The sequence below is a fragment of the Photorhabdus hainanensis genome, assembly GCF_018448965.1.
GTDB lineage: Bacteria > Pseudomonadota > Gammaproteobacteria > Enterobacterales > Enterobacteriaceae > Photorhabdus > Photorhabdus akhurstii.
Genome location: NZ_RCWD01000016.1, coordinates 57,672 through 114,973 on the forward strand (window position 1 = coordinate 57,672; position 57,302 = coordinate 114,973).

General features: G+C 42.2%; 55 protein-coding genes, 1 tRNA gene, 4 pseudogenes and 1 riboswitch (1 of these 61 only partly in view). Of the genes and pseudogenes, 17 read left to right on the forward strand and 43 right to left on the reverse strand.

What is annotated here, in order from left to right; all coding sequences use genetic code 11:
* Positions 1–115, forward strand: the final stretch of a protein-coding gene (gene rplY, locus EAE92_RS11760) for a 50S ribosomal protein L25 (protein ID WP_105398219.1). Its footprint begins 170 nt before the window's first position; 115 of the gene's 285 nt are visible here — the last part of the coding sequence; its start codon lies beyond the left edge, outside the window; it ends in the stop codon at positions 113–115.
* Between the two features lie 88 nt (positions 116–203).
* On the opposite strand, the gene yejK is transcribed toward rplY, so the two are convergent.
* Positions 204–1,208, reverse strand: coding sequence for a nucleoid-associated protein YejK (gene yejK, locus EAE92_RS11765; RefSeq protein WP_214068217.1), 1,005 nt, complete (start codon positions 1,206–1,208; stop codon positions 204–206).
* Between the two features lie 272 nt (positions 1,209–1,480).
* On the opposite strand from yejK, the gene EAE92_RS11770 reads away from it, so the two are divergent.
* The 4 genes and pseudogenes from EAE92_RS11770 to EAE92_RS24565 all read left to right on the forward strand — a co-directional run.
* Positions 1,481–1,708 carry a YejL family protein gene (locus EAE92_RS11770; RefSeq protein WP_011147091.1) on the forward strand — a complete coding sequence of 76 codons (228 nt, stop codon included), beginning with the start codon at positions 1,481–1,483 and terminating at the stop codon, positions 1,706–1,708.
* A 31-nt stretch (positions 1,709–1,739) separates the two neighbouring features.
* Complete coding sequence (gene yejM, locus EAE92_RS11775) at positions 1,740–3,479, forward strand: LPS biosynthesis-modulating metalloenzyme YejM (RefSeq protein ID WP_214068218.1); 1,740 nt, start codon at positions 1,740–1,742, stop codon at positions 3,477–3,479.
* A 75-nt stretch (positions 3,480–3,554) separates the two neighbouring features.
* Positions 3,555–3,631: transfer RNA gene (locus EAE92_RS11780), tRNA-Pro, on the forward strand.
* Positions 3,587–3,679: pseudogene (locus tag EAE92_RS24565) on the forward strand (hypothetical protein); the annotation flags it as partial. The gene EAE92_RS11780 and the pseudogene EAE92_RS24565, both read left to right, overlap by 45 nt.
* A gap of 39 nt (positions 3,680–3,718) precedes the next feature.
* Here EAE92_RS24565 and EAE92_RS11785 read toward each other — a convergent pair.
* From EAE92_RS11785 to EAE92_RS11860, 16 genes and pseudogenes are all read right to left on the reverse strand, one after another.
* Positions 3,719–4,342: a tail fiber assembly protein gene (locus EAE92_RS11785; protein WP_422616055.1), complete on the reverse strand. Its 624-nt coding sequence runs from the start codon at positions 4,340–4,342 to the stop codon at positions 3,719–3,721.
* Positions 4,343–4,569: 227 nt separating this feature from the next.
* Positions 4,570–5,227 (reverse strand): annotated as a pseudogene (locus tag EAE92_RS11790) (tail fiber protein); the annotation flags it as partial.
* A 354-nt stretch (positions 5,228–5,581) separates the two neighbouring features.
* Positions 5,582–5,862: pseudogene (locus tag EAE92_RS11795) on the reverse strand (helix-turn-helix domain-containing protein).
* Between the two features lie 225 nt (positions 5,863–6,087).
* The gene (locus EAE92_RS11800; RefSeq protein WP_214068219.1) at positions 6,088–6,747 is read right to left on the reverse strand and encodes a DUF4431 domain-containing protein; all 660 of its coding nucleotides are present in this window, start codon (positions 6,745–6,747) and stop codon (positions 6,088–6,090) included.
* A 401-nt stretch (positions 6,748–7,148) separates the two neighbouring features.
* A complete protein-coding gene (locus EAE92_RS11805; RefSeq protein ID WP_214068220.1) occupies positions 7,149–7,571 on the reverse strand; it encodes a tail fiber assembly protein in 423 nt (140 codons plus the stop codon).
* Between the two features lie 2 nt (positions 7,572–7,573).
* Positions 7,574–8,161: a gp53-like domain-containing protein gene (locus EAE92_RS11810; RefSeq protein WP_214068221.1), complete on the reverse strand. Its 588-nt coding sequence runs from the start codon at positions 8,159–8,161 to the stop codon at positions 7,574–7,576.
* A 495-nt stretch (positions 8,162–8,656) separates the two neighbouring features.
* Positions 8,657–9,643, reverse strand: a complete 987-nt coding sequence (locus tag EAE92_RS11815) for a phage tail protein (protein WP_214068222.1) — start codon at positions 9,641–9,643, stop codon at positions 8,657–8,659.
* Between the two features lie 196 nt (positions 9,644–9,839).
* Positions 9,840–11,255: a tail fiber assembly protein gene (locus tag EAE92_RS11820; RefSeq protein WP_214068223.1), complete on the reverse strand. Its 1,416-nt coding sequence runs from the start codon at positions 11,253–11,255 to the stop codon at positions 9,840–9,842.
* Between the two features lie 596 nt (positions 11,256–11,851).
* A complete protein-coding gene (locus tag EAE92_RS11825; protein ID WP_214068224.1) occupies positions 11,852–13,336 on the reverse strand; it encodes a gp53-like domain-containing protein in 1,485 nt (494 codons plus the stop codon).
* Positions 13,337–13,673: 337 nt separating this feature from the next.
* On the reverse strand, positions 13,674–14,225 hold the full coding sequence (locus EAE92_RS11830; RefSeq protein ID WP_214068225.1) for a tail fiber assembly protein: 552 nt from the start codon (positions 14,223–14,225) through the stop codon (positions 13,674–13,676).
* Positions 14,226–14,228: 3 nt separating this feature from the next.
* Positions 14,229–15,203 carry a tail fiber protein gene (locus EAE92_RS11835; protein ID WP_214068226.1) on the reverse strand — a complete coding sequence of 325 codons (975 nt, stop codon included), beginning with the start codon at positions 15,201–15,203 and terminating at the stop codon, positions 14,229–14,231.
* 512 nt (positions 15,204–15,715) lie between these two features.
* Positions 15,716–16,549, reverse strand: a complete 834-nt coding sequence (locus EAE92_RS24575) for a gp53-like domain-containing protein (protein WP_246545149.1) — start codon at positions 16,547–16,549, stop codon at positions 15,716–15,718.
* 399 nt (positions 16,550–16,948) lie between these two features.
* On the reverse strand, positions 16,949–17,476 hold the full coding sequence (locus EAE92_RS11845) for a GNAT family N-acetyltransferase (protein WP_214068227.1): 528 nt from the start codon (positions 17,474–17,476) through the stop codon (positions 16,949–16,951).
* 838 nt (positions 17,477–18,314) lie between these two features.
* Positions 18,315–19,337, reverse strand: coding sequence for a hypothetical protein (locus EAE92_RS25005; RefSeq protein ID WP_281422777.1), 1,023 nt, complete (start codon positions 19,335–19,337; stop codon positions 18,315–18,317).
* Positions 19,338–20,280: 943 nt separating this feature from the next.
* Positions 20,281–22,080 carry an RCC1 domain-containing protein gene (locus tag EAE92_RS11855; protein WP_214068228.1) on the reverse strand — a complete coding sequence of 600 codons (1,800 nt, stop codon included), beginning with the start codon at positions 22,078–22,080 and terminating at the stop codon, positions 20,281–20,283.
* A gap of 237 nt (positions 22,081–22,317) precedes the next feature.
* On the reverse strand, positions 22,318–22,956 hold the full coding sequence (locus EAE92_RS11860; protein ID WP_214068229.1) for a hypothetical protein: 639 nt from the start codon (positions 22,954–22,956) through the stop codon (positions 22,318–22,320).
* Between the two features lie 514 nt (positions 22,957–23,470).
* Between EAE92_RS11860 and EAE92_RS11865 the strand changes: the two genes are divergently transcribed.
* A complete protein-coding gene (locus tag EAE92_RS11865; RefSeq protein WP_214068230.1) occupies positions 23,471–23,638 on the forward strand; it encodes a hypothetical protein in 168 nt (55 codons plus the stop codon).
* Here the strand turns inward: EAE92_RS11865 and cobO are convergent.
* The 5 genes and pseudogenes from cobO to cobA form a co-directional block, all read right to left on the reverse strand.
* Complete coding sequence (cobO, locus tag EAE92_RS11870; protein ID WP_214068231.1) at positions 23,631–24,188, reverse strand: cob(I)yrinic acid a,c-diamide adenosyltransferase; 558 nt, start codon at positions 24,186–24,188, stop codon at positions 23,631–23,633. The genes EAE92_RS11865 and cobO overlap by 8 nt on opposite strands.
* 55 nt (positions 24,189–24,243) lie before the next feature.
* Positions 24,244–24,873 (reverse strand): annotated as a pseudogene (locus tag EAE92_RS11875) (NAD(P)-dependent oxidoreductase); the annotation flags it as partial.
* Positions 24,874–24,892: 19 nt separating this feature from the next.
* The gene (locus tag EAE92_RS11880) at positions 24,893–25,753 is read right to left on the reverse strand and encodes a GHMP family kinase ATP-binding protein (protein WP_214068233.1); all 861 of its coding nucleotides are present in this window, start codon (positions 25,751–25,753) and stop codon (positions 24,893–24,895) included.
* Complete coding sequence (gene cobD / locus EAE92_RS11885) at positions 25,746–26,819, reverse strand: threonine-phosphate decarboxylase CobD (RefSeq protein WP_214068234.1); 1,074 nt, start codon at positions 26,817–26,819, stop codon at positions 25,746–25,748. Before cobD ends, EAE92_RS11880 begins: the two co-directional genes overlap by 8 nt.
* A 29-nt stretch (positions 26,820–26,848) precedes the next feature.
* Positions 26,849–27,631 carry a uroporphyrinogen-III C-methyltransferase gene (cobA, locus tag EAE92_RS11890; protein WP_214068259.1) on the reverse strand — a complete coding sequence of 261 codons (783 nt, stop codon included), beginning with the start codon at positions 27,629–27,631 and terminating at the stop codon, positions 26,849–26,851.
* A gap of 437 nt (positions 27,632–28,068) precedes the next feature.
* Between cobA and eutA the strand changes: the two genes are divergently transcribed.
* The 3 genes from eutA to eutC are packed head-to-tail and all read left to right on the forward strand — an operon-like array spanning position 28,069 to position 31,732.
* A complete protein-coding gene (gene eutA, locus EAE92_RS11895; protein WP_214068260.1) occupies positions 28,069–29,481 on the forward strand; it encodes an ethanolamine ammonia-lyase reactivating factor EutA in 1,413 nt (470 codons plus the stop codon).
* 12 nt (positions 29,482–29,493) lie between these two features.
* Positions 29,494–30,855, forward strand: coding sequence for an ethanolamine ammonia-lyase subunit EutB (locus EAE92_RS11900; RefSeq protein ID WP_036814474.1), 1,362 nt, complete (start codon positions 29,494–29,496; stop codon positions 30,853–30,855).
* 22 nt (positions 30,856–30,877) lie between these two features.
* Positions 30,878–31,732, forward strand: a complete 855-nt coding sequence (eutC, locus tag EAE92_RS11905; RefSeq protein ID WP_214068235.1) for an ethanolamine ammonia-lyase subunit EutC — start codon at positions 30,878–30,880, stop codon at positions 31,730–31,732.
* A 27-nt stretch (positions 31,733–31,759) separates the two neighbouring features.
* On the opposite strand, the gene EAE92_RS11910 is transcribed toward eutC, so the two are convergent.
* The gene (locus EAE92_RS11910; protein ID WP_214068236.1) at positions 31,760–31,987 is read right to left on the reverse strand and encodes a hypothetical protein; all 228 of its coding nucleotides are present in this window, start codon (positions 31,985–31,987) and stop codon (positions 31,760–31,762) included.
* Positions 31,969–32,613 carry a hypothetical protein gene (locus tag EAE92_RS11915; protein ID WP_036777360.1) on the reverse strand — a complete coding sequence of 215 codons (645 nt, stop codon included), beginning with the start codon at positions 32,611–32,613 and terminating at the stop codon, positions 31,969–31,971. The genes EAE92_RS11910 and EAE92_RS11915 overlap by 19 nt, the downstream gene beginning before the upstream one ends.
* A 320-nt stretch (positions 32,614–32,933) precedes the next feature.
* On the opposite strand from EAE92_RS11915, the gene EAE92_RS11920 reads away from it, so the two are divergent.
* Together EAE92_RS11920 and EAE92_RS11925 are read left to right on the forward strand one after the other, a co-directional pair.
* On the forward strand, positions 32,934–33,353 hold the full coding sequence (locus EAE92_RS11920) for a hypothetical protein (protein ID WP_214068237.1): 420 nt from the start codon (positions 32,934–32,936) through the stop codon (positions 33,351–33,353).
* Positions 33,354–33,409: 56 nt separating this feature from the next.
* The gene (locus EAE92_RS11925; RefSeq protein WP_214068238.1) at positions 33,410–33,811 is read left to right on the forward strand and encodes a hypothetical protein; all 402 of its coding nucleotides are present in this window, start codon (positions 33,410–33,412) and stop codon (positions 33,809–33,811) included.
* A 456-nt stretch (positions 33,812–34,267) separates the two neighbouring features.
* Here the strand turns inward: EAE92_RS11925 and EAE92_RS11930 are convergent, their stop codons facing one another.
* Both EAE92_RS11930 and EAE92_RS11935 read right to left on the reverse strand, forming a co-directional pair.
* A complete protein-coding gene (locus tag EAE92_RS11930; protein WP_214068239.1) occupies positions 34,268–35,098 on the reverse strand; it encodes a DUF4225 domain-containing protein in 831 nt (276 codons plus the stop codon).
* Between the two features lie 7 nt (positions 35,099–35,105).
* Positions 35,106–35,585, reverse strand: coding sequence for an Hcp family type VI secretion system effector (locus EAE92_RS11935; RefSeq protein WP_036777364.1), 480 nt, complete (start codon positions 35,583–35,585; stop codon positions 35,106–35,108).
* Positions 35,586–36,170: 585 nt separating this feature from the next.
* On the opposite strand from EAE92_RS11935, the gene EAE92_RS11940 reads away from it, so the two are divergent.
* Positions 36,171–36,473 carry an addiction module antidote protein gene (locus EAE92_RS11940; protein WP_214068240.1) on the forward strand — a complete coding sequence of 101 codons (303 nt, stop codon included), beginning with the start codon at positions 36,171–36,173 and terminating at the stop codon, positions 36,471–36,473.
* Between the two features lie 111 nt (positions 36,474–36,584).
* Here EAE92_RS11940 and cobT read toward each other — a convergent pair whose 3' ends face one another.
* Positions 36,585–37,634 (reverse strand): nicotinate-nucleotide--dimethylbenzimidazole phosphoribosyltransferase, encoded by a 1,050-nt coding sequence (gene cobT, locus EAE92_RS11945; protein ID WP_214068241.1) that lies wholly within the window; start codon positions 37,632–37,634, stop codon positions 36,585–36,587.
* A gap of 4 nt (positions 37,635–37,638) precedes the next feature.
* Positions 37,639–38,256 carry an adenosylcobalamin/alpha-ribazole phosphatase gene (locus tag EAE92_RS11950; RefSeq protein ID WP_214068242.1) on the reverse strand — a complete coding sequence of 206 codons (618 nt, stop codon included), beginning with the start codon at positions 38,254–38,256 and terminating at the stop codon, positions 37,639–37,641.
* A gap of 377 nt (positions 38,257–38,633) precedes the next feature.
* Between EAE92_RS11950 and EAE92_RS11955 the strand changes: the two genes are divergently transcribed.
* Both EAE92_RS11955 and EAE92_RS11960 read left to right on the forward strand, forming a co-directional pair.
* The gene (locus EAE92_RS11955; protein WP_214068243.1) at positions 38,634–38,930 is read left to right on the forward strand and encodes a type II toxin-antitoxin system RelE/ParE family toxin; all 297 of its coding nucleotides are present in this window, start codon (positions 38,634–38,636) and stop codon (positions 38,928–38,930) included.
* A 9-nt stretch (positions 38,931–38,939) separates the two neighbouring features.
* Positions 38,940–39,245 (forward strand): HigA family addiction module antitoxin, encoded by a 306-nt coding sequence (locus EAE92_RS11960; RefSeq protein ID WP_040149073.1) that lies wholly within the window; start codon positions 38,940–38,942, stop codon positions 39,243–39,245.
* Positions 39,246–39,291: 46 nt separating this feature from the next.
* Here EAE92_RS11960 and cobS read toward each other — a convergent pair whose 3' ends face one another.
* The 15 genes from cobS to EAE92_RS12035 form a co-directional block, all read right to left on the reverse strand.
* On the reverse strand, positions 39,292–40,038 hold the full coding sequence (gene cobS, locus EAE92_RS11965; RefSeq protein ID WP_214068244.1) for an adenosylcobinamide-GDP ribazoletransferase: 747 nt from the start codon (positions 40,036–40,038) through the stop codon (positions 39,292–39,294).
* Positions 40,035–40,580 (reverse strand): bifunctional adenosylcobinamide kinase/adenosylcobinamide-phosphate guanylyltransferase, encoded by a 546-nt coding sequence (gene cobU, locus EAE92_RS11970; RefSeq protein ID WP_105395115.1) that lies wholly within the window; start codon positions 40,578–40,580, stop codon positions 40,035–40,037. The genes cobS and cobU overlap by 4 nt, the downstream gene beginning before the upstream one ends.
* Positions 40,577–42,115 carry a cobyric acid synthase gene (locus EAE92_RS11975; protein ID WP_214068245.1) on the reverse strand — a complete coding sequence of 513 codons (1,539 nt, stop codon included), beginning with the start codon at positions 42,113–42,115 and terminating at the stop codon, positions 40,577–40,579. The genes cobU and EAE92_RS11975 overlap by 4 nt, the downstream gene beginning before the upstream one ends.
* 198 nt (positions 42,116–42,313) lie before the next feature.
* On the reverse strand, positions 42,314–43,027 hold the full coding sequence (locus EAE92_RS11980) for a cobalt-factor II C(20)-methyltransferase (RefSeq protein ID WP_214068246.1): 714 nt from the start codon (positions 43,025–43,027) through the stop codon (positions 42,314–42,316).
* Positions 43,027–43,821 (reverse strand): sirohydrochlorin cobaltochelatase, encoded by a 795-nt coding sequence (cbiK, locus tag EAE92_RS11985; protein WP_214068247.1) that lies wholly within the window; start codon positions 43,819–43,821, stop codon positions 43,027–43,029. Before cbiK ends, EAE92_RS11980 begins: the two co-directional genes overlap by 1 nt.
* Positions 43,822–43,834: 13 nt before the next feature.
* Positions 43,835–44,620, reverse strand: coding sequence for a cobalt-precorrin-6A reductase (locus tag EAE92_RS11990; RefSeq protein ID WP_214068248.1), 786 nt, complete (start codon positions 44,618–44,620; stop codon positions 43,835–43,837).
* Entirely contained in the window at positions 44,617–45,342 is a 726-nt protein-coding gene (locus EAE92_RS11995) for a precorrin-3B C(17)-methyltransferase (RefSeq protein WP_036777387.1), read from the reverse strand. Before EAE92_RS11995 ends, EAE92_RS11990 begins: the two co-directional genes overlap by 4 nt.
* A complete protein-coding gene (gene cbiG / locus EAE92_RS12000; RefSeq protein WP_214068249.1) occupies positions 45,336–46,412 on the reverse strand; it encodes a cobalt-precorrin 5A hydrolase in 1,077 nt (358 codons plus the stop codon). The genes EAE92_RS11995 and cbiG overlap by 7 nt, the downstream gene beginning before the upstream one ends.
* Positions 46,393–47,166, reverse strand: a complete 774-nt coding sequence (locus EAE92_RS12005; RefSeq protein WP_214039875.1) for a cobalt-precorrin-4 methyltransferase — start codon at positions 47,164–47,166, stop codon at positions 46,393–46,395. The genes cbiG and EAE92_RS12005 overlap by 20 nt, the downstream gene beginning before the upstream one ends.
* Entirely contained in the window at positions 47,159–47,728 is a 570-nt protein-coding gene (locus tag EAE92_RS12010) for a decarboxylating cobalt-precorrin-6B (C(15))-methyltransferase (RefSeq protein WP_036777392.1), read from the reverse strand. The genes EAE92_RS12005 and EAE92_RS12010 overlap by 8 nt, the downstream gene beginning before the upstream one ends.
* A complete protein-coding gene (locus EAE92_RS12015) occupies positions 47,718–48,320 on the reverse strand; it encodes a cobalt-precorrin-7 (C(5))-methyltransferase (RefSeq protein WP_214068250.1) in 603 nt (200 codons plus the stop codon). The genes EAE92_RS12010 and EAE92_RS12015 overlap by 11 nt, the downstream gene beginning before the upstream one ends.
* Positions 48,317–49,468: a cobalt-precorrin-5B (C(1))-methyltransferase CbiD gene (gene cbiD / locus EAE92_RS12020; protein WP_046394977.1), complete on the reverse strand. Its 1,152-nt coding sequence runs from the start codon at positions 49,466–49,468 to the stop codon at positions 48,317–48,319. The genes EAE92_RS12015 and cbiD overlap by 4 nt, the downstream gene beginning before the upstream one ends.
* A complete protein-coding gene (locus EAE92_RS12025) occupies positions 49,465–50,097 on the reverse strand; it encodes a cobalt-precorrin-8 methylmutase (protein ID WP_046394978.1) in 633 nt (210 codons plus the stop codon). The genes cbiD and EAE92_RS12025 overlap by 4 nt, the downstream gene beginning before the upstream one ends.
* 15 nt (positions 50,098–50,112) lie before the next feature.
* Positions 50,113–51,072 carry an adenosylcobinamide-phosphate synthase CbiB gene (cbiB, locus tag EAE92_RS12030; protein WP_046394979.1) on the reverse strand — a complete coding sequence of 320 codons (960 nt, stop codon included), beginning with the start codon at positions 51,070–51,072 and terminating at the stop codon, positions 50,113–50,115.
* The gene (locus EAE92_RS12035; protein WP_214068251.1) at positions 51,069–52,451 is read right to left on the reverse strand and encodes a cobyrinic acid a,c-diamide synthase CobB; all 1,383 of its coding nucleotides are present in this window, start codon (positions 52,449–52,451) and stop codon (positions 51,069–51,071) included. The genes cbiB and EAE92_RS12035 overlap by 4 nt, the downstream gene beginning before the upstream one ends.
* Before the next feature lie 101 nt (positions 52,452–52,552).
* Positions 52,553–52,739: riboswitch (cobalamin riboswitch) on the reverse strand.
* A gap of 471 nt (positions 52,740–53,210) precedes the next feature.
* On the opposite strand from EAE92_RS12035, the gene dmsD reads away from it, so the two are divergent.
* From dmsD to EAE92_RS12050, 3 genes are all read left to right on the forward strand, one after another.
* Positions 53,211–53,807: a Tat proofreading chaperone DmsD gene (gene dmsD / locus EAE92_RS12040; RefSeq protein ID WP_040149059.1), complete on the forward strand. Its 597-nt coding sequence runs from the start codon at positions 53,211–53,213 to the stop codon at positions 53,805–53,807.
* A 421-nt stretch (positions 53,808–54,228) separates the two neighbouring features.
* Positions 54,229–55,743: a trypsin-like serine peptidase gene (locus tag EAE92_RS12045; protein WP_214068252.1), complete on the forward strand. Its 1,515-nt coding sequence runs from the start codon at positions 54,229–54,231 to the stop codon at positions 55,741–55,743.
* A gap of 438 nt (positions 55,744–56,181) precedes the next feature.
* The gene (locus EAE92_RS12050; RefSeq protein WP_214068253.1) at positions 56,182–56,754 is read left to right on the forward strand and encodes a hypothetical protein; all 573 of its coding nucleotides are present in this window, start codon (positions 56,182–56,184) and stop codon (positions 56,752–56,754) included.
* The last annotated feature ends 548 nt before the right edge of the window (positions 56,755–57,302 follow it).

Below are 57,302 nucleotides of genomic sequence, written 5' to 3' on the forward strand. Positions count from 1 at the left end.
TAGCGAAGTTCTGACCCTGGTTATCGACGGTAAAGAGACTAAAGTTAAAGTGCAGGCTGTACAGCGCCATCCGTTTAAACCAAAACTGGCACACATTGACTTCCTGCGTGCTTAATTAGCCATAGCCGAGCTTTTCGGGACGCCGAGTAAATAACGCCGCAAATGCGGCGTTATTTATTTTTCGGCCTCAATGGCCACCACTCTTAATGACCGCCACTACGGCGCTGTAACTGGTCACGTAAATTTGGCGGCGTACCTTTAATGGTTAAAGTATCCGTTGCCGGATCCCAGAAAATTCTTTCACCAAATAACATCGCATCAAAATTGATTGTTAATCCGCCACCACTACCGGCAAATTTAGTTAGCTGACGCAACGTACTGCGATCTGCCGGAAAACTCTCTTCCAGTTCATATCCCTGCTGCTGAGAAAACTGCTGGAAATTCTGCTCTCCAAACGCGGGTAATGCCTGAGACAGCTCCTTAATTTCGATTTCCTCTCCCGCCTGCAATTGCTCATTACAATAGCTGTATACTTGCTGGCGATACTCCTGACGCTCATTCTTATCAAGCTGACCTGATTCACAATAATCATCAACTGCTTGTAACAAGCCTTTATTCTGAACTTTCGCATTCATACCTTCACTGGCGGCAAGAAAATCCATAAAGAAATCTGAAACTTTACGCCCTACCCGGCCTTTCAGGAATGTTAAATAACGGCTTGATTCAGGATTAGTTTCCCACTCCGTCAAATCTATACGAGCAACAATATCAGCGTGAGGAATATCCAGATAATGCGTAGTATTTAAATCCAGATTATCGTTAACCGACATACTGTTACAACTATTAAGCACAGCAATCAATAAATACTCTACCGCCAGATAGCGATACTGACAAAACAGGACCGTTCCTCCCTCGGCAAACGGATATTTCGCCAGTTCATCCCTCAGACGTGCTGTTGCCGCACGACTAAACCCAAGAAAATCTTCATCACCTTTACGCTGATGCCTGAGCGCTTCTGCCAATTCACTCTCTTCATTAAATAAACCGTAAGCTTTACTTTTTGCGCTGTATACCCGGTGTAATTCAGCCATCATATCTTCCACCACTTGATCGGTGGCGAGTAAAGAATCACGCAACACGACATCTAATGTCTGTTCATCACGCTTGATTAATTGATGCAAGGCAATCTGATCTATTTGCAGACTCATTCTTTCTACTCCTTTCGCGGCTGACTTCATGCGTTTTTAAACACGCATTCAAACACCGATAACACACGACTGCAATAAAAAACCCCGAAAGAAAACAACGTTTCGTCATCTGCCATCAACTATAATTTACTGGCAGATATCAAAAAATTGCTAAAAATAGGTTATTACTGCAACATAATCTTAACCGTGAATTAATTTGCCACAAAAGAGCGGAAAATCACGCATCTATACGGTAAGATAATGTGCTTTGTTAGTTCAGGAAGTTTAAATCTATGCCACAGTCATCTCGTTACAGTGACGAACACGTTGAACGCTTATTAACAGAACTAGTTAGTGTTCTGGAAAGAAACCGTACGCCGACAGACCTTTCTTTAATGGTACTGGGCAATATGGTAACAAACTTAATCAATACGAGTATATCTCCTGCACAGCGCAGACATATTGCTGACTCGTTTGCACACGCGCTTAAATCTTCGGTAAACGAAGATAAAGCCCATTAATTTTTAACTAAGACGACAATGTAAACAAAATATGGTAACTAGCCGTCAGCGTTATCGTGAAAAAGTTTCCCAAATGATTAGCTGGGGGCATTGGTTTGCCCTATTTAATATTCTGTTCAGTCTTGGATTAGGTAGTCGCTACCTGTTTGTTTCTGACTGGCCGAGCTCACTGTTCGGCCGAGTCTATGCTCTGGCGAGTTGGCTTGGGCACTTTAGTTTTATTGTTTTTGCCGCTTATTTGCTGATCCTGTTTCCACTGACATTTATTGTCATGTCACAGCGCCTGCTAAGGTTTCTTTCAGCCATTTTCGCCACAGCCGGGCTGACGCTGTTAATATTCGACATTGCCATATACAACCGTTTCCATCTTCACCTCACACCTTTAGTGTGGGATTTAGTGATCAATCCTGATCAAGGGGAACTCGCGCGAGAATGGCAACTCATGTTCATCTGTATTCCAGTTATTTTTCTGATACAGATGTTATTTGGCACCTGGAGTTGGCAGAAACTACGCAGCCTGAATCGGCAACGGTTTGGTAAACCACTGGCTGCCGTCCTTATTTCGGCTTTTTTAGCTTCCCATTTGATATATATCTGGGCTGACGCTAACTTTTATCGTCCGATTACCATGCAACGTTCTAACCTGCCGCTCTCCTATCCAATGACAGCGCGTAAATTTCTTGAAAAACATGGTTTGCTCGATCAACAAGAATATCAGCGCCGTCTTATGCAACAGGGTGATCCTGCCGCGCTGACAGTGGAATATCCACTTAATGATCTGACTTATCAGGATCAAGGAAGCGGATACAACCTATTAATACTGGTCGTTGATAGGCTGGATAATAGAGATATCGCAGAGAATATGCCTGCGCTCTCTCATTTCAGAGAAACCAACATTCAGTTCAATCAACATTTCAGTACCGGGATTCAAAATGATACTGCCCTATTCGGGTTGTTTTATGGCATTTCTTCTGGTTATCTGGATGGAATATTGGCTGGACGTAAATCATCAGCCCTGATTAATGCCCTGACTCATCGGGGATATCAATTCGGCCTATTCTCTTCTGTAGGGTTTGATACTCCGCTTTATCGTCATGCATTACTTTCCGACTATTCATTGCCTACCGAGGTTAACCAAAGCAATCAAATCACGGTGGAACAATGGCAACAATGGCTAACTTTACCCAATAATAATGCTCCGTGGTTCTCCTTCTTGAGGATGAACGGGCTAGATAAAGCTGACAACCAAGGTAATAGAGCGGCGCTGGACGCTCAAATTAACACCGTACTAGAGACACTAAAAAACAAAAACGCACTGAACAATACTGTCATTGTTATTACCGCTGAACATAGCGAAATCGCCGCCACACATCCACCTAGATGGATAAACAATGGCAGATTTAATCGTGCTCAGATGCATGTTCCACTGCTGATTCATTGGCCAGGAACACCACCACAGACAATTAATAAACTGACAAGCCATCAGGACATTATGACAACATTAATGCAGCGTTTGTTGCATGTCAGCAATACTCCTGCTGATTATTCTCAAGGCCAAGATCTATTCGCGGCACAGCGTGATAATCCGTGGGTGATTACCGGTGATGATGGTTCCCTAATCATTACAACCAGCGAAAATACCCTGTTCCTGGATAAAAATGGTGACTATCGCCTATATGACCTGGAAGGCAACGAAATCAAAGATGCTAAACCTAATCTGGCGCAACTGTTACAGATACTAACCGAGGTTAAACATTTTATAGCTAATTAAATGCTTAAAAATCAATCGGTCACAAAATTCAGCTCTTGCTTTTAGATAAAAAATCAGTACTATAATAGGAATTATCGGCATGTAGCGCAGCTTGGTAGCGCACCGTCATGGGGTGTCGGGGGTCGGAGGTTCAAATCCTCTCATGCCGACCAAATTTCCCTAGAAAAACCAACCTGTTAGGGTTGGTTTTTTTATGGCTGTGGCTTAGTTGGTGTAAAACTCCTCTTACCCAACTTCATTCATTTGGGCATCTCCGGCCACTCAATATCAGGCGTTTGTAAAATATCTACACGAGCGAGTAATACTCTGTATCTTTTCCACTCCTGCAAAGCGGCTTTTTCTGCTTCGGTAGCAATTTCTAAATCAACCGAGTCTTGTAACAATGAGAGTGTTTCATTTGCCTGTCTTAACAGTTCTGCTTTCTTCCGTTTTGCTTCCTCAATCTGATGGGATTTGAGAAGGTCTTTATCAATCATCCACTCTTTACCATCCCATCTATCGTAATCGGTATCAGGCTTCTTAAATGTCAGAATTTCCGGTAGCTCACCCAATTCAATAATTTCTAGTTGTGCGCGAGTTTGCTTGTTATAAGCTATTTTCCCTCTGTGGTCAGGGACTATTTCCCAATGACTTTCGTCCTCACTGCGACGCACAGCTACATTATTAGTATCGGAAAAATCTGGTGCATCAAGGTAAGAACGCGCTGATAAACCTACACCTTCTGCGACATACTCAAAATTAGTTCCAGCAAATTCTCTCGAATAAGGATTAACATGATAAACTTTGATCCAGCCAGCCTGAGTTGCTAATCCATCTTCACCTAATATGGCTGTTTCCGAATCTAAGATATATTCCTGTGTCACTATTATTCCCGCCTTTACGACGTAGTTAAATGCGATATTGCGAGGTCTTGACACTCCTATATAATCCTTATGCCCTTCCGCGAGATGGGTCTTTTCAATCCATTTAATTCTTGTCGAAATATTGCTACTTTCGGGAACATCCCACTTCAATTTTTCACGATCATTGAGTGAGAAGGTAACAATATTATCACCAGTAACACTAACTTCCTGTACCAAATAAGACCCTTCTTGCCATGATAATAATGCCCGAGACGGATCTACTCCTCTTCCATAATCCCAACCCCGGATAAATTCTCCCCTTAGATCGGGTAATCTACCGTCAGGATAAACTTCCGCCAACCTCGGGTACTGTAATTTATTGAAAAATGCACCATTACAAGAGAGATAGCCGATAGGTGGATAAGGCAACGGCCACGGAATAGGTGAACCAACAGGAATTTCATTGGCTGTTTTAATCCGGTTATTTATCTCTTCGCGAGTATACTCACGTAATGAATTTATTACTTCCTGAACAAGCTTCTGTGTAACCACTAATGTATCGCTATTGCCAATCACATTTGTAAGCTGAACAACACCTTTTTGTGTTAATGAAGCGCTAGGAATGTCTGTTGTAATTTTTTGTTCTAATGCTTTATTTAATTGTGCGGTTAGTTTGGCTATGTTCCCATCATCCAGAACATCATTGTCAGATCGTGCCGCGATAAAATCAGCCACGGCAGATGATACCGTTGACACTTGACGTAATACCTTATTTAACAAGTGAGTTGGAACATTATCTGATGAAAATCCAGTCTGCAAACTCTGATTTACTTCATATTTTTCTTGACTGACTACATTAGCATTATCACTAATAGAAAAAGCTTTAAAATCATTCTTCTGACTCATGTACTTTCTCCTTAAATTAAATAACATTCTTTTATAATCAATATATTAAATTATTGTAAAAATAAACCCCTTGCAACTCACACCAATTAAAGTCTAGTTCAGAAAAATAGTTGCTATACCCGTTATCTTTCAAGTTGCCTCTTTGTTGGCTGCACTCTCTCACCCCGGTCACATCGTTATCTATGCTCCCGGGGATTCGCTCCCTTACCGTCGCTATCCATCTTGAAATCCATTGGGTATATATCAAACATGCTGACCTCAAAAACAAAAAAGCCGGCACTAAGCGGCAGCATAGTGGATTTTAAGTAAAAAAGCCTCGCTGAAACGAGGCTGAGGAATTTCCATGCGCTCTATTTACATAAATAACGCCTTTAAAACATGAACCGGATCTTTCTCTATTGCTTTCAACAAGGCTTTTGCGGTTCACGCCTTCCTTGCTCCCAGTTCCGCAGGGTTCCAACATTAACAGAAATTAACTTAGCAAAACCAGTTTGACTTAAACCGGTTGCCTGACGAATATTCTTTACTTTTACTGCTTCAACGTGAGTTTCACGAGAGGCAACACGTTCGCCATTAATAACTTCGTTCATCTGTGTCATGCTTTCAGTTAGCCTGGAAAATAATTTACTATCCATTGTTCCCCCCTCCCCCTCATTTAGTGCTCTCAAGACTTTCTTTATCTGATTCACTAAGGTCATCCTTGATACCTTAGAATCTAATATCTTTTGACTGGCTACGGTTCCATTTTCGAATATCATTAGGACTCAATAACAAGCCAGACATCATCGAATTGTAATAGCTTCCGGTCTTACGAATTACCAGCAGTACTTCACCAATTATCCACTGCTATTACTTCCAAATTATTTAGCCGCTTCAATTCGTTGGGTTTCGAGCATTATCGGTGTATGGTGATGTCCAGTAACCGCATACATAATGGTTCCGGTTACTTTCACGCGGTGCCCAATAAGGCTTCGATACACGGTATAAAACTCATCCTCAACCACCAGTTGCATCAGACTTCGATCCCCCCATTCTGGTGCCCCTGTAGCGCATTTTATCGCCTTATCCGGTTGCAACACCCAATAAGTCTCAGGGCTATCCCCGTTTTCCACGCTTTCGTAATTTGGTGGGCCGGGATAGGTAATCCTTAACAATGTGCCATCAAGAGTAATTTTTTGCCTTTCTTTATAACAGTTCTCTGTTGCTTTATCTGCGGCAATTTTTCTGTACATTTCCGATGACCGTTTATACCAGTCTTGAATACATTCAACTGCCACGCATTTTTCGCGAAGTTCCCAATTCTGTTTTACCAGAGCCTTAAAGTCCGCATCGTTGTTGGTGGCCAGTTTGGCCTGAAGGTAATTAATATATAGGTTGTCATCAGCTTGGGATAATGCCGGGGTCGAGCAAATTAACTTTTCAGCTTTACTGGTAGCTTTTGCGCAATCAAAGCTCGCACCGAATGATAGGAATGACACACCACACAGTATTAATGCCAAAAAACCTATTAGTGTTCTCATACACTACTCCTATTGGTGATTTTTCAGCATTATTTTAAATACATTAAAGATAAAATCACAACCTGAATTTTTTCTAACTTACAATTCTTTCCTCTGGAGGCTAATTGTATTTTCGACTCTTGATTTCCTCAAAATCATCTGGAAAGAATCTACCCGATGCTACACGACTGTGAATAATATGGGCACATCTATTTATTCCCTCATACGGAATTGGATAAGTTCTTCAAGCATCACTAATTTGATATTGAGATTAAAAAATCTGAGCTCTGTTAAATACAGAACTCAGACTTTAATAGCAGCTTGATTTAAAACATCCAGTGTATGCTGATCTCAGGTTAGATTTGTTAACCAATGTTAACAAAACCATTATAAGAATGGCCTGTTTATTCAAGCTACTTTCGTTATTTTGGCTGTTCCGGCCATTCAATACCAGGAGCCTGTGAAATATCAATCCTGTTCAGCATTACTCTATATTTCTTCCATCCCAATAGAGCCGCCTCCTCTTCTTTAGTCGCAATCCCTAAGTCGACAGCATCTTGTAATGGCGCCATCTGCTGGCTGGCCTCCATAATAAATTGTTGTTTTTTACTTTCAACATACTGCTGCAACTCTTCTTTTGTTGGCGGAGGAATATCAGCCCATTCTGGTAAACCATTCTGACCTGCTATACGATACTTTCCTTCTGGCGCATTATTTGCAGCGTATTCTTGATAAATATCAATACTAACCTCAATAATATCATCGGGCAATGAACCAGAAGCAATATAATTCTGTTCTAATTCTACAGGGTAAAATGCATTTGTCTTTGCACTATAAAAATACATAATTAATATCCTATCGCTACATATCTCACAAAATTACTTGCTAACTGGTATGCAGAATTTCTGCATGTCACAATAAATTGACTTGCAGAAACAGGTAAAGCAGCGACTCCAGCGCCAAAATTTTCAAACTCAGAATATGTTGCAACGATCTGGAAACAAGCATTAGGGAATGGAATCGGGAAGTATCTGTAATCATTTATAGACCCACAGCCGTTTGCCTGACCCCACTGGATAATTATTCCAGTATCACCACATTTCCACCAACCGTTGACAACTTTGTTAGCCGTATTCACATTAAGATTACAACACTTGGCAATTTTTTTGTCTAATACGCTTTTGAACTGTGCGGTGATTTTAGTTACATTGCCATCATCCAAAACATCAGTGCCAGATTCTGTCGCAATAAAGTCAGCTACAGCAGATGATATGGTTGATGCTTGACGTAATATCTTATTTAAGATGTGATTAGGAATATACTGATTGTCTGGAAAACCAACCAGCAAATTCGGGTATGTTTCATAGTCTTGTTGACTAGGTACATTAGCATTACTACTGATAGCAAAAGATTTAAATTCATTTTTGGCACTCATATACATCTCCTTAAATTAAATGACATTATTTCATAATAAACATATTGAACTATCACTAAAGATGATTTCTCACAATTCATATCGATAATAGTCTAGTTTAGAAAAACAATAATGAAATATTTTTATAACTAAAAGGAGTAACTATTTTTATATAATTGCCAACAATAAATAATCCGATATACTGCAATCAAAAACATCCCTAAAATCATTATATTCAACATTCTTAATTATTATTTTTCATATCTTTATTTTTCCTGAAATTATTTTATCTTTAAATCAAGAATATAATTTTACAATATTTTAATTATAGCAACAAAAAATGTCCTGAATAAAAATCCTATTTATTCAGGCCCGTTAACAGAGATTTTTCTTTATAACTTTCCATATTATTAATATATAGCCAAAATCCATATTTAAATTCTGGCTATATTCTTAGGATATTCATCAAAGGATTACGGCATCAGACAATCTAATAAATAATTACCAAACTATACCTTATACACCTAAATAAATTACCGGTATCATACTAATATTTATCGGGCGGTTTTCTTCTGCCGTTGGTACTACCCTTGATGCATCAAAAGTGGCATGTGAGAATTTTGCATATTCATCAGGAGCGTTCTTCCTCGCAAGGCTATTTTTAGAACTCGCATTAACACCATAAAATACTCCGCTGGCACGAGCAATAAGCCCATCATTCCACAATCCCACATCACCTGTAATATTTCTAATTGCATCTCCTTGTATCACACCAGGCGTCAACCCAGCACGCACAAATACCCCTCGTCCATCAACAAACAGATTAGGGAGATTGATTTTATCACCATCCAATTTAATTCCCCATGCCGCCTTATATGCATCAGATAAATTATTTAATGCTCTACCAATAGCAGAATCAATTGGGTAAACAGCACCATTCGCAATATATTCTCCTTTAGCTAAATCTGATGCTGGATGTGCAGATAAATAGATATCACCCGGTCGTTTAGCGCCAACATCAATCGCGGAAAGTGTAATATCCTCAGTCAACTCCTTCCCGTTGACTCTCCGATTATTAGGTACTCTGCCATTAATATTTTCAAGTAATGAATTAACTATTACCTTAACCAGCTTTTGCGTCACCGCCAATGTATCACTATCACCAATCACATCGGTAAGTTGCACAATACCTTTTTGTGTTAATGAAGCATTAGGAATTCCTGTTATCGCTTTCTGTTCTAAAGCTTTATTTAACTGTGCGGTGAGTTTAGTTACATTACCATCATCTAAAACATCCTCACCAGATTGTGTCGCAATAAAATCAGCTACAACCGATGTTATTGCTGATGTTTGGCGAAATATCTTATTTAACATGTGATTATCAATATACTGCCGGTCTGGAAACCCACGCGGCAAATTCGGATCTGTTTCATAGAGTTGTTGACTAACCACATTAGCGCCATTACCAATAGCAAAAGCTTTAAAATCATTTTTCATACTCATATCTCCCCATTATATTATTTTACAATTAGTATATTAATTCATTACGTAGACGATTTACCTAAATTCACGCCTATTAGACTCCAATTTCCTATTGCAAATTTTCCATTTCAAGTTCCAAATTGAATCTTTCAGTATCTTATCCCCGACATCAAAAAAATCATTATATGAATGATCTATTTATTCAGACTATTTTTTATTATTTCGGCTGTTCCGGCCACTCAACATCAGGGGCCAATGAAATATCAACTTTGCTCAACATTACCCTATATTTCTTCCATTCCAGTAGAACTGCTTTTTCTGCTTCAGTGGCAATGCCTAAATCAACAGCGTCTTGTAGTGGAGCGACAAAATTATTAATTTTAACCAATAACTGAGACTTCTCATGTTCTGCTTGCTGTATTAATTCTTCTTTAGTAGCAACATAAGTATTATCAGATTCTACTGCCGTATTCTCCCCAACAGCCTTGTCAGAAGGTTTATTCAACGAGTTATATTCTTGCGCCCAAGGCGTCCACGGACTATCGTGGAATTGGCTACGCGTATATACCCGACTACTGTTATAAACAAAATAACGTTGAATAACCCCAGCCGCTTTCAATACAATAAGCGACCCCGCGAACGGCTCAGGGTAGTTCGCGCCATTTTTGGCATGAGCATTATACTCTTGATAATAAATTCCTGGTGTTTTATAGCTATTTAAATCCGCGTTATCACCTAAATTAATCGACTGCCCAGCGAAGATATCTTGAGAAGTAATATTGATATCCGCAGCTAAAGCTTTTCCATTAATTTTTCGTAGTCCTGTGATATATCTAGAGTCAGACTCTGCTTTTGCATATGCTCCAACCTCTCCGGCAGTAGGTCTATTCAATGTATTATATTCTCTCGTCCAAGGCGTCCACGGGCTTTCATGAAACTGACTACGTGTATATACCCGACTACTGTTATAGACAAAATAACGTTGAATAACCCCGGCCGCTTTCAATACAACCAGCGAACCCGCGAACTGCTCAGGGTAATTATTACCATTTTTGGCATGAGCATTATACTCTTGATAATAAATCCCCGGTGTTTTGTAATTATCTAAATTCGCATTGTCGCCTAAACTATGTGCCTGCCCAGCAAGGATATCCTGAGAAGTAATATTAATATCCTCAGTTAATATTTTCCCGTTAATTTTTCGGGTGTTTGGTATTCTGGTATTAATATTTTCACGCAATGAATTTATTATTTCCTGAACCAACTTTTGCGTAACCGCCAATGTATCACTATTACCCACTACATCGGTAAGCTGAACAACACCTTTTCGTGTTAATGAGGCATTTGGAACTTCTGTTGCAATTTTTTGTTCTAAGGCCCTATTTAGCTGATCGGTAAGTTTAGCTATATTACCATCATCCAAAATATCATTTCCGGATTGTGTCGCGATAAAATTAGCTATCACAGATGATATTGTTGACGATTGGCGTAATACCTTATTTAACAGATTAACAGGAATATTATCTGCTGAAAATCCAGTCTGCAAGCTCTGGTTTTCTTCATACTTTACTTGACTCACTACATTAGCATTATCACTAACAGAAAAAGCCTTAAAATCATTTTTGGCACTCATATACAATCCTCAAATTGAATAATATTATTTACAATAAACACTTTTAATTATTGCAAAAACAACCTCTCTTAATTTACGCCAGCAATAGTCTAGTTCATAAAAACAATAACAAAACATTCTTATAAATCAGGATATTAACTATTTTTATATAATTTAAAAAACGAAAATTAAATTTCACAAATTTATTCTAATCTTTATTCTACATTTTTCTATCTAACTTTCTTGTTTTAAGTTATAAACTGAATTTTTCAGCACATTATATAAAAAGATCTGATTTTAACTCTAAATTTTACATATTAAATTATTTCAAAAACAAACTAATTTTATGATTAAAATCTAAAATTCTGATTAAAATATCTGATCACTTAAAGTCAGCATTATTTTACCTAGAGAGATTTTAATATATTGGGAATCTAACAGCAGAACGGAAAGAATATATTGGCGATGATAATAACTATCGGATTAAAGAAAAATTAAAAAGCCTGACTTCGTTAAATACAGAATTCAGACTTTAATATCCAATTAATTTAAACCGCTAAAGTTTTTAGAAATAATGCAAAAATAAAAACACTTATTTTTATATTGTAAATTATATATCAATATCCTACTGCAAACCAAAACGCAGAGTTTTCAGTCTCATATGCCCAATAACTAAATCCTGTCACAGACAATTGTCTTGCTACAACATTATATGATGATTTCAGATCAGATTTATCACCCAATGTCAACGAAACATTTACACAAGCATTAGGAAACTGGATAGGAAAATTAACCGGTGTATCATATGCTGCCCAGTTCACGATCCCCCACTGATAAATCACCCCGGTTTCCCCACATTTCCACCAACCATTCACTGATTTCAACGCTGTATTTTTATTTCCTTTAGCATTAACCAGATTATCTACTTCTGCTTTTGTATACCCGCTAATCACCCTGTCCGCAGGTTTATTCAATGTATTATATTCCTGCGCCCAAGGAGTCCACGGATTATCATGGAATTGGCTACGTGTATATACCCGGCTGCTGTTATAAACAAAATAACGTTGAATGATTCCAGCCGCTTTCAACACAATAAGCGAACCAGAAAGCGGTTCAGGATAATTGACGCCATTTTTAGCATGAGCATTATAATCCTGATAATAAATCCCCGGTGTTTTACAGTAATCCAAATTTACATTATCACCTAAACTAATCGCCTGCCCACTCAAAATATCCTGAGAAGTAATAGTGACATCCGTAGCTAAAGATTTTCCATTCACCTTGCGAATTCCCGCAATATATCGAGAATCAGATTCTATTTTTGTATATGCGCCAATATCCTCAGCAGTAGGTTTATTCAGCGTATTATATTCTCTCGTCCAAGGCGTCCACGGATTATCATGAAACTGACTACGTGTATATACTCGACTACTATTATAGACAAAATAACGTTGAACGGTCCCTGCCGATTTCAATACAACAAGAGCACCGGCGAGAAACTCAGGATAATTAAGGCCATTTTTAGCATGAGCATCATACTCTTGATGATAAATTCCCGGTGTTTTGTAGCTATTCAAATCTGCCTTATCACCTAAACTAATCGCCTGACCACCCAAAATATCCTGAGAAGTAATAGTGATATCCTCAGACAATGCTTTCCCGTTAATCTTTCGAGTGTTGTGCACCTTGGCATTAATACTCTCACGCAATGAATTTACTATTTCCTGAGCAAGCTTTTGTGTAGCAGCTAATGTGTCACTATCGCCCAATACATTAGTAAGCTGAACAATACCTTTTTGTGTTAATGAAGCATTGGGAACTTCTGTTGTGATTTTTTGTTTTAATGCCTTATTTAATTGCTCAGCAAGTTTAGCTACATCGCCATCATCCAGAATATCACTGCCAGATTGTGTCGCAATAAAATTAGCCACGACAGACGCTATTGTTGACGATTGACGTAATACTTTGTTTAGCAGATTACTAGTAATATTATCTGGCGTAAATCCAGTCTGCAAACTCTGATCTTGCTCATATTTATCTTGACTCACTATATTAGCATCATTACTAATAGAAAAAGCCTTAAAATCATTCTTGGTACTCATATACACCCCTTAGATTAAATATTATTATCTATATATTTAATTATTATTAAAGCAAGCCATCATAATTTACGGCAGCCATAGTTTAATTCATAAAAATAATAATAAAATGTTCTTCTAACTTAGAAGAATAATTATTTTTATATCATTGGCAACAAGAAGAAAACCAACAAGTTTCAACTAGAAATATATTCAAGCCATTCATATTCAACATCTAAAACATTTCACCTTGTCATTACTTATTTTTATATCTCATATCCCAGACTGAATTTTTCAATATTATAACTACAATACAAATAAAACTACTGTACAAATGGCCTGTTCATTCAGGCCATTTTAGTTACTTTGGCTGTTCCGGCCATTCTATATTGGAAGCCAATGAAGTATCTATCCTGCTCAGCATTACTCTGTATTTCTTCCATGCTAATAAAGCATCTTTTTCAGTTTCTGTAGCAATATCTAAATCAACAGCATCTTGCAGTGGTGTTATTTTCTTACTTACAGTGAGTAAAAGTTGTTGTTTCTTATTTTCAGCATCGTTAATTACGACTTGCTGAATATCATTTTTCCATTCTTCTTCATCATCTTTCGAAATTGACCATTCTCCATTCCACTTATGATATTGCGACGGCCTTGGTTGTTCTGTAAAACCATCAGGAATAATGATTTCTCTATTTTCCTGTGATTGCCCTGATTCAATATCATAAATCGTGATTCCTTTTTTATTTTCAACGAGCACCCATTGTCCTGACTTTTCACACGGCCAAAATCCATCTTTAAATAATGGTTGTATTCGCAAAGCATTCACTGGAGGTTCACTACCCGGATTAGCATCAATTGATCCAATAAATGGCCGATGCAGTTTAGTATTATCAAAATAATAATTTATCATTCCTTATACTCCCAAATAAATTATAGGTATCATACTGACGTTTAGTGGACGGTTTTCATCTGCCGTTGGTACCACTTGTGATGCATCAAAAGTTGCATATGAATAATTTAAATATCCATCAAATCTTCCTACCTGGGCGCTTGTTCTAAGGTCATTACCAACACCTCCAAATGCTCCGCCGACATTAGAAAAGAGTCCTTGATTCCACCATCCCAATCTACCTGTAATATTTCTAATCGCATCTTCCTGTATCACACCAGGTCTCATGCCGGCGCGCATAAATACCCCCCGCCCATAAAAAAACAGATCCGGCAGATTGATTTTATCTTTATTCGGCCCGATTCCCCAATGAGCCTTATATGAGGCTGATAATTTATTCAATGCCCTTCCAACAGCTGAGTCAACCGTATAAACATCTCCATTCGCAATATATTCTCCTTTAGCCAAATCAGGATGTGCAGACAAATAGATATCACCCGGCCTTTTAGCGCCAACATCAATTACTGAAATATCAATATCTCCGGATAACGTCTTTCCATTGATTTTCAGGCTATTAGGTACTCTATTATTAATCTTTTCAAGTAATGAGTTGACTATTTCCTGAACCAGCTTTTGTGTCACTACTAATGTATCACTATCGCCAACTACATTGGTAAGTTGAACAATACCTTTTTGCGTTAATGAAGCACGAGGAATTACTATTGTGATTTTTTGTTCTAAAGCTCTATTTAATTGTGCGGTAAGTTTAGCTATATCACCGTCATCCAGAATATCCACGTTAGATTGTATTGAGACAAAATTCGCTATAACAGATGCTATGGTTGACGATTGACGTAATACCTTATTTAGTAAATGAGTTGAGATGTTATCTGGTAAAAATCCAGTCTGTAAATTCTGACTTTCTTCATATCTTTCCTGACTCACTAGATTAGCACTATTACCAATAGAAAAAGCTTTAAAATCATTCTTGGGATTCATATACCCTCCTTAAATTAGACAATATTATTTTATAATTAATATATAGAATCATTGTAAAAATTATTTGTCGCAATTCACATCAATCAAAGTCTAGTTCAAAAAAACAATAATAGGGTTTCATTCTCAATTATAATATTAACTATTTTTGTATGACTGGCAGGAATAAACGATTCAACATCAAAGAAAATACGCTTATCAGCTTTTTATTTCCCCTATAATTTTTTATGATAATGCCATTTTGATTAATTAACCAAACAACAATAAAAATAATAATCTAAAATATTTTTTTATTTTAATTAATCTATCAAAGGTAATAAAAATAAACTTATTATATCGTAGAGATTTTTTTAATATGGTAATAAACTAATTTTTTCCTACCGGATTTTTTATTGAATAAAAGCGCAGGCTAAATAGACTGCGCTTTTATTCAATAATATGCCAAAACCATATGATTTTATTTCTACTTTGGTGGCTTAAGCCAATTAACATCAAAAATGAGTGAAGTATCTTTGTTAATACCCAATAGCCATCCAATGGACCGCTCGCGCCCGGAAATCAGTGTTTAATGCACCAATAGTTGTTGCTGTAAAAGATATTGCTGTAATATCACCAACTTCAACAAAACAACGATAGAAGATCGGAGGCGAAGGTTTTCTTCCACCATCAGTTGTTGCAACCACAGTTGTACATGCACTAGGAAAGCTAATAGGAAAGTTAACCAAATAATTATCACTACCTAGTAAAATACCCCACTGATAGATTATTCCTGTATCACCACACTTCCACCAGCCATTCGCAGATTTTAAGGCTGTATTTTTATTACCATATCGAACATCAGATTCAGATTTGGTATAACTCCCTACATCCCCCGCACTTAGGCTAATATCATTCGACAGCATTTTCCCATTCACCTTTCGGCTATTAGGTACTCTGGTATTAATGTCTCCACGTAATGAATTTACTATTTCCTGAGCGAGCTTTTGTGTCACTGCCAATATATCACTATTGCCAATGACATCGGTAAGCTGAACAACTCCTGATTGGGTTAATGAAGCACTGGGAATTTCTGTTGTGATCTTTTGTTTTAAAGCCTTATTTAATTGATCAGCAAGTTTGGCTACATCACCATTATCCATAACATCATCGCCAGATTGTGTCGCAATAAAATTAGCCACAACAGATGATATGGTTGATGATTGACGTAACACTTTATTTAGTAAATGAGTGGAAATGTTATCTGGTGGAAACCCAGTCTTTAAATGCTGACTTTCTTCATATCTTTCTTGACTCACTACATTAGCATTATTATCAATAGAAAAAGCCTTAAAATTATTCTTTGGATTCATATATTCTCCTTGAGTTAAATAACGTTATTTTATAATTAACATATTAAATTATTGAAGGGTAATTTATCGCAATTCACATCAATAATAGTCTAGAAAAAGTATAATGAAATATTCTTATAACTAAAGGGGCTAACTATTTTTATATAATTGATATTAGTGAACAATTTAATATATAAAAATCCCCTTTATCCCTTTTCAATTTAATTATATATTTATTGAGATTTATCTGACAAATACATATTCTTTAATTCCATTAAATAAAAAGCCAGAATTTTTCTGGCAATGAAATATCTACTCATTTTTATAAATCACTAAAGCGTCACTTTTGTCATTGGTTGATATATAAATACGGCCAGTTTTATCCCTATATTTACCGCATCAAATTACGCCTAAAGTAAACTAGTTCTCGAATGTAGATTTGAATTCCCCACTAATATCTGAAATCCTACTCATGTAATAGGCGTCAGCATATCGACCATGACGAAAAGCATAACGTTTAGCCGTTCCTTCAATCTCAAATTCAAATTTTTTATATAATGCGATAGCAGCATCATTATCTGTATATACTTCCAACTCTATGCGTTCAATGTTCAACCAATTATCACACATGTCGAGCATAGCCTCCATTAATTCACTACCAATACCCTGTCCCTGATAATCAGCATGTACTCCCATGCCAAAAGTAGCAACATGGCGACGCCGCAAGTTTTGGCATATTTCAATACCAACCTGACCCACAATTTCTCCATCAATACAAGCCACTAAAGAGAAACATCCTGCCGAAAGATTTGTAATACGCTTTATCCATGTCTCCAGAGAAGGATAAGGTAATTGTAAAGTACCACAGTAAACTTGTGGGTTAGCGTATAACTGACGAACTTGTTCACAATCGCCTTCTTCAACATGGCGAATCACTATATTCTTCACTTAAGAACTCCTAACTTTTAGCTTGAATATTGAGACTAACATAGATGTTTTGCTAAAAATATGGAGAAAATATCGATATTTAGTTTGAGGTTAATCTTCGGAGGAAATCCAAGATGGTTTATAGCGAACAGCGTAGGTGAATGAAAATAAATGGAAAACCAATAAATCCTTTCAGTACGGTTTTGTCTCGTTAGATTTACGCCAAACCGATAACAACTGTCATCCATCATGTTCCATTGCCGTCTCATGTAGCAATTAACCGGTTATACCAATTGATATACAATTTTAAGACAACTGTCAGTCATACCGCTTGGTATCCTTTCCCCACAAGATTCGTTCACTTTATCGCCTAAAACATCGATACAAAATTATTTTAATCTTTAAAATAATTTTTAAAACTGCTTGACTCTGAAGTTTTTCTGATTAAAATCACAGCCACAATTTAGATTTTCGTGAAACAAATCACACTTTACCAATAAAGAGAGTTCATCATGAAATCTGTTACATCTTTCATATCAAGTGTTCATAGCGTTGTTGTCTACCTGTCAACACCTCGCTTTCTTTAAGTCTACTTTTTAACCGATACGTGAACAGCCAGTTTCCGAGCTGGCTTTTATAGTCAGGACTTAACCCCTGTCAAATTAACCGGCTAGTCCATTCTTTTATTTCCTGATTTCATTTCAACTTTCTGCTAATGGTTGATGAACTTTAGTGCATTTTCCTTTGGAAAAGGAAAGATACCAAGGTTAAGGTAATAGCAACTAACCTCCCCTCCTGAAAATGCACTTATTAATTTAGTCGAATCCATTTGTTATTAATAATCCAATGTGTTAAGAATTCATTTCTTCAACAAAGCAACTTCATCGGCATTTTTCTGGCACAGCAGAGTAAGATTAGTAATAGAACGGGTAAGCTTATTTATAGTACTCTCCAGCTTTTTAATATCCATTTCCAGTTGCTTATTTTTCATATCCAACGCACTCATTTTTGTCAATTCAGCATATAATTGCTGACCATTCACCGCCTCCGTACTGTTTCTGGAAATATCCCCGGCTGCAACATTCACAATCTTACGTTGATTACCCGGCCTTCCTACAGAAACAACATTCGATTTGCTGGCAACAGAATTTGCGCCCAATGCAATGCCCCCACTTGCTGTTACAGAGGCGTTTTGACCAATTGCAATTCCCTGAGACGCGCTAATACTAACCTTTTGTCCCACGGCAATAGAAGACGAAGAGTTGGATTGAGTGTCTGATCCTAATACAATACTCCTACTCCCTGTTACAGAGGAGTTTTGACCAATCACAATTGCTTGAGACCCACTGACAGAAACTTTTTGTCCCAGAGCAATGGAAGACGAACCGCTGGATACAGAGCCTTCTCCTAATGCAACGCTCGAACTTCCTGTTGCAGAGGAATTTTGACTAATTGCTACTGCCTGATTCCCCCTGGCAATCGCTTTTTTCCCCAGAGCAACAGCAGACGAACCGCTGGATATAGAGTCTGATCCCACTGCAACACTCGAACTTCCTGTTGAAGTGGAATTTTGGCTAATAGCTACTGCCTGAACCCCACTAGCGACAACCTTTTGCCCTAGAGCAATAGAAGCTGTCCCACTGGATACAGAATCAGCGCCAATCGCAATTGGCCATATGACTTTATAATCCTGATTTTGATTCTCTTCTCTACCCGCCTGTTGATTTTGCCCAATAGCAATAGCGCCCTCACTAATTGATTTAGAAATTAGTGGTGAAGCACCAATTGCTATAGCATATATTGCTGGTGCTTCTGCATTCCCAACAACAACGGAATCTTTACCAACTTTTTGATCAGCTATATTCATATCTTCTGTAGACATATATACCCCCTAATTCAGAAATTAAATTATTACTAGATTAATAAACCAAGCAATATAACTTAGTATTTTTCATCAGAAACAACCAAATAATACATAATAATTTCTTTTCAAACTTGTCACCGTTAAATATTAAACAAACTTAACGTAATTTAAAAACATTATTATACCCCTCCCCACCTTTCACTCGGACCTAAATTAACACCACCATTGTTAAAACAAAATATTATACGAAAAATTCAATTTGTAAATAAATTAAAACCATTCGGTTATGAAATATATTTCATGGGTTTATTTAATGTATCATAAAGCTTCACTAAATATAATGATTTATTGAATCAATTAAATACAGGCTGATACTATGTTATTTGTATATACTTTCATTTCACTCAACAAACCCATTTATATAATTTACCCAAGAAAATGCAGTTAATATGTGAAATCGAGCAAGGGAATTATTCTGTTATTCACTGCAATACACCCCATAAATAATTATCAAATAATAGTCCCACCACTAAATCATTTATTATATATTCTCAGCCTAATAGCCAGGAATATATGAAACAACAACCAACGCATATTAATAATTCAATACATTGAGAAATCATTTCCCATCGGGTATCAGACAGGAGTTATGGGGAACAGGGACATTGCCATCCAAATTGAAAAAAATGAGAGAGAATATAAAGATACGTATCCTACCAAAAGAGAAAAAGCACCGAAGTTACGAGTGTTCAGTGCTTTATACACCAGAAAAATATCCGGCCCGTTGTAAGAAATCTTAACCGAACAGTATTATCTCCCCAAGAAGCGGTTTAAGGGTGACAATTAAATAGCGTTTCATAATTCTGCTACACATGGCCTTCTTCAACCCATTGTTATATATGGAATTATTAGTAGTATAAGGTGTAGCACTATTTTAGAATCTTATTTAAATAACTCTAATTTATTGTGTTGCGATTTCATAGGATACCTGCCCTTTGAGCAATGCCTGAACTGAGCTACTATTTCCTCCTCCCCCAGCTAAACCCCACGTCACTACGCGACCATCCGCAGTTAACGCGGTAAACGCTGTACTACTCCCGTAGATAGCACGAACATTTTTCAACTGCTCTGCCACCGCACGACTATCTCCCCCCCATTCGCTATCGCCCCAAGTGACTACCGTTCCATCACGGCGCAACGCAGCAAATGCAGCTTTCGAGCTTGTGACTTGAATAATATCTTGCAGATTTGAGATAGATTCTGGAACTTTTCCTCCCCTATCAACATCCCCCCACGCTACCACAGAGCCATTCGCTCGACGGGCTGTAAATGCATGCACTGTTGCGGTCACTTCAACAATGTCATTTAATCCCGCTATATTTTTTGGCACCACTCCGCCAAAACTGTCTCTTCCCCAAGCCACCACTGAACCATTCGCCCGTAGCGCCGCAAAGGCATTGTTTGAACTACTTAACTTAATAATATCCCTCAATGCACTGATTTCACCTGGAACGACACTACCAAAATCACTACCATATCCCCATGCAACAACAGAGTTATTAGCCCGCCTCACAGCAAAAGCCCAAGCAGCCTTTACGACTTCCACAATATCTGTCATTGCGGCAACTTCCGGCGGCAATGCTCCTCCCTTATCACTGCTTCCCCAAGCAACTAAGTGGCCCGTAGCTCTCTGGGCCACAAAAGCGCTAGCTGCTCCCCACACATCCACAATATCTGTCATTGCCGCAATTGCCGGTGACACTAATCCACCATGACCGCGATTTCCCCAAGCAACAACTTGCCCCGTAGCCCGACGAGCCGCAAATGCTCCTAGTGATCCCACAATATCAACAATATCACTTAACCCAGCAATTTCCGTTGGAACAACCCCGCCATATTCGGCACTTCCCCAGGCAACGACATGACCACTACTTAGCCGTGCCGCAAAGGCATTTACTGTACTCACTATCTGGACAATATTATTTAAAGTTGTTAAAGGAACCGGGATGTTGCCGCCAAAACCAGCATCTCCCCAGGCAACCATATAACCGCTATCTCGCCGGGCAACAAACGCAGCGGTATAATCTCTACCCAACCCATTTCCAATCGCATGCCAGCCATTACCTGCAATATTACACGGGTTCAAAGTCACTAATTGGTTAGCCAAACGCACACGCAAAGGACGATACGGCAAAACATCTTGAAAATTGCTGCCAGCAACCCACTTCTGTTCCCCTGCATATTGCCATTCAGCCAGTACAGGTCGCAAAGTGTTGGCATTCAGCGCACTAATATAGCAAGGAGGAGTAGCCCCAAAGTTATAAAACCCCTGTCGCGAATAACGGGCTCCTATTACCAGCAATTTAACCCTTTCCCCAATTATGTAATAATCCACTGGCTGGGATCGTGCCAATTCTCCCGTTGCCCGAGTAATATTGTAGTTCAACCGGACATAACTCCCTGGATATTGTTCTAATACAGGAAAAGGCACGATGAAAGTTAGAATCTTCCCTCTTTTTTCGCGTGTCACCGTATTCTGTAATATATAGGGGCTACCAAACTCTCCTTGCCAAGATAAAGTAATCTTATCCCCTGTCATCATATTTGAGTACGGATTAACATAGATCGTCGCTCCATTGATATCAATCACCTGGCTTATATCTAATTGCCACTTATTATTAGCCTCAGCTATCCACGGAGCAGGCAAAAGCTCATATACTTGTTTGAGTTCATTCTGAGAAACACTATATGATGTTGACATATCTTATATTCCTTTCATAATTAAAGGTGACAAAAATTTAACGCTGGAATGGAACAAACTACTAATCAACCATCTAAATAAATATTTAGAAAAATTGATTAGCAGAGATTCAATCATTTAGTTTTCGTTATTTACTTAAATATTAACTTGAATTTAATATTCTACTCATATTATCTGGAATATATTCTTATCCTGGTATTCAAGGATAAGAATATATGAAATAACAACCAGCAGATATTAATAATTCAATGCATCGAGAAGTCGTTTCTTCAATGATGCAACATCATCCACACTATTTTGAAGCAGCAAAGTAAGATTAGCTATATCACTTTCCAGAGATTGAAGCTTCTCTTCCAATTCCTTATTCTTTGCATCCAATAATATATCAATCCTTGCCGATTCAGCATGTAACTGCTGACCATTAACCGCCTCAGTACTGTGATTTGAAATCTCCCCAGCCGCAACATGTATAATCTTACGTTCATGGCCGGTTTTCCCTACAGAAACAACATTCGGTTTATTAGCAATAGAATCTGAACCTAACGCAATGCTCCCCTTTTCTGTCGCGGAGGAGTGTTGACCAATCGCCACCGCCTGAGACGCGCTAGCCGTCACTTTTTGTCCCAAAGCGATAGAAGCCAAACCGTTGGATACAGAATCAGCACCAATCGCAATGGGCCAAACTACTTTCGCATCACCTTGTTTACCCGCAATTTGATTTTGTCCAATAGCAATAGCCGCTTCACTGATCGTTTTAGAGCTTCTGGGGGAAGCGCCAATCGCGATAGAATGCACTGCCGGCGCTTCCGCACGTCCAAGTACAACTGTATCCTTACCAGTTGTGTGTTCAGCTGCGTTGGTATTTTCAATAGACATATTAAACCTCTTAATTTATAAATTAAATAACCATGTGTTGTTTGAAACTTAATAAAATATTCAACAGAATATGATATCGATTACGTGAACTCGCTCCACATATCAAAACTTAAACTTACGTTATATTTATTCCGCCGACAATATTAGATATAAATCCCAGCTTGTAAATAAATTAAAATTATTGGATTGTGGAATATATTACATGGAATTTGATTTAATGTATTATCAAGCTTTATTGAATATATATTCAATAAGGTTCATCACAACCAGTGAATTAATCACCTCAATATTAATTGGCTTTTATATACTTAATCTAAGTAAACATAGGGGGGAAATAAATACTCTTAATGAAAATTTTTACCACCGATGATTTCGCGGCTTTCATGGACGACAACTCACTAACTAAAAACATTCTCAATAAGCTATTGAAAGTTGCCAAAAACTTTCTTAACATCAATGATAAGAATCTTGAAGGCAACTTATTCATCTGGTCTACTAATCGAGGCAACATGTAATGAATAATAATCGACTCATCAAAATGCAGAAAATGGCAGAGCGTTTTCATAAATCTGGCACAGTATCAAATATCACCATGAGAGAGATTAATACACTGGTTAAACAAGATAAAAACGTAAATCACTCTTTATCTGATGTGATAACTGGAAAACGCATAATTAAGTGAAAACATATTTTACAGGACGCATTTCACTAACCGTATCTGCCAGTTCAATTAATTCAACAGGGTAATCTTGTCCGGTAATTATCACCGTCTGATTAATTGGCCGTCCGTTTAATGCCTCGATAATTTCATTGAGTAATAGATAACTGTTGTTTATCACGCAAGCCAATTCGTTAAGCATTACTAATGATAATTCAGGATCACGCAACATGCGCAACGCATGCTGCCAAACCTCGGTACAAGCGGCAATATTCTTAATACGATTGTGAATTTCTCCGGTCAAGTTCATTGATATTAATTGAAATTCTACTCCATGCCGCTGCAACAAAACACGCTCACCGGCTGACCATTCATCCCTAATAAATTGGATAACGCCAGCCTTTAATCCATGACCCAACGCTCGTGTAACCGTTCCCATTGCTGCGGCGGTTCTCCCTCTGCCGTCACCGGTATAGATAATGACAATTCCTCGGCTTTCCTGAGCGGCTGCAACTTGTGCCATAAATCTCTCTTTTTGCCGCTGTTTTCTCTGTTTATATCGCTCCTCACTCATTTGTCTGGCTCCAATATCTTAATCAGTTCGTTTTGTCTGTATTTACTTGAGTTGACTCAGAGAATAATGTTTCTACTACCCGATCGACTTGTTGACGATCTCGACTCACCAACGATTGCATTAATCGCTCATTAGTGAAAAATCGCTCCCAAAAGCGGCGACGTGCCGCCAAATGATGAAAATGTCGTTTTACCCGCTGACGAAGTGTTCCACCGTAAGCGGCCAGACGACCAAGATGCATCGGTAATAACCGTTCGAGTTTTTCACGCCATAACCTGACCAATACCGGCGCATTGCCACCGGAGGAGATAGCAATCACCAGTGGTGAACGATCAATCACTGACGGCGTGATAAAACTGGCTTGCTGTGGCTCATCCACCACATTGCAAAAAATGCGGTGCGCCGTCGCACAATCACTCACATAGCCATTCACCACCGCATCATTAGTAGCGGCAATAACCAGCCAACAATGCTCAAGCCAGTAAGGCTCAAATTCTCCATGAATAAGTGTCACTTGGTCAGCCTCCCCCCATAGCTTAAATTGAGGGGTGAATTCCCGTGCGTTAACTAATAGATGCGCACCGGCATCTAATAACAGACGTGCTTTACGCTCCGCTACCCGACCTCCTCCAACCAACAGACAGGTTTTATCCCGGATCTGACAAAACATCGGCAAATAATCCAACATAAGTCTCCTCCTACAGTTAACGCACACCACCCGGTATCATGGTCAGCAAGTGCTGACGAGGATAAAAACGCGTTATGCCTCGGTGTTTCAACCACCAGCATAGATACTCAACATCATGATGGCGGCGGTCGCACAATAACCCGACAATACTGCCACTATGAGCAACATTCAGCCCGTAGATTCCACTCCGTTCTACCAGTTCTAACAAACTGTCAAACGCCGGTTTTACCAACAATTTTTGACTGGCCTGTGCACTGAGTGTTGTGGCTTCTCCCAATCGCCAACAATTCTGGGTAGTCACAGCCTGACAAAATAGTCTCCAGGCATGTTCTAGCACTGCGGCATTCTCTAGTAATACCGGATGGCGATCTAAACGGTGATAATCAGCCGTGATCAAAGTTTCCCGGCTTTCCAATAACAAAATATCGATAGATGGCTGCCAGTCACAAGCAATCTGAGTCTCCGCCGTTTGATGATCAAACAAGGTAAGTTGGCTGAATAACGTGCTATCAGTAGGCTCAAGCTGTACGCAAAAGCCAGCCAAGGTCGTTTCATCAAGTGTTTCCCCAAAATAACGCGCCGTCGCCAGCGCCGTGGCGGCAATATCAGCGGTACTACTTGCCAGCCCTTTCGCTACCGGGATCGTAGAAGTAAAGGAGAGCCGTAAACCTCGCGCCATCTCCACCGATAAACCAAAGTACGCCAGTACAGTTTTCATCATTTGACGCATGCGAGGACGTTCATCTTTTCCCGGCACGCCATCGGTGACAGACACCTCGCTGAACCAATTCACCGGACAAGAGATCAATTTCTCACCACCAAGTATCCATCCTTGGATAAGTTCACCGCACGATGCGGGACAACGCGCTTTAGCCATAATTGAATACCTGATGTAACGCCGATACCAGACGGCGATTATCATGCTCACCCTTGATGGCGACCCGATAATAATCCGCGTCCAAGCCGGGATAGTTAGCACAATGGCGAATCAGTATTCTCTGTTTCAGCAACGCTTGTTGAAGATTAATTTCCGGGCGCAGACAACGCAGGAAGATATAATTTGCCGCGGGAGGCCAAACACGCAATGCCGGTAATGCGGTCAACGCCTGATAAAGCCAACGTTGTTGTTCAGCTAACCAGCGGTGTGTTGCTTGAATGTAAGCCTTATCATTAAGAACAATTTCACCAGCCAATGCCGCGAAAGCATTAATCGTCCACGGTTCCCGCCAGCGCTTCATTGCCCGAATCCCCGTTGCATCACCACTGACCAGATAACCAAGGCGCAACCCCGGAATAGCAAAAAATTTCGTGAGTGAACGCAGAATATAAAGACGAGGAAAATGCGCTATCTGAGGAATAAATCCGGTAGTATCCGGGAGAAAATCGATAAACGCTTCATCGACAATCAGTGCAATATTATGCTGACGGCAACGTTCAAATACCGCCTGCAATAACGCAGCATCTGGCATTAAACCCGTCGGATTATTGGGTGTAGCAAGAAACAGGCAATCAGGGCGGCATCGATCCAATGCCGCCAATAAACGTTGATCAGGCTGATAATCATCAGCTTCACGCATCACATACTCATCAATCTGGCAATCAACCCGTTGTAAGGCTTTCCGATATTCAGCAAATCCCGGTATCAAGAGCATGGCACGACGCGGCTTAAGATAATTCACCACAGCATAAATCAATTCAGTGGCGCCATTACCCGCCATCAGGTTTTCCGCAGTACAATGATGAATCTGCGCTAACGCTGCATGCAATCGACGATATTCTGTATCAGGGTAATACTCTGCACATTGTAATTGGTCGATAATGGCCGCTTTTAGGGATTCCGGCATCCCTAATGGGTTAATATTAGCGCTGAAATCAATTATCTCTTCGACTGTAACACCCATTTTCAGCGCCATTTCCAGCACATTACCGCCATGTTCGCTCATCAAATTGATCCCGAATGTTAAACAAAAAATCAGAGTGCCATCAGTGATGGAACGGAAGAGAGCAACAAACGATCCCGGCTAAAAGCCAGTGTTTCCCGCAGACGCACCACATCACCAATCACAATCAACGCTGGCGCAGTCAATCCCTGAGCCGCCACCCGTTGAGCCAGAGTTAACAGGGTTGCACTGGCGACTTGTTGTTGCTGATGGCTGGCATACATCACAACCGCCGCCGGCGTTGTCGGCGCTTTACCGCCAGCGATCAATTGCTCACAGATACTCGCCAGTTGGGTCATGCCCATTAAGATCACCAGCGTGCCTTCCAGTTTTGCCAGCATCGCCCAATCCTGTGATTCATTTCCCTGACGCAAATGGCCGGTAATAACATGAAAACCTGATGCATAATCACGATGAGTGACCGGTATCCCGGCACAAGCCAGACCACCAATTGATGAGCTGATGCCCGGTACCACTTCAAAAGGGATTTTCGCCAGCGCCAAAGCTTCCGCTTCTTCGCCACCACGGCCAAACACATAGGGATCTCCCCCTTTCAGCCGGACGACATTTAACCCTTGTTGCGCACACTCTACCAAGATCTGATTAATTTGCCGTTGCGGCACTGGGTGATAGTTCGGCGTTTTGCCGACATTAATCATTTTGCAGTTATCAGGCGCTTCGGATAACAGGTCTGGACTGACTAATCGATCATACACCAGCGCCTCAGCCTGACGGATACAATGTAATCCTCTGACAGTAATCAGCGCCGCATCGCCTGGACCGGCGCCTACCAACCAAACTTTTCCGCTATTCATCATTTTTCTCACCCTTAACGAAAGTCTGTTTGAAGATATATAACCGATAGGCAGCAACACGATCTGGTGTAAGATCAATAATTCTTCATTTTTATTAATGTATTGATGATAACTATATGTCCTGACACATTGCAGCTTTATCTGCTTGTTTCCCTTAGCAACTTCGCCCTGCATCTTATCTATACCCTATGGATTTCAAGATGCATCGCGGCGGCAAGGGAGCGAATCCCCGGGAGCATAGATAACTATGTGACCGGGGTGAGTGAGTGCAGCCAACAAAGAGGCAACTTGAAAGATGACGGGTATACGCCATTTTTATTATAACCCCTAATATTTTTGTGACTACCGTTGACTTTTCAACCAAATTGATGACATTTAATACTGATTGATAAAAAAAAATGCCAACATACGCCTTATTACAGACAAGAGGCGTAGCGATGGAATCCAAGGAATTATTCAGTGTCGGAATTGACATCGGCACTACCACCACACAAGTGATCTTTTCGCGTCTGTCACTGGTGAACCGTGCCGCGGTATCACAAGTGCCACGCTACGAGTTTGTTAGCCGCGAGATTATCTGGCAAAGCCCGGTGTTATTCACCCCCGTAGACTTCGCCGGGCAATTGCGTGAAGACGAGCTGTTCAACTTGATCCTGGAACAATATCAGGCAGCCAACATCGATCCGGACAGCATCGATTCCGGCGCGGTGATCATTACGGGTGAAACCGCGAAAACATGCAATGCACGCCCTGCGATTATGACACTGGCGCAAAAATTAGGGGATTTTGTTGTCGCAACAGCGGGACCACATCTGGAATCAATGATTGCCGGTTTAGGTTCCGGCGCTCAAGCGCTGTCACAGCAGAAAATGGCCAGAGTGCTCAACATTGACATCGGCGGCGGCACCGCCAACTATGCGCTATTTGATGCCGGGCGACTTATCGCCTCCGCTTGCTTAAATGTCGGCGGCCGCTTATTAGAAACCGATTCTCAAGGGAAAGTCTTACGGGCACATCCGCCCGGAGCGCTCATCGTTGATTCACTGTTTGGCGAAAACACAGATATTCAACATCTGACAGCCACGCAATTACAGCAAATTGCTACGCGAATGTCGCAATTGCTATGGGAAGTCGTCACCGGGCAACTCACACCACTGACGCAACAATTACTGATGACCGAACCGCTGCCAAACTGTGATGAACTCTATGCCGTCACCCTCTCCGGCGGGGTAGGAGAGTGCTATCGTGAAGCATCGGATCATGATCTATTCCGTTTTCACGATTTAGGACCATTACTGGCACAAGCTATCCATCGTGATAATGATTTCACCAAACTACCACTGCAAGTGCCAAAACAAACCGTGCGTGCTACCGTCATTGGCGCCGGCGCTCATACATTATCATTATCCGGTAGCACCATTTGGCTCGATACACTATCACTACCACTACGCAACATTCCCGTCGTCCACCCTGACACAGAAGCCACTGAATCGCTGGCAGAAGCCTGGCAACATGCACTCACACAAATGGATCTGAATGCCGAACAGGATCTATATGCATTGGCCCTACCCGACGCCCTGCCGGTGAATTATGCCGCCGTACAGACATGCATTACCGCTTTACAGAATTTCGCCGCCCGCTATCCCTCTTCTCACCCGCTGCTCATCGTCGCCGGTCAAGATTTTGGTAAGGCATTGGGCATGCTGTTACATCCTCTGATGGGAGAACGGCCGCTGGCGGTTATCGATGAAGTGATCACCCGCACCGGGGATTATATCGACATTGGCACGCCGCTATTTAATGGCACTGTGGTTCCCGTCACTATCAAATCACTGGCTTTTCCTTCCTGAGAGAGCGTAAACATGAAATTGAAAACTCAGCTTTTTGGTAAGACCTATCAGTTTAAAGATGTCAAACAGGTGCTGGCAATGGCTAACGAATTGCGTTCCGGGGATATGCTAGCCGGGGTGGCTGCCGAAAGTTCTCAGCAACGCGTCGCGGCTAAACATGTCCTCTCGGGAATGACGATTGCGGATATTCGCATGAATCCGATCATTCCTTATGAAGAGGATTGCGTGACTCGCATTATTCAGGATGACATTAATGAAATTGCCTACACCCGCATAAAAAACTGGAGTATCGGCGAACTGCGTGAATACATACTAAGCGATGATACCAGCGTGGATGATATCGCCTTTCTGCGTAAAGGGATCAGTTCCGAAGTCGTTGCCGCCGTGGCAAAAATCAGTTCCAATGCGGACCTGATCTATGGCGCGAAAAAAATGCCGGTGGTCAAAAAAGCCAATACCACCATCGGGACACCGGGAACGTTCAGCGCTCGGCTGCAACCTAACGATACCCGCGATGATGTACAAAGCATTCTGGCTCAGATTTACGAAGGACTATCGTTTGGCGTTGGCGATGCAGTCATCGGCGTTAATCCGGTAACTGACGATGTGGAAAACCTGACTCGCGTGCTGGATACCATCTATGAGGTGATCGACAAATTCGCTATCCCAACCCAAGGCTGCGTTTTAGCCCACGTCACGACCCAGATAGAAGCTATTAAGCGTGGTGCGCCGGGTGGTTTAATTTTCCAAAGTATCTGCGGCAGTGAAAAAGGGCTAAAAGAGTTTGGCGTAGAATTGTCTATGTTAGATGAAGCGCGTGCCGTTGGCGCGGAATATTGCCGTCTTGCCGGCGATAACTGCCTCTATCTTGAAACTGGACAAGGCTCCGCTCTCTCCGCCGGCGCTCACTTTGGCGCTGATCAAGTGACAATGGAAGCACGAAACTACGGTTTGGCACGCCACTATGACCCATTTCTGGTGAATACCGTTGTCGGCTTCATCGGGCCGGAATACCTCTACAATGATCGCCAAATTATCCGCGCCGGATTAGAAGATCACTTTATGGGAAAACTCAGTGGCGTCTCAATGGGATGCGACTGTTGCTATACCAACCACGCAGATTCCGATCAAAACCAGAATGAAAACCTGATGATCTTGCTGGCAACCGCAGGGTGTAATTTCATCATGGGAATGCCGCTCGGTGATGACATTATGCTCAATTACCAGACATCCGCTTTCCACGACACCGCCACTATTCGTCATTTGCTTAACCTGCGTCCGTCGCCCGAGTTCGAACGCTGGCTGGAACATATGGGACTGATGGCAAATGGCCGCTTAACACCACGTGCGGGCGATGCATCGTTCTTTTTCTGATTCTTTGCTGAGATAAATCACCATGATCCAAAAAACAATTGAAGAGAATGTAAGCGAGCTGGTATCTGACCTGAACCCCCATGCATCCCCTGAAATCATTGACGAAACTGAAAGCTGTACGCCGGATTTAGGCTCCTTAGAAGCCAAGCAGTGGATCGGTGTCCAAAGCCCGAACCGCATAGAAGTCTTACAGGAATTACGCCGTAGCACGGTGGCGAGAGTCGGTACCGGCCGCAGCGGGCCACGCCCCCGTACTCAGGCATTACTGCGTTTTCAGGCTGATCACTCCCGTTCTAAAGATACGGTGTTAAAAGAAGTCCCGGTTGAATGGATAGAAAAATGCGGATTGCTGGAAGTGCAATCTCAAGTTAGCGACAAAAATCTCTATCTGACTCGCCCGGACCTGGGAAGAAAACTCAGTGCGAATGCGGTAGAAACCTTGCTAACACAGTGCAAAACTGGCCCCGATGTACAAGTTGTGATCTCCGATGGTCTTTCTACTGATGCCATTACCACCAACTACGAAGATCTTGTGCCGCCACTGTTAAAAGGGTTGGAACAAGCAGGAATGTGCATCGGCACACCGTTTTTTGTGCGCTATGGCCGTGTCAAAATCGAAGATCAAATTGGCGAGTTACTAAAAGCTAAGGTAGTTGTCTTACTGATTGGCGAACGTCCCGGATTGGGGCAATCGGAAAGTCTCTCCTGCTATGCAGTTTATAAACCGACAGTAGAAAAAACTGTTGAAGCTGACCGCACTTGTATCTCTAATATTCATCGTGGCGGTACGCCACCAATCGAAGCCGCAGCGATTATTGTCGATTTAGCTAAAAATATGCTGGAACAACAAGCTTCCGGCATTGCTCTTAGTCGTTGATAGCATGGTGGCTATACTCTATGGATTTCAAGATGCTTCGCGACGGCAAGGGAGCAAATCCCCGGAAGCATAGATAACTATATGACCGGGGTGAGCGAGTGCAGCCAATAAAGAGGCAACTTGAAAGATGACGGGTATAAACAATAATCTTTCATTTAAGTGGAAACTCCCTTTTACTTCATTAAGAAAATCATCAATATAAAAATAGGATGGCAGGCCAAAACCTGCCTCCTGCTTTATTGATTGCCTAACCATAAATGCGATATAACTTCCAGTTCTGCATTTAGAATACTGCTAATGTTGTAGAATTCAATTTTATAGTAATTAACAACATTAGGAGGTGATGCAAGTATTTCCGTCTTACCGGAGTAAATATCAATATAGCTATACTGATTATAATGTCCAAACGGACCAGCCCAATAATTTACAGCCCTAATATTTGCCATGCTATTGTTTTTTATAATTGCGTCACTGAAATCAGTGGGTAATACTGCATTACCAGAATTATAAATTACATATGCATCGTTAGAATTCATATGTACCATTCTTGATGGAATTCCAGCTTTTTTCCACGCAGGGTCCATTACAAATTCAATTTCTGCAATTTCAGTATTGCTAAGATTGGTGACTACAATTTTATAGCGGTAAATAAGGTCACCAGGTCCGCCGAATATTTTAACTTCGCTAGGATAAACATCAACATGACTATATTGATGATAATCTCCAATCAGACGAGCCCAGTAATTTATAGCCCTAATTGGCGCCATACTCTTGTTTTTTATAATTGCCGCTGGGACTGTATTGGGCACTGCAATATTTTTATTACTATAAATCTCAACGGTTTGAAGAGGACCTATAGATACAGTTTTTTTCAATGACATTATTCTTCTCCTCATTGTTTCTGTTATTTAGTAACATATATGACAGGTAGTTTTATCTGTAAAATTCAACTTAACACTTTCCCAAAACAGTTAAATATTGAAATTTGTCAGCACAGTGAAAAAATCAGATACTGTTTTTTCGCGTTATCTATTCTAATAACACTTTTTTCTCTCATTTCTATTACGGCAGCAGCACCATACTACTAAATACAACAAACTTTAGAAAAACAGATCTAAATAATGCATTTATTAGGTATAATAAAACCGTAATTATGTTATGATAAGTCATTAGATCAACAAAATATTATGAGATTGAATAGATGGATTTGGAAAAATTAAGGAAATTAACCCTCAGTAGTGGATTCACATTTAAAGAGCTTCTTATGATGCAAAGGACCTTTAAAAATCTTGATGATGATGAAAGAAAATATGTGATAAAGTATTATACAAAAAGCGATAACATTTACAACGTTATAATAGTGCTTGCTGAAGATGCAGGCGATCCCGTTTTATTTTTTGCTCTCATTTATGTAGGTTACATAATAATGGAAGTTTTCCTCTATGACGAAAATTCAATGTCCCATTTATCATTAATATCGATCATTTATATCATTTCAACAATTATATGCATATGCTATAAATCTTTTTATCACCGCTATCGTTATAATTTTTTAACATGCGTAAAATTAGTCATTTTCTATATTCGTCTCAAAATAAAAGAAAAATTTAAACAGTTATAAAGAATAAGTATTTTACGGCAAGCAACTTATATAGTTAAAAAAATGAGTTTAAACAAATGAACTTAATTGACTTAAGAAAATTAATATTAAATAGTAGATTCACCTTAAAAGAATTGCTTAAGATAAAGAGAAACTTTATTACCTTATATAAAGATGAGCCTGATATTTATGATAGATACCAAAGCAAAACAGATTGCTTTTGTCATTATCTGTTACTTATAGCTGAAGAAGTCGCTATACCATTGATATATTTGACTCCAATTTGCTTATTTATGATAACAGGTATGTTTTTCAGTGATATGGCATATGGAATTCCATTAATGACATCTATTTACTTATTCTTTACAATTTTTTTCTTAATTTATTATAGCTTCTCTGTTAGATGCAATCCTATCACAGGATTAAAATTAGCAACATTCTATATTCGTTTTAAAATAAAAAATAAATTTAATCCTTGAGTTAACCAATAAAACATGATAAAAATAATAAATTATAGAACCAAATAAATTCGAGTCTAAATAAATGAACCTAACTGAATTAAGAAAATTAATATTAAATAGTGGATTCACCTTAAAAGAATTACTTAAAATGAAGAGGAACTTTATTACCTTATATAAAGATGACCCCGATGTTTATGATAAATACCAAAGCAAAACAGATTGTTTTTGTCATTATCTGTTACTTATAGCTGAAGAGATCGCTATGCCATTATTATTTTTCACTCCAACTTCCTTATTTATAATAGCAGGTATGTTTTTCAGTGATATGGCATATGGAATTCCATTAATGTTTTCAATTTACTTGTTTATTTCAATCTCATCTTCTGTTTATTACAGTTTTTCCGTTAGATGTCATTTAATCACAGGTTCAAAATTGCTAGTTTTCTATATTCGTTTTAAAATAAAAAATAAATTTCAATCATTATTAAGTTTATCTATGTCATCCATCAAAAGTTTGACCTTATAGAAACTACCAGATATCTGGATGGTTAAAATAGGATTTGGTGTTAACCGCCATTTTCTGGCAAGATCCGAATTAATATATCTGAACAATTTCCCTGCCCCCGGTTTAACCGGATAACCTCCAGATATATTATTCTTAGATTTAACTGGTTTAAGCTTGAGCATCCCATACGTTCCATATAGACTTGCCACTAAATCAACTGAACTATAAGAAACATCAGCTACATCATTATCATAATTTAAAGCATTAGAGACATATCGATAACCTTTCCTAAGCCAACCTATATCTTGATTCTCATAAAGAATCGGAGTAATAGACTCATAAGCACTATTAACTCCATGAGCCACTAAAACAGCCCCTATTGATTGAACCCTTTTAGATCTTACAACTCTCCCTGAATGAATTACCGCAACCCCAGCAACTGACTGAACAATACCAGCAACAACCCCACCGCCTATTTTTGCATATTTAACCACGCCGTGATCTTCAAATATATCGGTTACAATATATTTGGTATAATCCTTACGCCTTAAAACCTGATATTCTTTTTCCGTTACTTCATATTCATCTTTTACTTCATAAACCAATCTCTTTTTTTCATTTACATCAAATGTATTTTTAAACTCACGTGTTTTTATATTAACAAAATCATCAATTTCTTTTAAATATGACATTCTCAATTGGCTATCTTCTATAAAAAAGCTGGCAGCCAAGTGTGCTTTACGCTTCAATAATGAAGCGTAATTATTTAAATCATAAGAAAGATGAGATATCCCTTTCATAAAAGCCTCAGTAAACGTTATCTTCCCATATGCTATATGCACTGGTGCCGGACATAATATGTTCCCACGTTATTGATTTATACATCAAAGATAAACTCTCCTGTGGCTGGCATTCATTATGTGTAGATGAATTTGGATAAAACCCATTCAATGCACAGATATATGCACCGGTAAGTTTTATCTTATAATATAGTTCTAAACCACCTTTAGTTGATGTTCTGTAAAAATAAAAAATACATTGCAGCGATTCTTTATTCGTTATAGCCAATCCCAAAAGAGGAGAAGATTTATCTATTGGCTTTCTTATCTCAACCGGCTGATGGTTAACATGTTGACCTCTGGTTATATTAGAAGTCAATTCATAAACAAATATATGGTCTTCATGACCAAGCTGACATGTGTTACCAATAGAATCAACCGTTGAACATCCTTGTGATATCAAACCTTGCTTATCACCCCTAATTTCTAAATAGATTATATTCGCCATAGAAAACCATCAGTTAGTCAATATTTCAAAAACATGAATATATATTATCTTGATAAGAAATATAATATAGATATTGGGTTCACTGCCAAAGAATGTGATAAACCGCATAACAAGGAAAATTCAGATAATCATTTTGTGTTAAAAATAGAATATAACTCTGGTGAATATTCCATTTAAATCAAACCTGAACTCATTTTTAACCCAAAACAACTACGTATAATGAGAGTCATTGGCAATCAAATATTACGAAATCTATTTACTGAAATCTTTAAAATTATCATCCAAGAACAATGAACTCATATAAAAATGGCTATTTAACAATAAAGTATTATTGGGATAAATAATTCTTCTTTGATATTTAGATGTTGCAACATCAATATAAATGAGACTATCAACGCCTTCTTACTATAAGCTAGATTTATTACTGATAATTTTTTCAACTTGTTAACGAGTAGCTTTTAAGCTTTATTATGCTCTAGCAGGAAAGAAAGTCGTTCTGCTGTTACTGGGTGGAGACAAACGAAAACAGCAAGCCGACATAAGCAAAGCAATTGAGTATTGGAGAGATTACCAACAGAGGAAACCATGAGTAGATCACGTAGTCACGATGAAGCAGTCATTGAAATGCTCCGTAAAGACCCTGAGTTCGCTGAAATATACCTTCACACTGCTTTTGAAGAACTTGATGAAGAGGGCGGAGAAGCTGGCTTTTTACTAGCACTTCGCCATGTTGTTGAAGCACGTAGCGGTATGTCACTGGTCTCCGAACGAACTGGACTTTCACGCGAAACTTTATACCGAGCATTATCACCTAAAGGCAATCCCACACTGAAAACCATGAAGAAGGTTATTCATGCGACCGGTCTGACTTTCGCAGCTATTGCATAATAGGCAATAGCCCAAATCCCATCTCGTTTTCTCGGCGTTATCCTTTCCTAAGATGATAACGCTTTTTCTCTCACCCCCTTACGGATGCGGGTTATCAAATTACCCTGATAATTAACACGGCAATACAATATTACTTTCAGCGAGTAGTCCCATATTGTTATACATAGCGCAAGCCGCATCCACCAAATGCATCGCCAACGCAGCACCGCTCCCCTCCCCCAAGCGCATGTCCAAATGTAGATAAGGTTCCAGTTGCAAATGCTGCAACGCGATAATTGAGCCTTTCTCTGCCGATAAATGCGAAGGGATCAGGTAATGACGTACATCAGGAGCAATTCGACAAGCGGCCAGCGCCGCCGCGTAAGAAGGGAATCCATCCAGAATCACCGGCAAGCCGGCAGAGGCGGCGCCAAGCATTACGCCCGTCATACCCACCAAGTCATAACCTCCAACCTTGGCCAATACATCAATGCTATCTCTGACATCAGGCCGATTGATTTCAATCGCCTGCTGCACAACCGCCACTTTGTGATGCAAGCGTTCTCTGGGGAAGTTAGCCCCAACTCCTACAATCTGTTGTGGATCGTTGTCGGTAAAGACGCTGACCACAGCCGCCGCCGGTGTGGTATTCGCCATACCCAATTCACCCACACCAAATAGTTTCACACCGTTTGCAACCTGTTCCAGCGTTAAGTGTGCGCTTGCCAATAGCAAATCTTCGGCTTGCCGGCGGCTCATTGCCGGTCCTTGAGCAATGTTGCCACTGCCACGCCCCATCTTCATGTTCACTAATCCCGGCACAGGATCACTGTCAATGCCCACATCCACAACTTTCACATCCGCGCCCGCATTCGCCGCCAATACGCAAACACCGGTGATCCCTTTCATCATATTCTGCGCATGAATAGCCGTCGCCGACTTAGGCGATATAGTCACGCCTTCGTCATAAACCCCATTATCCGCAACCATCACAATAATCTGCTTACGATCAATATGATGGCCCGATAATCCCCGCATGCCGGCAAGTTGAATCGCCAGATGTTCCAGACGTCCGAAGCTGCCTGTTGGTTTAACCAGCCCATTCAATCGAGTCTCAGTACGCGCCATCGCAACATTATCCAACGGCACAATAGCATTAATGATCGATGAAAATGTTTGCATGGTGTTATTTCCGTGTCTCAAGCTGCCAGTCACTCCGGTTATTAAATGTGCGCAAGGTAGTCAATCCATGTTGAATTTCCACTACACTGTATGTTCCCTGTTCAAAATGAAAGTGCCACATAGCAGCAGGCGGCATAGCCAGCAGACGCGCCAGCAACAAGCCCAATACCCCCTGATGAGCGACTAATAACAGATTATGCTGACTTTCTTGTATCAGCAGATGCTGAACCACATTTTCTATCCGGGCCGCAAATGCCGGAAAGGTTTCCCCTCCGGTCGGTGCTGCCTGTTGCCAATCCGCTAACCAAGCAGCCCAAGCCTCAGCATCTTCATGCTGCAAATCGCGGTGATGGCGCATTTCCCATACGCCAAAATGCATCTCATTGAGTTGCATATCAATGGTAGCTGACAGCGCATGACCGGCCAGAATAATCTCCGCAGTATGACGCGCCCGCCGTAATGTGCTGCTTATCGCTTGCGAAAATGTCACTGACGATAGATAGCGGGCAACTTGCCAAGCCTGATTGATTCCCGTTTCGGTCAACGCCACATCCGTCATCCCACAGAAAACACCACTCAGATTCGCTTCCGTCTGACCGTGCCGAACCAAAAATAGTCGCATTGTTGTTACTCTACCTCAGATGTTTTTTAGAGCTGTTAATTCAAACTCGTTTTTTTAGATTGATAGGTGACAACCACTCCGACTCCCCTCCAAGGGAAAAAACTTATTTGAGAATGTTTTTTAACCGGCCAAACATTGCTTCTATAGGATAACGTTTTCTCAGAATGCCCTATCCTAATAGCGATAGCACCTTTTTCATCAGGTGAGCATAAAACGCTGCGAGCTATGTCACTGCTCATTCGCACAGATAAAGTATTTCTGTTTTACAATTCCAGCGTATCATATGTTTTTTAGGGGCATTTTGTTCCTTTTTGGTTTCACTATGCTTCCATTTTGGGTACAATTCTTTTATCAAGAGTGAACTAGAGGAAAGGCCAATGATTGGTAGTTTTAGGGATGGAGAAACAGGCTCATTGGCAAAGTTCTACTTTGACAACATTCGAGGAGGAGACATACCCGCTACTATCATAAATCCTTTACGTAGAAAGCTTTCTCTTCTGGAGGCCTCCACTACAGAGAAATCACTGTTTTCTCCTCGTAGTAATAACTATGAGCGCCTTTCAGGAAACTTAGATGGATGGTCTAGCATTCGTGTATCTATTCAATGGAGGCTCATTTTTCGCTGGCGTGATGGCCATGCTTATGATCTTTATCTTGATCCGCACAAATACTAAGGAGGCTTTATGGATACCAAAACAGCAGAACCTACCACTGTAGGTGAAATGTTGACTGAAGAGTTTTTGAAACCGTTGAAAATAACTCAACAACAGTTGGCGAATGCGATGGGTGTTTCTCGCAAGGTTATTGGCCAAATTGTGAATAATTCCCGTCGCCTATCCGTTGCAGAAGCCACACAATTGGCCGGTTTATTTGAAACGGATGAGGATTTTTGGATTAACCTTCAAGCAGCTCATGATCGCTGGGAAAGTCGCCAGATTTCCGCCCGTAAGCATTATGCACCTATTACTGTTATTCTCTCAGCCAGCTAATGATTAGCGTAAGATTAGGGAGTTGGACATTCTGTTAGGAGGTTACTCACAGTAGCGCCAGTAAAAACACCAACTCCCCGACTTCCACTGACGCACCAAGGGTATCACCGGTCTGACCGCCTAAACGGCGGTGCAAATACACCGCCAGCAACCCAATAATCAACAGCGTGATCGCCAATGCCAACACACCAGACCAGCGCATCAGTAGAACAATCAATATTGCCCCGCCTAACAATGTCAACAGTGTCTGACAACCATTAACCCGCCCGATATAAAGGTTCCCTAACCCAACGCCTTCACGGGCACAACGCTGGCGGTACATTAACAAGATAATCGCGCTCCTGCCCGCCACTGACGCAGCGGTTAAAGCCATTAACATGGGAGTACCACGCAAAGATAATTCACTCACCACCAGCACTTTCGCCAAAATAAGCAAGATCAACGCCAGTCCGCCATTGGTTCCCAAACGGCTATCACGCATAATCTCTAGCATTCTTTCCCGTTTACGGGCAGAAAACACGCCATCACAGGTATCAGCTAAACCATCAAGATGAAGCGCCCCAGTTAACAACGCCAGCGCTAATACGTAACCCAGTGCCGCCAAGGGAGCGCCACACCAAGGAGTCAGCAAGGTAAAAACCGCCGCCGCAAGCATACCGACGATTAATCCAACCAATGGAAAACTCGCTATACCACGCACGTATTGATCGATTTCTAATCCCTGTGTCCAGCGCGATGGTACCGGAATGCGGGTCATAAATTGTAAGGTGGCAAGAAACAAGCGCAGATTCATTTAATTTTTACCTCAATTCCCGATACCATCAAAAATACTTCACTGGCAGCCGCCGCCAGCCGCTGGTTAACCCTCCCGGCAATATCGCGGAAATGGCGAGCCAGACGGTTCTCCGGCACAATGCCCATTCCCAGTTCGTTAGTGACCAGATATATCGGGGAAGTCATGCAAGTACAAGCCGCTAGCAGATCGCTAATTTGCTGCTGAATTCCCACCTCCAATACCGCAAAATCCATTTGTTCAGGTGGAGTCTCTCCGGCTTGCTCAAATAATAGGTTGGTAATTAAGGTGGTGATACATTCTAAGATAACTGCTTCTCCCGGTCGGGTTTGCGTCGAGATAACCGCACCGAGATCGCGATAGCCCTCCCATATACGCCAATGAGCCGGACGACTTTCGCGGTGCAGTCGTATACGTTCAGCCATTTCACTGTCTGTCACTACGGCAGTGGCAATATACAATACCTGTTCACTCGCTTGTGCCGCCAGTCTCTCCGCCAGCACACTTTTACCACTACGCGCCCCTCCAGTGATCAAAATCACGGAGCTGAACCTTGTCGATGGGTTTTCATACACTGATAAATCCGTTCTATATCCAGATGTTCGCGCATGGCTTTCGCCAGAAGGTCAAACTGAGTCTGTTTGTAGTGGGTATAATCCAGTGTTTTACCTTGATAAGCCGCCAATCCTCTGCGCTGACGCAAAGTATTAAGCAGAGCGCGGGTAAAATTAGCGCTATCAAACAAACCATGAATATAGCTGCCCATCACACTGCCCTGTCGATTAACCGCCCCATCACACCAATCACCGGACTGGCCGTTACGCTCGGTAATACAGGCAAACGGGGTTGCATCCGCTCCCAGTATCGATTTGCCCATATGAATTTCATAACCGCGAATAGGCTGATCGATACAGTCTGACAACAAGCCCGGCAATGCTGACAAGCTCTTACCGTTTACCCTAGTCGTTACTTTCTCGTGGGCAAAGCGAGTTTCCATATCCAGCAATCCAAGGCCCTCCATCTGTTCAATACCCGATTCCACGCCGTCAATGATCCGTTTCCCCAATATTTGATAACCACCGCAGATACCGATAACCGGAACACCCGCCTGATGTGCCGTTAACAAGGCATCCGCTAACCCGTTCTGCCTCAGCCATTGCAAATCTCCCAATGTGTTTTTGCTGCCGGGCAAGATAATCAGATCCGACGGCTGCAACGCTGATGGTTGAGTTACATAACGCAAACGAACATCCGGTTGCACCGCCAGCGCGTTAAAGTCAGTAAAATTAGCAATATGGGGCAGACGAATCACCGCAATATCCAACGCCTTTTCTGTCGCGCCATCATATTTGCCGGTTTGTAGCGCCACGCCGTCTTCATCTTCCAGATCAATATTCAACCAAGGCATGACTCCCAATACCGGCACTCCGGTCAAGGCTTCGATCTGCTCAATACCCGGCTGGAGCAAACTAACATCACCTCGGAATTTATTGATGATCACCCCTTTTACCCGCGCTTTCTCCTCCGGGCGTAGTAGCGCCAATGTGCCATAAATAGCCGCAAATACACCGCCGCGATCGATATCCGCTACCAACAGCACAGGGGCATCTACCATCTCCGCCATCCCCATATTGACTATATCTCGATCTCGCAGATTGATTTCCGCCGGGCTGCCAGCCCCCTCCAACACAATGACGTCATATTCACGGGCCAGACTGTGAAAAACCTCACAAATTTGCTGCTGTAAACTGGGTTTATATTGGTGATATTCCACCGCATTCATGCTACAGGCCACTTTTCCCATCAACACAACTTGAGCTTTACGCTCGCTGGTGGGTTTAAGCAATACCGGGTTCATCCGTACATCAGGTTCGATACCTGCCGCTTCTGCCTGAAAAATCTGCGCCCTGCCCATCTCTTCACCGTTAATAGTGATACCAGAATTCAGCGCCATATTCTGTGATTTAAACGGTGCGCAGCGATAACCATCTTGAACAAAGATACGGCACAATCCCGCAACCAATACACTTTTCCCAACATCGGATGCCGTACCCTGCAACATTAAAGACAAGCCCATTATGCTATCTCCTTTATATTGGTGTAGTAGAGCAAAAAGCGGCTCCTCAGTTTTATACCCGTCATCTTTCAAGTTGCCTCTTGTTCGCAATCACCCTTTATTGATGGAAAGGGTTGACCCGGCGATCAAAGTATCCCATTCGTCAATATTCGCCGCCATTGCCAACCCAATGAATATTTTTTGCTGCCATACCAGCGCTTATTTCTCAGTATGCCACTGTTTATTCACTAAAATGGTGGAGAAATAAGGTAATTTTTGATCGACGTCCACCTGATCTAAACGGCGCCAGCACTGTTCACTTGGCAATGTCGCATCCGCCATTAATAGGGCGTGTTCAAACAAATTCAGGCGTGCCAACAACGCACTCACAGTGGTAAAACGGTTATAAACTTTCATCAGCACCACGCAATCATGTGTTTGCAGCGCCTGTTCCAGCTCGGCTTCCGGCGCTGTACAAGACATTATCGCCATTGATTGCTGTTCCATCGCCAGTGGCAGTGCGGTACGCGCAGCAATCGCAGCAAAAGAGGTGATACCTGGGACAATTTCCAGCCACTCCTGCCGACCAATTCGCGCCAGTAAAAAGACCCAGGTACTGAATAACATGGCATCGCCAAGGGTAATAAAACCGACTTGCTGCCCTTTTGCCACTTCATCTTGCAGTTGTTGCGCCACTTCATCCCATACCGCCTGTTTCTCTTCGCCATTACTGTTCATCGGAAAATGGCAGGTACGAATTTCCGTGTGGGGCAACAGATATTCACGCACGATGGAGAGCGCCAGACTATCCCCTCCTTTACGTCCAGCGGGTGCGTAAAGCACATCAAGACGAGCGAGTATTCGAGCCGCGCGTACAGTAACCAAGTCACTGGCGCCGGGACCGACGCCTATAGCATAAAGTCTTCCATTCATCACACCACCTCCTGTTGTTCTGCCTGTAATGCGTCTGCCAGGTGTTGAACGAACATCTGACGAATCAACGGATTTTCACCTAATCCCTGTAACCAGGATTGGGTTTTGATCCCAACAGCTTCCAGTTGAGAACGCCACGAATCCGGCTCGTCTGATGCCATGTCGTTAATCGCATGATCGCCGGCCACTATCATTAATGGCATCAAATGTACTTTACGCACCGCCTGATGCCGCAAGCGGATGATGATATGGTCGATTTCCGGGTAGCTCTCCACCGCGCCAACCAACGCCGGGAAATTATGTGCGCTCATAAGATGATCAAGGCACGCATAGGCAGAAAAGGCATGATGGGTGGCGCCATGCCCCATAAACACCACGCGTTCATCCTCAGCTAATGGCGGCATCTGGCTTTTCAGGGCAACAAGCAGTTGTTGATAATCGGCAAAGCTGTTAAGCAGCGGTGTACCTACTACTAATCGTTGGAAATGATCGCTAAAGGAACGCATTTCATTGACGATCTTTTCATACTCGTCACCATTGATGACATGCAGGGATTGAATAGCGACATCCTGATAACCCTCTTTGACTAAACGCTCCAATGCCTGACGTGGGTTATCCACCTGTAGACCATCACGTCTTTTTAATTTACGGATGATCATCTCTGAGGTGAATGCACGATACAGATCGCGATCACGGTAAGCCGCTGCCAGTTGTTGTTCACAGACATCAATATTCTTTTGTCGGGTTTGATGATAGCTAGTACCAAAGCTGATGATTAATAGTGCTTTTTTCATTTTATTGCCCTCATTATTCCTGCCAATTGGCTAGGTGTTGGACAAACTCATCCAGCGAACTAATCTGCTCTCCGTCATCTCCGGGTAAAGTCGGTGTAGGTCGGCACACCACAACACAGGGAATATTAAGCGCCAGGCAGGGAGCGACTTTCTGTTGATATCCCCCCTCGGCCCCAGACTCTTTTGTGATCACCACATCAGGGTGACAAAATTCATACACTGCATGATTGAATTCAGCCGTAAATGGCCCACGCAACGCGATAATATGATCAACCCCCAATCCTAACGCTTCACACTGAATCAACACCTCGGCGGTCGGCAATACCCGTACCAACAACGTTTTTCCCGGTAGTAAACGCTGATATAGCTCCAGTTGCTTACTGCCGGTGGTGAGCAAGATCCGTTGCCCTAGTGTCCGGGCAACGTCGCAAGCCGCCTCAATACTATTCACTTTGTGCAACAGTGGATGGCTCAGTAAGTCAATCTCACTGGGCCGCTGATAACGAGTAAGCCGCAGTGACAAACGACGACAAGCTGTCATCACGTTTCGGCTTAGTGCATCTGCGTAAGGATGGGAAGCATCAATCACCCAACGTACCTTATGCCGATCAAAGTAATCCACCATCGCCTCGGCATCCATTCGCCCCACCACTACATCTCCCCGAATATCACCCGCCAGTTGTCTCCCTGCGTCAGTCGCAACAGAGAGCCGATAACGTGCTCCTGCTGCATCTAGTGCCTGACAGAGCAACCGGGCATCACTGGTTCCGCCAAAAACATGGATAGCCGGATGGCTCATAATTCATACCCCCGTGGCGTGATCATTAATCCATCACGGCAATAGGTCGTTTGATTGCCAACGATCACCAGACTGGTCATATCCACTGGAGAGAAATCCATCTCGCCAAACGTGGTAATCCATTTATCCTGTTTTTTACGTCCCGCCGCTTTTACTACGCCAACCGGCGTCTGTGCCGCTTTCCACGGCCGCATCAGTTCAAACGCTTTGGCAAGATGCCCTTCACGGCCACGGCTACGTGGGTTATAGAAACAAATAACAAAATCCGCTTGCGCGGCGGCAATAACACGTTTCTCAATCATCGGCCACGGCGTTAGCAGATCACTTAAACTGATATGACAAAAATCGTGCATCAATGGCGCTCCCAACAATGACGCCGCGGCAATACTGGCGGTGATCCCAGCGACCAATCTAACTTCAAGATCACATTGTTGCTGGCAAACCAATTCCAGCACTAAACCCGCCATGCCATAAATTCCCGCATCACCACTGCTGATCAAAGCAACCTTACGGCCGGACAACGCCAGATCGATCGCTCTCTGGCAGCGTTCAATCTCCTTGCACATCCCGGTCTTAATCACTTCTTTATCCATCGTCAGATGTTTAACTAAATGGGTGTAGGTTTTATAGCCGACAATAATTTCAGCTTCGCGGATCGCCTCAATGGCCTCCTGCGTCATCATGGATTCATTGCCTGGCCCAATGCCGATTACTGTTAACATGATTGTGATACCCCCAAAGTGATAGTGACGCCCTGCTGACGCAAGGTCCGACCAACCAATTTTCCTTCGCTCATCAACCAAGCGACAGGTTGTGAAACACTGCCAACTCCTATCGTCTGACGCACAAAATCGGAAGCAGGAAAGCGTTGCTCATGAAGACTTAATTCATTAACACTGAACAACTCAAACGGTACACGCCAACGCTGTGCAAGTTGATTCAGCGCCAGTTCATCCTTTTTAATGACAACACTGCCGATAGCCCGCAACGCCATCAGATCGAAATGGTTTTCCGCCATCTGTTGCTGCAATAGCTCAATCACTGTTTGCAATGGCGTATCCCGGCGACAACCAATCCCGGCCACCACTCGTTTCGGCACCAGTTTGTAAACCGGCAGAGGCAATCCCGGTAGAGACAATTCCGGCAACGAATCTCGCAATGTGATACATACCAGCGCATCCAGTTCTGGCAATTCCTCCAGACTCGCTACCGGGACAAAACCCCGGGTATCACACTGCTCACGTTCGTTAAGTAGTGGCTCATCCCACCACAACCCCACTTTTTGACCACTGACCAACATTTGATTTATCACCTTCACCACGTGGCGAAAATCCTGCATATCGGCATCTAATTGAGTGGCAAGGGTGTCTAACGCCGCCATCCCATTAACATCCGTGGCAGTTGTAATCACCGGATCAGCCCCTAATAACGCCGCCAAATGGTGAGTCAACGCGTTAGCCCCACCCACATGACCAGATAACAGGCTAATAACATGCTGCCCTCCTTCATCAATCACCACCACGGCGGGATCATGCATTTTGTCGTTTATGATTGGCGCAAGCATACGTACCGTGATGCCAAGCGCCGCCACCACTACCAACGCCGAATAGTGTTTAAATGCCTCGCGCAACGTGTCGCCAAAGCTGCCATTAAACGGCGTAAACCCCGGCTCCAACAACTTTTCGCTGGTAAAACAGGTCAGAGGAAGATGAGCTTGCAACCGACGTACCAGTCTGACCCCTCCCGGCGTCAGACAGAACACCGCAATCGACTCATGCCCGGCGATATTCATGGCTAAACCCCGCATCGTAAAGCTTGGAATAGTGGTACTCTTCTCCCAAAAAAGCACCGACCAGAATCAAAGCGGTTTTACGAATACCCGCTGCCTGTACTTTTTCAGCAATATCAGCCAACGTACCACGTACAGTAAGCGTGTCAGCCCAAGTCGCTTTGTATATCACCGCGACCGGCGTAGTCGCCGGATAGCCGCCGGCTTGAAGACGCGCAGCCACATGCCTCATTTTCTGTACAGAAAGATAAATCGCCATTGACGTTTGATGAGCGGCGAAGGATTCCAACTGTTCGAGCGGCGGCACCGGTGTACGCCCTTCAATCCGGGTAATGATCAAGCTTTGCGCCACTTCCGGCACGGTGTACTCCACTCCCAATTGCGCGGCTGCCCCAAGGAAAGCACTGACGCCCGGTATCGAGACAAAACTAATGCCCGCATCGGTCAAAGCTTCCCCTTGTTCGCGTATAGAACCGTACAACGAGAGATCGCCGGTTTGCAGTCGCACCACCAGCTTACCCGCACGTACACCCTCAACCATCAGCGCAACAATCTGTTCCAATGTCAGACCGGCGCTGTCATGGCACTCAGCCTCTGGCGGGCAATAATCCAACAGTTCGGTATTAATCAATGAACCAGCATAAATCACCACCTGTGCCTGTTGCAGCAAACGGTAGCCTTTTAAGGTGATCAACTCCTTATCACCCGGCCCGGCCCCGACAAACCACACTTTTCTGGGATCAAAATATTCAGACATCGATCTTCTCCTTGTAACAGGAAATTAGATAAGTCGGATTATTCGGTTTGAAATAGTGACCCGTACCCAAGGTCGCTAGAGTAGATGCTTGTAGCTGTATGCACTCCAATTGACTGATCTGACAGGTCCGCAAATGTTCCAGCGCATCATTCAGGTTATTCAGCAAAATGAAAGTCAGTACCAAACGGCCACCGGGGTGCATGTGATCCAGCGCCCAGTCGATCAAAGCGGTCAATTGCCCGCCACTTCCGCCAATAAACACCGCATCGGCCATAACATCCAATGCTAATGGGGCTTCTCCAGCAATGATCTCCACATTATGACAACCTAGCCGCTGACGATTCTCCCCAATCAAGGCTAGTGCCGCCGGGTTGCGTTCAATAGCAGTAACAGTCAGCTCCGGGAAGCGTAACGCCGCCTCCAACGCCACACTGCCCGTACCCGCTCCCACATCAATCAATTGGCTGGCATCGCTGAGTTCCAGCCGCTCCAGCGCCAATGCACGTACAGGTTCTTTGGTCATTGGCACTTTCTGTCCGCGTAAAAATTCATCATCTCTCATTTAGGATCACCACCACATTCATGTCATAGTCAGTCGCCACCGCTTCCGGCCGCAGACGGTGAATACGCTCATTAGGCAAAGAGAGGTTTTCACCAATAATCAATGTACGGCTCAGGCCACGCTCAATAATGGCCTCCGCAATCGCCCGCGGGCCGACGCGCCCATCAGTTACCATGCCTACTTTGTCGTGTTGCAGAAGCCAGCCAAAATCCGGGACCCGCCCGTGACTGCTGGTCAGATAGATATCGTTCATATCCAGCGCAGCTTTGGCACACAGATACTGAATTGAACTGATACCCGGAATGATGCGCAGATCATCTGCGGTAAAATATTCAGACAATAATTTGCCAATGCCATATAACAGCGGATCACCAGACGCTAACACCACAATCCGGCGTGTACTGTTGTTCTGTAGCCAAACAAGCAAACTCACCAGATCAGCATCCAGCACGCGGGTTTCATGGGTGACGCCGCTAAATATCTCCAGGTGGCGTCTACCGCCGACCAACACCTCCGCCTCAGTGATATAGTGCTGCGCCTGCGGTATCAGATACGCAGTATCGCCGGGACCAATTCCCACTACGGTGATCATCGCATTGCCTCCAAAATGTCGTTCAATGGGCGACTGGCGCCAAGTATCTGATTATCAAAAGAGAACATGATGGCATCACAGCACGGTGGGTTAACCGCAAAACGCAACATCTCACGCATGCGTTCACAAATGCGTTCAGCAATACGATCATAAACCGCTTGCAAGCCGTGTTCTGCTATCAGTTCCATTGCGGCTTCCGTGGTATCGCAGCGACTCACTTCCAATAACAGTTCCTGCGACGCTCCCATCAGTGCCAGATAAGCAATCAACGTTTCCATGCGGCCATCAGCGATATGGCTGTGGGTATGGAAAATTCCTGCGGCCACTTTCACCAGTTTGCCGGGATGCCCCACCAACATGATATGGCGGAACCCAAGCCGTACCGCTTCCTGCAACATGTAACCAACGAAGTTACTCATGGTCACTACTAGCTGACCATCAAGCCCCAATTGTTCACGCACAAAACGCTCACCGTGATTGCCCGGCACCAGAATGACCTTTTCAGCTCCAGCTGAACGTTTCATTTCCAGTTCTATCGCCAACGAACGTTTCCAACTCTCTTCCGACATTGGCGTAACGATACCGGTGGTGCCAATGATGGAAATACCGCCCAGTATTCCTAATCGCCCGTTATAAGTTTTCTTTGCTCGCTCTTCACCTTCCGGCGCGAAAATTTCCACCTCCGCGCCCCGTAAAGGGCCGATAGCCTCCCGTACCGCGGCCTCAATGGTTTGACGCGGTGTACGATTAATCGCAGAGCTGCCTACCGGTAATCCGACGCCTTTGCGGGTAACTGTACCCACACCTTCCCCGCCACGCAGATGGATCTCACCGTGATCGCATAGAGTGACACGGGCAAAAATCAGCATGCCATGCGTCGCATCTACGTCGTCGCCACCATCTTTCCGGATAGCAGCCGTCGCCTGCTGGCCTTCAATCAGCGGCTGTTCAACATTAAGACGTAATGTCACACCGGAAGGGGTAACAATAGAAACATGATCAATAACTTGCTGACGCAGTACCATTAATGCGGCAACCTTAGCGGCAGCGGTAGCACAGGAACCGGTGGTATAACCTTTGCGATACTGTTTACCGTTATGCCAGACGGTGTCGAGTTGCATGGTGTTTAATTGAACAGTGTCACTCATGGCGCCTCCCGCAATCGGTACAGAATGGCGTTGATAATCGCCGCCGCGATATTACTTCCCCCTTTACGGCCTGCGGCGGCGATACAAGGCAGTTCACTTTGCATCAACGCGGCTTTCGATTCCGCCGCGCCGACAAAACCGACAGGCACTCCAACCACCGCCAATGGTGAAGCCTGCCTTTCCAGCAAACGGAACAGCGCGGTTGGAGCGTTACCGAACACGAAGATTTTGTCGCCTTTTTCAGCCAGTGCGACATCTACCGCGGCCATAGAACGCGTAATACCCTGCGCTTTCGCCATCGCGACTACGCGCGGATCACTGATATAACAACGGCATTCACAGCCCATCTGATGTAACAGTGCCTTATTGATACCGGACTGAGCCATTGTCGTATCGGTATACAAGGTACATCCCCGACGCAATGCCTCTGTCATGCGGGCCAGCACACCCGGCGAGAACCATAAAATATCCAACCAGTCAAAATCTGCGGTGGTATGGATCACCCGTTTAATTACCGCTTCTTGCATCTCATCAACAAAACGGTAATCGGGGCGTTCGCTGGCAATAATATCGCCAATGATTGCAAAGCTATTCTGTTCAATTTGCTGAGGTTGCTGGAGGTAGTTCATATTGTTTGCCTTTTTCTAAGCCATTCCGACCAACAGTAAACGCAACAGCGCAAACAACAGTAAGGCCAGTTGCGAAGCTATCATCATCAAATAGATACTGCGCGGGATATCCATCAGCGCGATTTCACGGCGTTCATCACCAATCCAGGGTTTATCTACTCGTTCACCAAAATAACAATTCGGACCACCAAGGCGGATACCCAACGCTCCCGCAACCGTCGCTTCCGGCCAGCCGCAGTTAGGACTGGCGTGCTGATAACGATCACGCCAGCCGATACGCAGCGCCTGGCGAAAATCAAGCCGGATGAACCAGGCTGCCGCGCTCAATAACAGCCAGCTCAATCGCGCTGGCAACCAATTCGCCAGATCATCCATACGCGCAGAAACATACCCAATGGCGCGGTATTCCTGGGTTTTGTACCCCACCATTGAATCAAGGGTGTTAACCGCTTTATAAGCCATTGCCAACGGCGCACCACCAATCATCAAAAAAAACAGCGGAGCAATAACCCCATCAACGCTGTTTTCCGCCACTGTTTCCACCACTGCGCGTGTGATTTGCGGTGCATCCAGTTGAGAAGTATCTCGCCCGACAATCCATGACAATTGCTGGCGACTCTCATCCAAAGAGCCATGCCTCAATACGCTATGCACCTCTAGCGCGGTGTCACTCAGACAACGGCCAGCCAACAGGGTATAAATCATCCACACTTCGACCAGCCAGCCAATCCAAGGATGAATGGAGTACATCAGCCATAGGCATCCCCAACTTATCAGCCAGGTCAGCCCAACAACCACTATCCATAGCCCTGCTCCACCAACCTTCAATGCACGTTCACTGTGACAACAGCGCCGAACCGCCCGTTGTACCAGAGAGATAAGCTTACCAATCCAACGCACCGGATGAGGCCAATGTGGCGGATCACCTAACCAGCTATCGAGCAAGAAAGCAGCAAACCAGGCGGCAAGTGTCACAATAGCCTCCTTGCAGATCTCAACCAGCGATCAAGCAGGCTAGGACGCTGAGCAAAATGGATATGAAGATAACTGGCCAGTGTTTGTTGTACCTGATAGCCTCCGGCCCATTGCTGTATTGCCATCCCGTCACGCCATTTAGTACAGTCAAAGACAGAAGGTACTGAGCTAATAAAATCAGAATAATGAAACTCGTGGCCCCGTAAAATCTCACCTTTCGCGGCCAGTAAAGTGTCAAAACGGGCCTGCGCCTGACAGTAACCAAAGCGCATCAGCCGCGTACCCATATGGCTTTCCCCCGGCAGAATACCGGCCATCTGGTGGCTCGCCCCCTCACCGTCGGTCAACGATTTGCCAAGGTACATCAGGCCGCCGCATTCAGCATAAATGGGAACTTGACGATAATGAGCATCCTGTAAAGCTTCCCGCATGGCACTATTGGCAGCCAACTTAGCGGCATAGATTTCAGGATAACCACCACCGAGATAAATCATCTGACAATTGGGTAAACTGCGATCATGCAGTGGACTAAAACGGTGAATACGTACTCCCACCCGTTCCAACATCTCCAGATTATCTGGGTAATAAAAATTAAAGGCTTCATCATCTGCCAACGCTAACGTCAAGCCATCAGCCAATGCCGGATTAGGCAATAATGGCGCCTCGCCTTCTGGTAAAGCAGGACAGTCACAAAGCGCCAACAGACGATCAAGATTGATATACATCTCCACCTGTTGAGCCAACCGCTGCCAGCGAGCATCATTGTCAATCTGCTCTTGGGCAGGAATCAGGCCAAGATGACGAGACGGTAATGACACATCCTTCATCACGGGTAAACGCCCTAACACCGGAACACCGCAATAATGTTCAATCGCGTGACGAATAAGTTCGAAATGATTTTCAGAATTGACGCGGTTAACAATGACGCCCGCAATCGTTAGAGAGGGATCAAAACGACAAAAACCCAGAACAGTCGCGGCAACAGAAGTAGATACAGCCTTACCGTCCACCAGCAAAATCACCGGACATCCCAACTGTTTAGCCATTGCAGCGCTACTGCAATAGTTTGGGTTAGTACCATAACCATCATACAACCCCATCACACCTTCAATGACTGCCACATCAGCATGACGCATATGCTCATTATAAAGACCATTAAGGGTCGCGGGCGACAGCATAAATGCATCAAGATTACGAGATGCTACGCCACACACAGAGCTGTGCCAGCCGCTGTCCAGATAATCCGGCCCCACTTTAAACGGCTGGACAGCCAACCCTCTCAACATCAATGCCCGCAAAATGCCAAGGGTAACCGTAGTCTTACCACAGCCACTACCGGTACCGGCGATAACAAATGCCTTCCTGCCTGACCATTGCATAGAAAATTCCCGATATATCGATCGGAGAATGAGCGCCAATAAGACGTGCCAACACTGCGCACACCACTCGGATGACAACCCGCTTCCCACCGAAGGAGTTAATGTCTCATGCCTGTCAGGTCGGTCTTCTGGCTTAGCGTCACCCTTCCCCGCAACCTTCCCAGTCTTTCCGACCAGTGGCATCAGCGGAGTTGTCAGCATCACAGCAGCGGGGGCTGCGGAGGATTTTCACCTCCTTCCCAACCACACCATTAAGGTGTGGTATTAACCCAACGGCGGTCTATACCCGTCATCTTTCAAGTTGCCTCTTTGTTGGCTGCACTCACTTACCCCGGTCACATAGTTATCTATGCTCCCGGGGATTCGCTCCCTTGCCGCCGCGACGCATCTTGAAATCCATAGGGTTTGTTTATTTTTAACGTGGTCTACTTTTCAAGTTATTAAATCATTAGATAACTAATGATATATATTCACTTTTACCATAATAACCTTATTAAATTCGTTGAATTAAAATGTAGATTAAATATATTTTTCCATACCAATAAAGCCGGTAATTTTATTATTTTCGGCGATAAACTTATGCGCTTTATAATAAAAACCACCATCAATCTGGTGATAAAGATGGTAACAACACTGCAATAGATTAATCATTGATCATAATCAACTATCTATTCATATCACATAAGCTTATGATGTTTCTTATCGTAAAATCACTGCTCACATCATCTATATAACCACAAATCACAATGAGAACTACCTATGTTATTAGATACCTCCATACCTCGCATTCTTGGCGCCTGTTTTTATTACTCACCGAAATCAGAACAAGTGCGCCCGCTAATTCCATTACTTGCCGATATTAATAAATTATTTCCCTGGTTAAATAACTGTAAAATAGAAAACCTGACGAAAAAGATCGCCACCTTCTCAGCCGAATCTCTACAATATGACTACTCTATCCTGTTCGAAGGACAAGGTGTTATGCCAGCCCCACCTTGGGGATCGGTTTATCTGGACAGAGAAAACGCGTTATCAGGTGAAAGCACTCTAGCTTACCGGGAATTTCTGGCAAAACAGAATATCGTCCTGTCCAGTGAACAACGGGAACCCGAAGATCAATTCGGTCTGATGCTGCTGGCCTTAGTTTATATCTTAGAACAAGGACATAAACCTGCCGCACGCACACTACTGGAACAACATTTACTGCCGTGGGCCTACCGTTATCTGGAATTAGTTCAGACAACTAAACTGGAAAATGATTTTTATTCCATCTTAGCAACTATGACTATTGATTATTTAAAAACATTGCAAACTGAATTGAAACTTATTCCAGCAAGACCAAAATTATTTTTCTAACACTTTTATTATTCCACAACAAATGCTCCGGGTGATAAATTTAGTAACAACGAATAAATAGAAATTATCCCGGAGTTTAACTCTCATTGAATCAATTCATCCTTTATAACAACGAATTTATACCAGAAAAATCTTTATCGTCAGTTCTCGTTCCATTGAACGTTATAGCTCTATCGCAGTATATAAAACTATTTGGCTGATTTTTATGTTATTTATTATTGGCTATGTATAACTGGCATCCAATAGAATGATTTTATGCGCTAAAAAAACTGTCTATTAATTCATAAATTAATAAACATTAAATACTCATATAGAGGATTTATTAAAGTTCTAAAAACACTTAGCGATAATTCTTTCTTCATTGAATGTCTGTTTCCATTACATGGAAAGATTAAAAATGTAAACAACATGAGGTAAAAACATGAGAAAAACCTTTTTAGCTACACTTATTACAGGGATTATGTCAACAAGCTGTTACGTACAAGCACTTCCCGAAAATAACAGCGAGAATATTGCTAATCTACAAGACAATACCCGCAATGAAGCTCCATTATTAAAATCTACCGATCCGGGCGCTGAGAGATTTAAGCATGTGGGAAAACTGAGCGGTCGTGGACTATGTACCGCGACACTTATTGCCGGTTCAGAAACCCCTGATGCCAATCAACAAGCTCTTATTCTCTCCGCAGGCCATTGTTTTGACTCTTCATTAGATACCAATGAAGTAATAATTGATCAACCTGTAGGCCCTGGTTGGACATACACACCAAATTACTTTATTGACTTAATTAACGAACACCAACCTGTTGATATTGACAGAGTTTTATACGCAACAATGAAAGGCGGCGACCTTGCAGTTTTCAGACTTAAAGCAACTTATGGCGAGTTGGCAAATCGCGGAATACTGCCGGTGACTTTACAAAAAGATTATGAACCATCGGTAAATCAGCCGATTGAACTTGCCCATATTCCGGCCAATGGCATAGCGGGTGATAAACGCTATCTACGCTATTCGGCTTGCTCCATTACTGGAAAAACCCCTCTTGTGTATGAAGGTATATGGTCTTGGTCTCCGGCCGTTTCTGTTGATTGCGCCGGTGTTTCGGGAGGAACTTCTGGTTCACCGGTTATATTGAAAGATAATCCCCAGATAATTGGCGTATTAAATACCACCGTCGATCAAAATTACACGGGTTGCGGTCTTAATCGGCCTTGTGAGTTGGTTAAGGATAAAGGTTTTTCACGTGAAGGTGACAGTTATTACATTCCTGTTGATAAAATTGCACGTGCATTTACCCCTGATGGAAAACTGGATTTAAGTAAATTTGATGATGGAAAAGGGATCACTATTAACGCTGGCGGCCCGCTGATTACCAAGAGTACAGTTAACAACAAACCTGCCACCTGGAATTTACATCTTGAGGAGCAGGGTTTTGATAATATTCGCTATAAAGGAGGACTTGCGAGTAATACTGATTGTTCAGATCCTAAAGGATACAGCAAACCTATTCCAGTCACGACACAACCGCTGAATAAACTTACCGTTCCTGCCAAAGAAGGAGTTTACGCAATGTGTGTCATTGGACAACATTCTGCAAATAAAAACTGGCAGAGTACGTCTAACGCATCAATAAAATTACGTGAAATTGATAACACGCCTCCGGCAATAAAACCAACAACAAGATTAGTTTTTGAAACAGAGGATAGTTGGATTGTTGATCCTATCTTCAACCCCTATGAAATTGTTGACTTACGTATAAAGTCAGGACCATTAAAATCCACAAAATGCGACGATGACACAGGTTACTCTATTTATAGAAGAATCCCAATTTCTCTTAAAAAGAAAGATTCCCCAGTACGCTTTTGTGTATATGGCTTAGATCAAGCGGGTAACAGAAGCCCAATATTTTTTAATGATTTCAAAGTTAAAAAATAAATCTCTAAAACTGGCCAGCATTTGCTGGCCTTTTTTATTCTCACTTATAAATATAAAATCAATTAAAACTTCTCGATTTCTCTCAAGTCCAATGTGATAAACATCACCTCTAATCATATTAAAACAACAAACATATAGGTGATACTTTTTTTATAATTGATGAAATTATTTTAAAGTTAGACAAAACCTTTTTGTTATTATTTACATAATAAACCACATCTATAAAAGACATATTCACCAACATTCCACCAGATTACATCCTGATATATATCAGGAATCTAATCTTAAAAAAAACAATTCAACAGATAAAAATATGAATTATACTTATAATTATCGTTACGATATCAATAACGTTCAACAACACTTGCTTAAGTGCAAATAAAATAACGTTTAATGTGATGGCATGTTGAATAATTTCATCATAAGGAGTTTATTAATATGATCATTTTGAAAACTTTAATTGGTACAGCTATTGTAATTTTAGCTTCGTCAACACAACTAGCTTTAGCTGATGAGACAAAAGAAAACATTACCGATAAGGAGGCAACATTAGAAGTTTCAGAAGGTAAAATTTCCAATTTATCAGCCACATATGCACTACAAATTAAAAACTCATCAGCGACAAAGAGTATTACCCTTGTTACGCAATCATCTAGTTGCATGTACGATAGTGGGGACGAAAAAATACGTTTAGAGGCAGGTCAAACCTATCTGGGAAATCTAAAGGATAACAATAACTGGGTAGAGGGATGTACAAATGAAACTAAAACTGTCGATTGGAGTGTTAGCTATATTAATGTTGCCAATACAGATACAGAAAATTGCACACTAACATTTAGGCATGGTCGTGGTCATGCAAATTCAGATGGATCTGGCCCAGAATGGTATACATTGATTAAAGGGTGTCCTGATATCGTTGAGAATGCCATCTGCGGAGGCCAGATTTGTTATAATAGCCAAGCTTTTTGGGTAAGAAATCGAAGTGTGAATATAGAGTTCTCCGTTAAATAAATTTGGATGTGTTAGTTGAAATTTAATCTAAAAATTGAGAGTTGCCTGTTTTGATGTGGTTACCAAATCCTATACAAAATTTCAGATAACTCTCCAATTCATTTAGCTATAACAAATCTCCAGAATTAGAATATGCAAAGCAGCAAAAGACGGTGACTGATACAGTTCATAATTAATCCGTTTCCATCATGATTGGGGAGATGCGTGTTTTGCCAACATATGTGATCTATTTCGATCATTTTTAGTACATTTTATACACAAAAATTGATTGCAATTAAACCAATCACAGTGCCGTTCCCCATAATCGTCATTCTGGTCATTTATTAACACATGGATATAGCCAGTTTTTACCCTTTCTATCCCCATTTAACGCCCTAGCCTACTGCTTCGACACGATTTGTTGTTAATTTATGGCTTCTATAAAACCTTGGTTTGATGGAAACGGTGAGTTTGGCGAGGAATGCTGTGTCAACGGTCAGCGGAGGGACAATCAAAGCTGGACTAAATGTGCAAAGCGTACTAATTGTCGGAATAAATCAAAATAAAAG

Excerpts from the sequence above, each read along its gene's own strand:
- yejK (WP_214068217.1), bottom strand. The coding sequence starts at position 1,208 with ATGAGTCTGCAAATAGATCAGATTGCCTTGCATCAATTAATCAAGCGT.
- EAE92_RS11770 (WP_011147091.1), top strand. The coding sequence starts at position 1,481 with ATGCCACAGTCATCTCGTTACAGTGACGAACACGTTGAACGCTTATTA.
- yejM (WP_214068218.1), top strand. The coding sequence starts at position 1,740 with ATGGTAACTAGCCGTCAGCGTTATCGTGAAAAAGTTTCCCAAATGATT.
- EAE92_RS11800 (WP_214068219.1), bottom strand. The coding sequence starts at position 6,747 with ATGAGAACACTAATAGGTTTTTTGGCATTAATACTGTGTGGTGTGTCA.
- EAE92_RS11805 (WP_214068220.1), bottom strand. The coding sequence starts at position 7,571 with ATGTATTTTTATAGTGCAAAGACAAATGCATTTTACCCTGTAGAATTA.
- EAE92_RS11810 (WP_214068221.1), bottom strand. The coding sequence starts at position 8,161 with ATGAGTGCCAAAAATGAATTTAAATCTTTTGCTATCAGTAGTAATGCT.
- EAE92_RS11815 (WP_214068222.1), bottom strand. The coding sequence starts at position 9,643 with ATGAGTATGAAAAATGATTTTAAAGCTTTTGCTATTGGTAATGGCGCT.
- EAE92_RS11820 (WP_214068223.1), bottom strand. The coding sequence starts at position 11,255 with ATGAGTGCCAAAAATGATTTTAAGGCTTTTTCTGTTAGTGATAATGCT.
- EAE92_RS11825 (WP_214068224.1), bottom strand. The coding sequence starts at position 13,336 with ATGAGTACCAAGAATGATTTTAAGGCTTTTTCTATTAGTAATGATGCT.
- EAE92_RS11830 (WP_214068225.1), bottom strand. The coding sequence starts at position 14,225 with ATGATAAATTATTATTTTGATAATACTAAACTGCATCGGCCATTTATT.
- EAE92_RS11835 (WP_214068226.1), bottom strand. The coding sequence starts at position 15,203 with ATGAATCCCAAGAATGATTTTAAAGCTTTTTCTATTGGTAATAGTGCT.
- EAE92_RS24575 (WP_246545149.1), bottom strand. The coding sequence starts at position 16,549 with ATGAATCCAAAGAATAATTTTAAGGCTTTTTCTATTGATAATAATGCT.
- EAE92_RS25005 (WP_281422777.1), bottom strand. The coding sequence starts at position 19,337 with ATGTCTACAGAAGATATGAATATAGCTGATCAAAAAGTTGGTAAAGAT.
- EAE92_RS11855 (WP_214068228.1), bottom strand. The coding sequence starts at position 22,080 with ATGTCAACATCATATAGTGTTTCTCAGAATGAACTCAAACAAGTATAT.
- EAE92_RS11860 (WP_214068229.1), bottom strand. The coding sequence starts at position 22,956 with ATGTCTATTGAAAATACCAACGCAGCTGAACACACAACTGGTAAGGAT.
- EAE92_RS11865 (WP_214068230.1), top strand. The coding sequence starts at position 23,471 with ATGAATAATAATCGACTCATCAAAATGCAGAAAATGGCAGAGCGTTTT.
- cobO (WP_214068231.1), bottom strand. The coding sequence starts at position 24,188 with ATGAGTGAGGAGCGATATAAACAGAGAAAACAGCGGCAAAAAGAGAGA.
- EAE92_RS11880 (WP_214068233.1), bottom strand. The coding sequence starts at position 25,753 with ATGGCTAAAGCGCGTTGTCCCGCATCGTGCGGTGAACTTATCCAAGGA.
- cobD (WP_214068234.1), bottom strand. The coding sequence starts at position 26,819 with ATGAGCGAACATGGCGGTAATGTGCTGGAAATGGCGCTGAAAATGGGT.
- cobA (WP_214068259.1), bottom strand. The coding sequence starts at position 27,631 with ATGAATAGCGGAAAAGTTTGGTTGGTAGGCGCCGGTCCAGGCGATGCG.
- eutA (WP_214068260.1), top strand. The coding sequence starts at position 28,069 with ATGGAATCCAAGGAATTATTCAGTGTCGGAATTGACATCGGCACTACC.
- EAE92_RS11900 (WP_036814474.1), top strand. The coding sequence starts at position 29,494 with ATGAAATTGAAAACTCAGCTTTTTGGTAAGACCTATCAGTTTAAAGAT.
- eutC (WP_214068235.1), top strand. The coding sequence starts at position 30,878 with ATGATCCAAAAAACAATTGAAGAGAATGTAAGCGAGCTGGTATCTGAC.
- EAE92_RS11910 (WP_214068236.1), bottom strand. The coding sequence starts at position 31,987 with ATGGTTAGGCAATCAATAAAGCAGGAGGCAGGTTTTGGCCTGCCATCC.
- EAE92_RS11915 (WP_036777360.1), bottom strand. The coding sequence starts at position 32,613 with ATGTCATTGAAAAAAACTGTATCTATAGGTCCTCTTCAAACCGTTGAG.
- EAE92_RS11920 (WP_214068237.1), top strand. The coding sequence starts at position 32,934 with ATGGATTTGGAAAAATTAAGGAAATTAACCCTCAGTAGTGGATTCACA.
- EAE92_RS11925 (WP_214068238.1), top strand. The coding sequence starts at position 33,410 with ATGAACTTAATTGACTTAAGAAAATTAATATTAAATAGTAGATTCACC.
- EAE92_RS11930 (WP_214068239.1), bottom strand. The coding sequence starts at position 35,098 with ATGAAAGGGATATCTCATCTTTCTTATGATTTAAATAATTACGCTTCA.
- EAE92_RS11935 (WP_036777364.1), bottom strand. The coding sequence starts at position 35,585 with ATGGCGAATATAATCTATTTAGAAATTAGGGGTGATAAGCAAGGTTTG.
- EAE92_RS11940 (WP_214068240.1), top strand. The coding sequence starts at position 36,171 with ATGAGTAGATCACGTAGTCACGATGAAGCAGTCATTGAAATGCTCCGT.
- cobT (WP_214068241.1), bottom strand. The coding sequence starts at position 37,634 with ATGCAAACATTTTCATCGATCATTAATGCTATTGTGCCGTTGGATAAT.
- EAE92_RS11950 (WP_214068242.1), bottom strand. The coding sequence starts at position 38,256 with ATGCGACTATTTTTGGTTCGGCACGGTCAGACGGAAGCGAATCTGAGT.
- EAE92_RS11955 (WP_214068243.1), top strand. The coding sequence starts at position 38,634 with ATGATTGGTAGTTTTAGGGATGGAGAAACAGGCTCATTGGCAAAGTTC.
- EAE92_RS11960 (WP_040149073.1), top strand. The coding sequence starts at position 38,940 with ATGGATACCAAAACAGCAGAACCTACCACTGTAGGTGAAATGTTGACT.
- cobS (WP_214068244.1), bottom strand. The coding sequence starts at position 40,038 with ATGAATCTGCGCTTGTTTCTTGCCACCTTACAATTTATGACCCGCATT.
- EAE92_RS11975 (WP_214068245.1), bottom strand. The coding sequence starts at position 42,115 with ATGGGCTTGTCTTTAATGTTGCAGGGTACGGCATCCGATGTTGGGAAA.
- EAE92_RS11980 (WP_214068246.1), bottom strand. The coding sequence starts at position 43,027 with ATGAATGGAAGACTTTATGCTATAGGCGTCGGTCCCGGCGCCAGTGAC.
- cbiK (WP_214068247.1), bottom strand. The coding sequence starts at position 43,821 with ATGAAAAAAGCACTATTAATCATCAGCTTTGGTACTAGCTATCATCAA.
- EAE92_RS11990 (WP_214068248.1), bottom strand. The coding sequence starts at position 44,620 with ATGAGCCATCCGGCTATCCATGTTTTTGGCGGAACCAGTGATGCCCGG.
- EAE92_RS11995 (WP_036777387.1), bottom strand. The coding sequence starts at position 45,342 with ATGTTAACAGTAATCGGCATTGGGCCAGGCAATGAATCCATGATGACG.
- cbiG (WP_214068249.1), bottom strand. The coding sequence starts at position 46,412 with ATGAATATCGCCGGGCATGAGTCGATTGCGGTGTTCTGTCTGACGCCG.
- EAE92_RS12005 (WP_214039875.1), bottom strand. The coding sequence starts at position 47,166 with ATGTCTGAATATTTTGATCCCAGAAAAGTGTGGTTTGTCGGGGCCGGG.
- EAE92_RS12010 (WP_036777392.1), bottom strand. The coding sequence starts at position 47,728 with ATGAGAGATGATGAATTTTTACGCGGACAGAAAGTGCCAATGACCAAA.
- EAE92_RS12015 (WP_214068250.1), bottom strand. The coding sequence starts at position 48,320 with ATGATCACCGTAGTGGGAATTGGTCCCGGCGATACTGCGTATCTGATA.
- cbiD (WP_046394977.1), bottom strand. The coding sequence starts at position 49,468 with ATGAGTGACACTGTTCAATTAAACACCATGCAACTCGACACCGTCTGG.
- EAE92_RS12025 (WP_046394978.1), bottom strand. The coding sequence starts at position 50,097 with ATGAACTACCTCCAGCAACCTCAGCAAATTGAACAGAATAGCTTTGCA.
- EAE92_RS12035 (WP_214068251.1), bottom strand. The coding sequence starts at position 52,451 with ATGCAATGGTCAGGCAGGAAGGCATTTGTTATCGCCGGTACCGGTAGT.
- dmsD (WP_040149059.1), top strand. The coding sequence starts at position 53,211 with ATGTTATTAGATACCTCCATACCTCGCATTCTTGGCGCCTGTTTTTAT.
- EAE92_RS12045 (WP_214068252.1), top strand. The coding sequence starts at position 54,229 with ATGAGAAAAACCTTTTTAGCTACACTTATTACAGGGATTATGTCAACA.
- EAE92_RS12050 (WP_214068253.1), top strand. The coding sequence starts at position 56,182 with ATGATCATTTTGAAAACTTTAATTGGTACAGCTATTGTAATTTTAGCT.